This is a genomic window from Ectopseudomonas toyotomiensis (assembly GCF_900115695.1).
GTDB lineage: Bacteria > Pseudomonadota > Gammaproteobacteria > Pseudomonadales > Pseudomonadaceae > Aquipseudomonas > Aquipseudomonas toyotomiensis.
This window is the reverse complement of record NZ_FOXK01000006.1, coordinates 1-56,682: the sequence shown is the minus strand read 5'-3', so window position 1 is coordinate 56,682 and position 56,682 is coordinate 1. Positions and strand designations below refer to the sequence as shown.

Annotated in this window: 50 protein-coding genes and 3 pseudogenes (1 of these 53 only partly in view); 26 read left to right on the top strand and 27 right to left on the bottom strand. The window is 62.0% G+C overall.

Going from position 1 to position 56,682, the window contains the following annotated elements; translation table 11 throughout:
* Positions 1–1,365, bottom strand: the 5' portion of a protein-coding gene (locus BM186_RS13295) for a PepSY-associated TM helix domain-containing protein (protein WP_074915872.1). 240 nt of this gene lie to the left of the window's left edge; only the first 1,365 of its 1,605 coding nucleotides appear in the window; its start codon is at positions 1,363–1,365; the stop codon falls past the left edge of the window.
* Positions 1,362–1,664 carry a hypothetical protein gene (locus BM186_RS13290; RefSeq protein WP_074915870.1) on the bottom strand — a complete coding sequence of 101 codons (303 nt, stop codon included), beginning with the start codon at positions 1,662–1,664 and terminating at the stop codon, positions 1,362–1,364. The genes BM186_RS13295 and BM186_RS13290 overlap by 4 nt, the downstream gene beginning before the upstream one ends.
* A 149-nt stretch (positions 1,665–1,813) precedes the next feature.
* On the opposite strand from BM186_RS13290, the gene BM186_RS13285 reads away from it, so the two are divergent.
* The gene (locus tag BM186_RS13285; protein WP_074915868.1) at positions 1,814–2,494 is read left to right on the top strand and encodes a response regulator; all 681 of its coding nucleotides are present in this window, start codon (positions 1,814–1,816) and stop codon (positions 2,492–2,494) included.
* A gap of 4 nt (positions 2,495–2,498) precedes the next feature.
* On the opposite strand, the gene BM186_RS13280 is transcribed toward BM186_RS13285, so the two are convergent.
* Positions 2,499–4,493: a TonB-dependent receptor domain-containing protein gene (locus BM186_RS13280; protein ID WP_240638178.1), complete on the bottom strand. Its 1,995-nt coding sequence runs from the start codon at positions 4,491–4,493 to the stop codon at positions 2,499–2,501.
* A 126-nt stretch (positions 4,494–4,619) separates the two neighbouring features.
* Between BM186_RS13280 and BM186_RS13275 the strand changes: the two genes are divergently transcribed.
* Together BM186_RS13275 and BM186_RS26985 are read left to right on the top strand one after the other, a co-directional pair.
* A complete protein-coding gene (locus BM186_RS13275) occupies positions 4,620–5,945 on the top strand; it encodes a sensor histidine kinase (RefSeq protein WP_240638177.1) in 1,326 nt (441 codons plus the stop codon).
* A gap of 108 nt (positions 5,946–6,053) precedes the next feature.
* Positions 6,054–6,197, top strand: a pseudogene (locus BM186_RS26985) (ATP-dependent helicase C-terminal domain-containing protein); the annotation flags it as partial.
* Between the two features lie 4 nt (positions 6,198–6,201).
* On the opposite strand, the gene BM186_RS13265 reads toward BM186_RS26985, so the two are convergent.
* Positions 6,202–7,536 carry a sensor histidine kinase gene (locus BM186_RS13265; RefSeq protein ID WP_074915863.1) on the bottom strand — a complete coding sequence of 445 codons (1,335 nt, stop codon included), beginning with the start codon at positions 7,534–7,536 and terminating at the stop codon, positions 6,202–6,204.
* On the bottom strand, positions 7,533–8,213 hold the full coding sequence (locus BM186_RS13260) for a response regulator (RefSeq protein WP_074915860.1): 681 nt from the start codon (positions 8,211–8,213) through the stop codon (positions 7,533–7,535). Before BM186_RS13260 ends, BM186_RS13265 begins: the two co-directional genes overlap by 4 nt.
* 144 nt (positions 8,214–8,357) lie before the next feature.
* Here BM186_RS13260 and dsbD point away from each other — a divergent pair, with 144 nt between their 5' ends.
* From dsbD to BM186_RS13235, 5 genes are all read left to right on the top strand, one after another.
* Positions 8,358–10,088, top strand: coding sequence for a protein-disulfide reductase DsbD (gene dsbD / locus BM186_RS13255; protein WP_074915858.1), 1,731 nt, complete (start codon positions 8,358–8,360; stop codon positions 10,086–10,088).
* Complete coding sequence (locus BM186_RS13250) at positions 10,088–10,897, top strand: TlpA family protein disulfide reductase (protein ID WP_074915856.1); 810 nt, start codon at positions 10,088–10,090, stop codon at positions 10,895–10,897. Before dsbD ends, BM186_RS13250 begins: the two co-directional genes overlap by 1 nt.
* 2 nt (positions 10,898–10,899) lie before the next feature.
* Positions 10,900–11,661, top strand: a complete 762-nt coding sequence (gene dsbG / locus BM186_RS13245; RefSeq protein ID WP_074916255.1) for a thiol:disulfide interchange protein DsbG — start codon at positions 10,900–10,902, stop codon at positions 11,659–11,661.
* A 66-nt stretch (positions 11,662–11,727) separates the two neighbouring features.
* The gene (locus tag BM186_RS13240; RefSeq protein ID WP_074915854.1) at positions 11,728–12,372 is read left to right on the top strand and encodes a c-type cytochrome; all 645 of its coding nucleotides are present in this window, start codon (positions 11,728–11,730) and stop codon (positions 12,370–12,372) included.
* The gene (locus BM186_RS13235; protein ID WP_074915852.1) at positions 12,369–13,289 is read left to right on the top strand and encodes a c-type cytochrome; all 921 of its coding nucleotides are present in this window, start codon (positions 12,369–12,371) and stop codon (positions 13,287–13,289) included. The genes BM186_RS13240 and BM186_RS13235 overlap by 4 nt, the downstream gene beginning before the upstream one ends.
* A gap of 182 nt (positions 13,290–13,471) precedes the next feature.
* On the opposite strand, the gene radC is transcribed toward BM186_RS13235, so the two are convergent.
* From radC to BM186_RS13220, 3 genes are all read right to left on the bottom strand, one after another.
* Entirely contained in the window at positions 13,472–13,978 is a 507-nt protein-coding gene (gene radC / locus BM186_RS13230) for a RadC family protein (RefSeq protein WP_074915850.1), read from the bottom strand.
* Between the two features lie 489 nt (positions 13,979–14,467).
* The gene (locus BM186_RS13225; RefSeq protein ID WP_074915848.1) at positions 14,468–14,815 is read right to left on the bottom strand and encodes a LasR-specific antiactivator QslA; all 348 of its coding nucleotides are present in this window, start codon (positions 14,813–14,815) and stop codon (positions 14,468–14,470) included.
* Positions 14,812–15,081, bottom strand: a complete 270-nt coding sequence (locus tag BM186_RS13220; RefSeq protein ID WP_074915845.1) for a hypothetical protein — start codon at positions 15,079–15,081, stop codon at positions 14,812–14,814. The genes BM186_RS13225 and BM186_RS13220 overlap by 4 nt, the downstream gene beginning before the upstream one ends.
* 834 nt (positions 15,082–15,915) lie before the next feature.
* Between BM186_RS13220 and BM186_RS13215 the strand changes: the two genes are divergently transcribed.
* Positions 15,916–16,206, top strand: a complete 291-nt coding sequence (locus BM186_RS13215) for a hypothetical protein (protein WP_074915843.1) — start codon at positions 15,916–15,918, stop codon at positions 16,204–16,206.
* A gap of 614 nt (positions 16,207–16,820) precedes the next feature.
* On the opposite strand, the gene BM186_RS13210 is transcribed toward BM186_RS13215, so the two are convergent.
* The 6 genes and pseudogenes from BM186_RS13210 to nhaB all read right to left on the bottom strand — a co-directional run.
* Positions 16,821–17,348, bottom strand: coding sequence for an NUDIX hydrolase (locus BM186_RS13210; RefSeq protein ID WP_074915841.1), 528 nt, complete (start codon positions 17,346–17,348; stop codon positions 16,821–16,823).
* Between the two features lie 75 nt (positions 17,349–17,423).
* Positions 17,424–17,777, bottom strand: a complete 354-nt coding sequence (locus BM186_RS13205; RefSeq protein ID WP_074915839.1) for a TraR/DksA family transcriptional regulator — start codon at positions 17,775–17,777, stop codon at positions 17,424–17,426.
* Positions 17,778–17,789: 12 nt separating this feature from the next.
* Positions 17,790–18,638 carry a universal stress protein gene (locus BM186_RS13200; protein ID WP_074915835.1) on the bottom strand — a complete coding sequence of 283 codons (849 nt, stop codon included), beginning with the start codon at positions 18,636–18,638 and terminating at the stop codon, positions 17,790–17,792.
* 493 nt (positions 18,639–19,131) lie between these two features.
* On the bottom strand, positions 19,132–19,980 hold the full coding sequence (locus BM186_RS13195) for a universal stress protein (protein ID WP_074915833.1): 849 nt from the start codon (positions 19,978–19,980) through the stop codon (positions 19,132–19,134).
* A 90-nt stretch (positions 19,981–20,070) separates the two neighbouring features.
* Positions 20,071–21,558: a SulP family inorganic anion transporter gene (locus BM186_RS13190; RefSeq protein WP_074915831.1), complete on the bottom strand. Its 1,488-nt coding sequence runs from the start codon at positions 21,556–21,558 to the stop codon at positions 20,071–20,073.
* Between the two features lie 61 nt (positions 21,559–21,619).
* Positions 21,620–21,934 (bottom strand): annotated as a pseudogene (nhaB, locus tag BM186_RS13185) (sodium/proton antiporter); the annotation flags it as partial.
* Between the two features lie 746 nt (positions 21,935–22,680).
* Here nhaB and BM186_RS13180 point away from each other — a divergent pair.
* From BM186_RS13180 to BM186_RS13170, 3 genes are read left to right on the top strand one after another with little or no spacing between them, the layout of a single operon-like run.
* Positions 22,681–23,979 carry a sialidase family protein gene (locus BM186_RS13180; protein ID WP_083431601.1) on the top strand — a complete coding sequence of 433 codons (1,299 nt, stop codon included), beginning with the start codon at positions 22,681–22,683 and terminating at the stop codon, positions 23,977–23,979.
* The gene (locus tag BM186_RS13175; protein ID WP_074915827.1) at positions 23,979–24,593 is read left to right on the top strand and encodes a hypothetical protein; all 615 of its coding nucleotides are present in this window, start codon (positions 23,979–23,981) and stop codon (positions 24,591–24,593) included. The genes BM186_RS13180 and BM186_RS13175 overlap by 1 nt, the downstream gene beginning before the upstream one ends.
* 51 nt (positions 24,594–24,644) lie before the next feature.
* Positions 24,645–26,684 (top strand): LTA synthase family protein, encoded by a 2,040-nt coding sequence (locus tag BM186_RS13170; protein WP_074916250.1) that lies wholly within the window; start codon positions 24,645–24,647, stop codon positions 26,682–26,684.
* Positions 26,685–26,766: 82 nt separating this feature from the next.
* Here the strand turns inward: BM186_RS13170 and BM186_RS13165 are convergent, their stop codons facing one another.
* Positions 26,767–27,153 carry a diacylglycerol kinase gene (locus BM186_RS13165; RefSeq protein ID WP_074915825.1) on the bottom strand — a complete coding sequence of 129 codons (387 nt, stop codon included), beginning with the start codon at positions 27,151–27,153 and terminating at the stop codon, positions 26,767–26,769.
* A 769-nt stretch (positions 27,154–27,922) separates the two neighbouring features.
* Between BM186_RS13165 and pqqF the strand changes: the two genes are divergently transcribed.
* From pqqF to nahK, 4 genes are all read left to right on the top strand, one after another.
* Positions 27,923–30,304 carry a pyrroloquinoline quinone biosynthesis protein PqqF gene (pqqF, locus tag BM186_RS13160; protein WP_074915823.1) on the top strand — a complete coding sequence of 794 codons (2,382 nt, stop codon included), beginning with the start codon at positions 27,923–27,925 and terminating at the stop codon, positions 30,302–30,304.
* A 361-nt stretch (positions 30,305–30,665) separates the two neighbouring features.
* Positions 30,666–31,850: a porin gene (locus BM186_RS13155; RefSeq protein WP_074915821.1), complete on the top strand. Its 1,185-nt coding sequence runs from the start codon at positions 30,666–30,668 to the stop codon at positions 31,848–31,850.
* Positions 31,851–32,111: 261 nt separating this feature from the next.
* Entirely contained in the window at positions 32,112–33,275 is a 1,164-nt protein-coding gene (nosP, locus tag BM186_RS13150; protein WP_074915819.1) for a nitric oxide-sensing protein NosP, read from the top strand.
* Positions 33,205–35,847: a hybrid sensor histidine kinase/response regulator NahK/ErcS' gene (nahK, locus tag BM186_RS13145; RefSeq protein ID WP_162843960.1), complete on the top strand. Its 2,643-nt coding sequence runs from the start codon at positions 33,205–33,207 to the stop codon at positions 35,845–35,847. The genes nosP and nahK overlap by 71 nt, the downstream gene beginning before the upstream one ends.
* A 177-nt stretch (positions 35,848–36,024) precedes the next feature.
* Here nahK and BM186_RS13140 read toward each other — a convergent pair whose 3' ends face one another.
* From BM186_RS13140 to BM186_RS13110, 7 genes are all read right to left on the bottom strand, one after another.
* Positions 36,025–36,444 carry a GNAT family acetyltransferase gene (locus BM186_RS13140; protein ID WP_072425577.1) on the bottom strand — a complete coding sequence of 140 codons (420 nt, stop codon included), beginning with the start codon at positions 36,442–36,444 and terminating at the stop codon, positions 36,025–36,027.
* Between the two features lie 154 nt (positions 36,445–36,598).
* Complete coding sequence (locus BM186_RS13135; RefSeq protein ID WP_017363255.1) at positions 36,599–37,264, bottom strand: response regulator transcription factor; 666 nt, start codon at positions 37,262–37,264, stop codon at positions 36,599–36,601.
* A 23-nt stretch (positions 37,265–37,287) separates the two neighbouring features.
* Entirely contained in the window at positions 37,288–37,863 is a 576-nt protein-coding gene (locus tag BM186_RS13130) for a PQQ-dependent catabolism-associated CXXCW motif protein (protein ID WP_074915815.1), read from the bottom strand.
* Between the two features lie 315 nt (positions 37,864–38,178).
* Entirely contained in the window at positions 38,179–38,970 is a 792-nt protein-coding gene (locus tag BM186_RS13125) for an ABC transporter permease (protein ID WP_074915813.1), read from the bottom strand.
* Positions 38,970–39,791, bottom strand: a complete 822-nt coding sequence (locus tag BM186_RS13120) for an ABC transporter ATP-binding protein (RefSeq protein WP_074915811.1) — start codon at positions 39,789–39,791, stop codon at positions 38,970–38,972. Before BM186_RS13120 ends, BM186_RS13125 begins: the two co-directional genes overlap by 1 nt.
* Positions 39,788–40,753, bottom strand: coding sequence for a YVTN family beta-propeller repeat protein (locus tag BM186_RS13115; protein ID WP_074915809.1), 966 nt, complete (start codon positions 40,751–40,753; stop codon positions 39,788–39,790). The genes BM186_RS13120 and BM186_RS13115 overlap by 4 nt, the downstream gene beginning before the upstream one ends.
* 86 nt (positions 40,754–40,839) lie before the next feature.
* Positions 40,840–42,015, bottom strand: coding sequence for an ABC transporter substrate-binding protein (locus BM186_RS13110; RefSeq protein ID WP_074915807.1), 1,176 nt, complete (start codon positions 42,013–42,015; stop codon positions 40,840–40,842).
* Positions 42,016–42,173: 158 nt separating this feature from the next.
* Here BM186_RS13110 and BM186_RS13105 point away from each other — a divergent pair, with 158 nt between their 5' ends.
* The 4 genes from BM186_RS13105 to BM186_RS13090 all read left to right on the top strand — a co-directional run bounded on the left by BM186_RS13105 (position 42,174) and on the right by BM186_RS13090 (position 45,292).
* Complete coding sequence (locus tag BM186_RS13105; protein ID WP_074915805.1) at positions 42,174–42,611, top strand: cupredoxin domain-containing protein; 438 nt, start codon at positions 42,174–42,176, stop codon at positions 42,609–42,611.
* Positions 42,612–42,624: 13 nt separating this feature from the next.
* On the top strand, positions 42,625–43,890 hold the full coding sequence (locus tag BM186_RS13100; protein ID WP_074915803.1) for a HAMP domain-containing sensor histidine kinase: 1,266 nt from the start codon (positions 42,625–42,627) through the stop codon (positions 43,888–43,890).
* Positions 43,887–44,537 carry a response regulator transcription factor gene (locus tag BM186_RS13095; protein WP_074915801.1) on the top strand — a complete coding sequence of 217 codons (651 nt, stop codon included), beginning with the start codon at positions 43,887–43,889 and terminating at the stop codon, positions 44,535–44,537. The genes BM186_RS13100 and BM186_RS13095 overlap by 4 nt, the downstream gene beginning before the upstream one ends.
* 314 nt (positions 44,538–44,851) lie before the next feature.
* Positions 44,852–45,292 carry an NUDIX hydrolase gene (locus tag BM186_RS13090; protein WP_074916248.1) on the top strand — a complete coding sequence of 147 codons (441 nt, stop codon included), beginning with the start codon at positions 44,852–44,854 and terminating at the stop codon, positions 45,290–45,292.
* Between the two features lie 180 nt (positions 45,293–45,472).
* Here the strand turns inward: BM186_RS13090 and BM186_RS13085 are convergent.
* The 4 genes and pseudogenes from BM186_RS13085 to exaA all read right to left on the bottom strand — a co-directional run bounded on the left by BM186_RS13085 (position 45,473) and on the right by exaA (position 50,178).
* Positions 45,473–46,774, bottom strand: a pseudogene (locus BM186_RS13085) (PQQ-dependent sugar dehydrogenase).
* Positions 46,771–47,199, bottom strand: coding sequence for a DUF2231 domain-containing protein (locus BM186_RS13080; protein ID WP_074915800.1), 429 nt, complete (start codon positions 47,197–47,199; stop codon positions 46,771–46,773). Before BM186_RS13080 ends, BM186_RS13085 begins: the two are co-directional and overlap by 4 nt.
* A 262-nt stretch (positions 47,200–47,461) precedes the next feature.
* Positions 47,462–48,121: a pentapeptide repeat-containing protein gene (locus BM186_RS13075; protein ID WP_074915798.1), complete on the bottom strand. Its 660-nt coding sequence runs from the start codon at positions 48,119–48,121 to the stop codon at positions 47,462–47,464.
* A 194-nt stretch (positions 48,122–48,315) separates the two neighbouring features.
* Positions 48,316–50,178: a quinoprotein ethanol dehydrogenase gene (exaA, locus tag BM186_RS13070; protein WP_074915796.1), complete on the bottom strand. Its 1,863-nt coding sequence runs from the start codon at positions 50,176–50,178 to the stop codon at positions 48,316–48,318.
* A 289-nt stretch (positions 50,179–50,467) separates the two neighbouring features.
* On the opposite strand from exaA, the gene pedF reads away from it, so the two are divergent.
* The 4 genes from pedF to BM186_RS13050 are packed head-to-tail and all read left to right on the top strand — an operon-like array spanning position 50,468 to position 53,520.
* Positions 50,468–50,887 (top strand): cytochrome c-550 PedF, encoded by a 420-nt coding sequence (gene pedF, locus BM186_RS13065; RefSeq protein WP_074915794.1) that lies wholly within the window; start codon positions 50,468–50,470, stop codon positions 50,885–50,887.
* 3 nt (positions 50,888–50,890) lie between these two features.
* Positions 50,891–51,763: a substrate-binding periplasmic protein gene (locus tag BM186_RS13060; RefSeq protein ID WP_074915792.1), complete on the top strand. Its 873-nt coding sequence runs from the start codon at positions 50,891–50,893 to the stop codon at positions 51,761–51,763.
* 21 nt (positions 51,764–51,784) lie between these two features.
* Positions 51,785–52,534 (top strand): quinoprotein dehydrogenase-associated SoxYZ-like carrier, encoded by a 750-nt coding sequence (locus tag BM186_RS13055; RefSeq protein ID WP_074915790.1) that lies wholly within the window; start codon positions 51,785–51,787, stop codon positions 52,532–52,534.
* Positions 52,535–52,590: 56 nt separating this feature from the next.
* Complete coding sequence (locus BM186_RS13050) at positions 52,591–53,520, top strand: quinoprotein relay system zinc metallohydrolase 1 (RefSeq protein ID WP_074915788.1); 930 nt, start codon at positions 52,591–52,593, stop codon at positions 53,518–53,520.
* Between the two features lie 173 nt (positions 53,521–53,693).
* On the opposite strand, the gene BM186_RS13045 is transcribed toward BM186_RS13050, so the two are convergent.
* Positions 53,694–54,080, bottom strand: coding sequence for a hypothetical protein (locus tag BM186_RS13045; RefSeq protein WP_074915786.1), 387 nt, complete (start codon positions 54,078–54,080; stop codon positions 53,694–53,696).
* Between the two features lie 217 nt (positions 54,081–54,297).
* On the opposite strand from BM186_RS13045, the gene BM186_RS13040 reads away from it, so the two are divergent.
* Both BM186_RS13040 and BM186_RS13035 read left to right on the top strand, forming a co-directional pair.
* Positions 54,298–56,073 (top strand): methanol/ethanol family PQQ-dependent dehydrogenase, encoded by a 1,776-nt coding sequence (locus BM186_RS13040; protein ID WP_074915784.1) that lies wholly within the window; start codon positions 54,298–54,300, stop codon positions 56,071–56,073.
* A gap of 322 nt (positions 56,074–56,395) precedes the next feature.
* Positions 56,396–56,682: aldehyde dehydrogenase family protein (locus tag BM186_RS13035; RefSeq protein WP_139228013.1), on the top strand; the 287-nt coding region annotated here is incomplete at its 3' end.

Genomic DNA, 56,682 nt, shown 5'->3' with positions numbered 1-56,682 from the left:
GAGCCAGGCACGCTTGTGCGAGCGCAGCAGGGGATGCAGCAGGCAAAGGGCCCATGCGATGAAGAAGCACCGAATCTCCCAGTCGGCCCGTTGCTCCAGCCCTGCTGGCAAAAGGCGGTTGGCCCAGAAGTAGGCGGCGATAGCCACTGGCAGGCCGGCAATGCAGCCTACGTTGAGCATTTCGACCAGGCGATGACCGAACGGGGTACCGCTCAGCTTCTTGCGCTCAGGCAGGCGTTTTACCACCCATAGCACCAGCCCGGTGGCTATCATGGCCGTACCCAGCAGGCCGCTGAGAAAGAACATCCAGCGCAGCGGTGGCCCCGCGAAGCGGATCAGGTGCAAGCTGGTAAATACGTTGTAGACAGCGCTTGCTGCTGGCGTTGGTGTCGCCTTGGGGGCGTTCATGGCTGCACCAGTCACGCCGTTGAAGCGCAAACGCTCGCCATTGCCGCGTTCGAGCAGGCTGTCGCCACCGCGCTGTCGCAGTTCGACCACGGCTCGCTCGGTATTGGGGGCGGAGATCGAGAGGCTGGCGATACCCTGCGGCCAGCGCTGTTGAGCATGGGCAAGAAGGGGAGCGAGATCGGTCATCTGCGCCGGTTTGACTGGTTGTCGCGGCGCATCGATTGGGGCTCCCCGACCACCGCCTCCGCGACCACCGGCTTCGCTGAAGAACGCCTGACGATCACCCTGGTACGCGCTTTCGACGCCCCAGGGCATGAGCATGAACATCAGCAGCAGTAAGCCGCTGTAGGTGATCATGAAATGAAAGGGCAGGGCGAGCACCGCGGTTACGTTGTGAGCATCTAACCAGGAGCGTTGTCCCTTGGCTGGTCGGAATGTGAAGAAGTCCTTGAAGATCTTTTTGTGGGTGATCACGCCGCTGACGATGGCGACCAGCATCAGCATGGTCGCGATACCGACTATCCAGCGCGCCACCTCGCGAGGCATGGCGTAGAGCTCGAAGTGAAAGCGGTAGAGGAAGCTACCACCGCGTGTTTCGCGCACCTGCACAGGTTCGCCGCTGCTCGTATCCAGCGTCAGGCGCTGCCCGCCGCCCTTGCCGATGCGTTCGCCCGGCTCGAACCACTGGATCTGCAATGCCGCATTGCGTGGTCCGGGCAGGCTTACGTTCCATTGCGCGGCATCAGGCGCGTGCTTCTCCAACTGCGCCAATGCAAGTCTGGCGCTGTCGTCCCTTGGGCCAGCGGTGTGCAGCTCAGGCTTCATCCAGTAACTGATCTCTTCCTGAAAGAAGCTCAGCGTTCCGGTGAGGAATATGGCGTAGAGCAGCCAGCCAAGCAGCAGGCCGGTCCAGGTGTGCAGCCAGGCATTCGCCTGGCGGAAGGCCAATGGCTTCATACGTTGGCGCTCCGCATCAGCAGATGTGCGGCAGGGATGGCACACAGCAGCGTCGCCACGCACCAGGCACGTCGCACACTTTTGGCGCTGAAGGCCCATATCGCCAAGGCGCAGTACAGCGCGAAGGACAGCTGCGTGGCGGCGAGCACCGCCTGCGGTTTTGGCAGGGGCAGTGCCAGGGCCAGACTGGCGCAGCACAGAGCGGCAAAGCCGTAGCCCCCCAGGACTGCGAGCAGTGTTCGGGCTGCAATCGTCAGACGATAGCGGAAGGCGTTCTCAGACGAATGAGTACGTGCCATTAGCAGCCCCACCGACTGATTGTGAGGCCTTGGGAAGCGAAATACGTTTGTATATTTATGATAATGCTAATCATAATGATTTAGTCCTAAGATGCTCTCACTATCCCAGCCTTTGCTGACCGAAGGCTGACAAGCGCACGGTGCATGTCATGAAATTGCTTGTCGTTGAAGACCATCCGGCGTTGGGTGAACTGTTACAGCGCCACCTGCAGCGCACCGGCTTTGTGGTCGATATCGCAGAGCGCGGGCGGCAGGCTCAGGCGATGCTGGAGCTGAGCCGCTATGACGCGATGATTCTTGACCTCGGCCTGCCCGACATGGATGGCCTGTCGCTCCTGGCTGCACGTTCTGCGACCCGCAACAACGATCTGCCCTGCATCATCCTCACGGCCAACGATGCGCTTGAAAGGCGCGTTGCCGGGCTTGATGCGGGAGCCGATGACTTCCTGCTCAAGCCGTTCGAGATGGCTGAGTTACAGGCGCGCTTGCGCGCTGTTCTTCGACGCCCTGGATCGCGCCGCGAGCGCCGCCTGCAACTGGGAAATCTCAGCCTGTGCCAGGACAGTCGAGACGTCTGCGTGGGGACATGCCCTTTGCTGTTGTCCAAACGTGAACTGGCCCTGCTTGAGGAGTTATTGCGTAATGTGCCGCGCGTGGTGATCAAGGACCACCTCGAGGAGCGCCTGTATGCGCTCAGCGAGGCCGTCACACCCAATGCCATCGAGGCGTTGGTTTCACGCTTGCGGCGCAAGCTGGCGGATGCCGGTGCCGACAGCGGCATCGAGACCCTGCGTGGGCTGGGCTATCGCCTGACTCTTAACGCAGGGTGACTGCTCAGAAGCTCAGCGCGACGCCCAGATTCAAACGACGTCCGTCCAGGGTCTTGCCGTATTCCTCGCTGGAAATTTCCTTGTCGAAGACGTTGTACAGACCGGCATAGACGTTCATGTGCTTGCTGACCCGGTACAGCCCGCCGAGATCGACCAGGGTATAGGCTGGGCGTCGCTCCAGGTCTTCGTCCGAAACGGTCTCGCTCTTGTAGCGGGCCTTTGTCCAGAAGTTCAGGGCATCGGTGGCACGCCAGTCCAGGCCAACGTTGAACATGTGCTTGGGCAGGTTGTTGAAGGGTTTGCCGACGTCCTCTGGCGAGGCTTCGGACTCCGTGATCTCGCTGTCGGAGAAGGTGTAGTTGGTGCGCAGGTCCACTGAGGCGCTCAATGGCACGTTGAAGAATGCTTCTATGCCGCGCAATTCGGCCTGATCCTGGTTCACGTACTGGTTGATGGTCTGCCGCGGCGCGATGCCGTTGACGGTGCAGCTCGGGTTGTTGGCCGGGCTGGTGCACCACAATTTTTTACCGATCTTGTCCTCGAACTCGGTGAAGAACACGGTGACGCCGGACTGGATACCGTTGTCCGCATCCCACATCAAAGCCATCTCGTAGTTGATACTGCTTTCCGGCTTGAGATCCGAGTTGCCCATGTCATAAGAGCGGCCACGGCCGGCATTCTCGACAATGCTGGAGTCGGCCTGCTTCAATGAAGGCGCCTTGTAGCCACCGCTGACTCCGCCCTTGAGCACCCACTCGTCACTCAGGCGGTACACGCCATAGAGGCGAGGAATGATTTCTTCGCCGTAGTGTTCGTTCTCATCGAAACGCAGACCAGCTGTTACCGAGAATGCGTCGGTCAGTGCGTACTCATCTTCAACGAACAGGGCGCGCTGCCAACGCTCCAGTGTCATATCGGCACCGTAAAAGCGGCCCTGGTCATGATCGATGGTTTCCCATTTGTACTCACCGCCCAGGGTGATGGTGTGGCGTTCTAGCGGGATGAAGGTCTTGCTGTTGATCAGGTCGTCGCTGTACTCGGATTCCGAGCTGCCGTTCTCGATCTGTTCGCGAGCCTGGGTCGCGAACGTGGTGGTGCGGAAGCCGTTGCCCCAGTTCAGATCATGGGTGATGCCGTAGTGGGTCCGGTCATTGTTCATCTCACCAGGGGCACCACTGATCTCGGTCTTGAGGTTGTCGCTCTTGGCACGACCGGCTTCCAGCTGGAAGCTGTGCATGTCGTTCAGGACGAAATCGAGTTTGGCGGTATTGTTCTCGCTGGTCTTCTCGGGGTAACCACCGACAATGTCGTCCTCGTCGCGCTTGTAGCGCGAGCCATAGAGGCTCAGGGCCAGATGCTCCTGGACCAGCGGACCGCTCAGGTAATAGCGAGTCTGTCCCGCCGTGCCGGCGGCGTCATCTTCATGTAGCAGGTGGTCATAGCTGATCTGGCCGGACCAACTCGCAGCTGTGGTCTTCTTGGTAATGATATTGATCACGCCAGCCAGGGCGCTGGAGCCGTACAAAGAAGACATCGGGCCGCGAATCACCTCGATACGTTCGATGGCCGACATCGGCGGCAGCCAGCCGAACTGAGTCGCACTGCCGAAACCGTTGTAGTAGGCCTCACCTGAGGAACCCAGTGGTTTGCCGTCGACCATGAACAGCGTGTAGGCCTCACCCAGACCACGGATGTTGATCGACGTGCTCTCCAGCTTTCCGCCTGCGCCACCTTCGATAGATACGCCGGGAATGTCCTGTAGGGCGTCGGTGACGTCGCGGTAGTACTTACCTTCCAGTTGCTCCTTGGTGATGACCGTGATCGAGGCTGGGGCCTCGATCAACTGTTGCTCGTAACCAGATGCTGTGACGACTACGTCTTTGAGGTTCAGCGCCTCTGTACCCTCAGCGGCGTATCCGATTGCTGGTGCCAGCGAAATGGCCGCGGCGAGAACCGTAGGACGAAAACCCAGTAGACGATTGGCATGTCGCATAGACATTATTGCTGAACTCCCCTTAATGGATAATACAAATGATAAGTGATCTCATTATTGTGGGCGGCGACTATGCCAGCGATCGCTGACGCCAACCTGACGGGGGAGAGAACTAATCCGACGCGGAGAAGCTTGCGCCTGCGCATCCTGGTTGCTCTGTTGCTGGTGTTCGCATTGGGCTTCGGCAACCTGGCGATTCACCTCTATGGCACCCGTGACGAGCTGCGAAGGACGATGCTGGAGCTTCAGGCGCATGCCGTCACAGAGGGGATACGGGACGAGAGAGACATGAGCCGGCTGCCGCTCAGTTATGCCGGAGAGCCATTGGGCTACACCCTTTATTCGGCGCAGGGAGAAGTGCTGTGGTTCTCGGAAAACCTGGATCGACCAAGCCGTTTGCGTACTGCCATGTTGGAGCAGGGAAGTCGCTGGTGGCGCTGGAGCCCAATCGGTGGGCGTGTGATCAATGTTCCGGTGCGCCTGCCTGATGGTGCGACGTTGATGGTGACGCGCAACGATGCGAAAGAGCGCGGGACGATTGATCGTCTGCTGCTCGAACGTCTACGGCAGAGCCTCTTGATCATGCTGCCGCTGGGTCTGTTGTCAGTGCTGTTGATCCTCTGGTTACTCAACTGGACGTTGCGCCCGGTGAGGCGTGCTGCCGATCTGGCTGCTTCCATTGGGCCCGGGGAGTTGAACCGACGCATCCCTCTCACCAATTTGCCCGTGGAAATCCGGCCCTTAGCCGAAGCGGCCAATCGAGCACTCGATCGTCTGGCTGAGGCCTTTGCTGGTGAACGTCGTTTCGTGGCGGATGCGGCTCACGAACTGCGCACGCCACTGACGGTGCTCGACCTGCGCATGCAGGAGGCTCGCGAGAGTGAACGCCCGGATTGGCCGGCCTTGGAGGGTGAAATGCGTCAGATGCGTCGTTTGGTCGGGCAACTGCTCGAACTGGCGCGTCAGGAGGGAATGGCGGGTACGCAGCAGAGGGGCGAGCAGACGAGTCGCGTGTCACGTGTGATCCGTGAGTCGGTGGCGAGCATGCTGCCCTTGTTCGAGGCCAGGGATCGTGAGCTGAGCGTTGACGTTGAGGATGGCTTGGTTTGCCGGGGTAATCACGATGAATTACGCGAGGTGATGCTCAACGTGCTGGAGAATGCCCTGCTGCATGGCGCAGGGACAGTCCGGGTGCGGGGGCGGAAGTCCGCCGGGAATGTCGTCATTGAGGTTTGCGATCAGGGTGAGGGGGTCGCACAAGATCAGCGGGAAGCAATGTTCCAGCGTTTCAGCAAGGGGCGCCAGGGCAGTGAGGGGACGGGGCTTGGCCTGGCCATCGTGCGCCGTATCGTGGAGAACTCCGGTGGCCGCGTTGCTTTCATCGATGGACAAGCCAGCACGTTAAGTATCGTGTTGCCTTTAACGCAGCCTGCTGATGCGCACCAGCACCGGCTTTAGCAGCAGACCGTAGAGCTAGAATATTCATCGCCGGCAGCGAGTGCTGCTCACTCCGAGTATATTTTCCCGTGCCAGAAGTGCCAGCACAGCACTTCTGGCACTTGGAGTATTTCAACGAAGCAACGACCATTCTTCTGGGCCAACACCTATCTGGATGTGAAGAAGGATTTGAAAGGCCGGTATCCGAAGCACTACTGGCCGGACGATCCCTTGATTGCCGAGCCCACTGCGCGGGCCAAGCCGCGCAAGTGAGGGCTCAGGGTGTTTCGCGGCGTAGCGCTGCGCCCAGTTGCACTTCCAGGCCATCGCCATGGGCGATGAACTGCAGGGTGCAGCCGCAACGTTCAGCGATGGCCTTGACGATGGAAAGGCCAAGGCCGCTGCCGTCGCTGTCGGCGCTGCGCCAGAAGCGCTCGGTGAAACGCTGCAGGCGTTCAGGGGTAATGCCTGGTCCTTGGTCGCGTACCTTGAACAGCACGCCATGCGGGCCATCAAGGGCTATGTGCAGAGACACCGAGGTTCCTGCTTTGGTGTGGCGGCGGGCGTTTTCCAGCAGATTGCGCAATGCCGCGATGGCCAGGGCCGGTGGCATCGCCAGACAGCGTTCGGGCAGATCGTCGGCGCAGCTCAGCTCGATTGCCGCACCGCTTTTCTGCGTGGCATCGGCGATGGCCTGACGAGCGATCTGCAACGGCCGGCAGGGTAGGCCTTCATCGAACGGCAGGTTGCCCTCGACCCGTGCCAGCATCAGTAACTGTTCGAGGATGCGTTGCAGGTGGTCGGCGCCCTGTTCGGCCATGGCGATGGCCGTGCGTGCGTTGTCGCCCTCGGTCATTGCCGCCACTTGCAGATGGGTTTTCACCGCCGTCAGCGGGCTGCGCAGTTCGTGTGCGGCGTCGTCGGTCAACCTGCGTTCGCGCTCCAGGGTGTCGCCGATGCGTTGGAACAGTTGGTTCTGCGCCTCTACCAGGGGCGCCAGTTCTGCCGATAGACCGGTCAAGGGCAGCGGCTCGCTGGTATTGGCGCTGCGCCCGGCGAGTGCGGCGCGGATGCGTTCCAGTGGCGCCAGGCCGCGACCGAGCCCGATCCACAGCAAGGCCAGGCTACCGAGCAGGGCGACTACGACGGGCAGCGCCGCAGCCAGCAGGATCGAGCGTTTCAGCGTGGCGCGCTCATCCAGGCGATCGGCCGTGGTAATGCGCAGATCACCCTGGATCAGGGTGAAGCTGCGCCAGGGGCGGTCACCGATGATCTGGTCGCGAAAACCTTTCTGACCCGCGTCGAGCAGGTCGTCCGGGGTCGAATGGCTGCGCGCCAGTACCTCGCCGCGCAGCGAGCTGATCTGGCAGGCCAGACCGTTGGGAATACCCAACTGTTCTGCGCTCAAATGTGGCACGCCATCATTGGCCGTGCGTGCCTGCGGTAGTTGCACCAGCAAGCCCGCAACCATGCGCGCGGAGGCGGCCAGGCGTTCGTCGAGCGACTGCATTAGCTGGTTGCGCAAGTCATAGAGCATCCAGGTCGCGGCCAGCGACCAGAGCAGGACGAAGGCGGCGCCAAGGCCCAGGGTAAGGCGCAGACGCAAGGTCATGGCTGCTGCCCCTCATGCCCGGCAGGGCCGAGGCGATAGCCCAGGCCGCGCACGGTTTCTACGATGCCGTTGCCGAGCTTTCGCCGCAGGTGATGGATATGCACGTTGAGGGCGTTGCTCTCGACCTCGTCATCGAGGCCGTAGACCGAGTCCTTGAGGTGTTCGCTGCTGAGGATGCGCCCCGGATTCTGCAGCAACGCCTGCAACAGCGCCTGTTCGCGGCGCGAAAGATCGATGGGCTGGCCGCAAAGACTCACCGCACAGGTGGTCGGGTCGTACTGCAATGGCCCGTGATCGATCAGGTGCGTGGTCCGGCCTGCGGCGCGGCGCAGCAGGGCGTGCAGGCGGGCAGCCAGCTCGCGCAGATCGAAGGGTTTGGTCAGGTAGTCGTCGGCGCCGGCCTGCAGACCAGCAACCCGCTCGGCGATGGCGTCGCGTGCGGTGAGGATCAGTACCGGCAGTGCCATGCCGTCGCGGCGCAGGCGTTGCAGCAAGGCCAGGCCGTCTTCGTCGGGCAGGCCGAGGTCGAGAATCAGCAGGTCGAAATGGCTGTGCTGCAACAGGCTTTGCGTCGCCGCCGCACTGGCCGCATGGGCGACGGTGAACCCCTGGGCTTGCAGGCCGGCGATCACGCCGCTGGCGATCAGCGAGTTGTCTTCGGTAAGCAGAACATGCATGGGCGGTAGTGGCGGCAGAGGGCGAGTCGACAGTATCGCTCATCGCGATTAAGGCAGGATTATTGGCGCTGATTGGCGGGCTGTTAATCGGCTGTTAATTGCACTTTGGCATCCTCGACATCTCCTCAGTTGCGCGGTGTCGTCATGCGTTTGCTCGTTGTTCTCCTCAGTCTGTTCTGTAGCGCCGCGTTTGCCTCGTTGCCCATCGACGGCCTGCGCTCGGGCGATGACTTTCTCGCTGCCGAGCAGGCATTCGTGCTCGACGTGCAGCAGCAGAGCGAAGGTGAAACGACGCTGAGCTGGGACATAGCGCCTGGTTACTACCTGTATCAGCAACGGCTCAAGTTCACTGGCCTGACCGATGAGCAGGCGCCAGAGCTACCGCCGGGCCTGGCTCATGAGGACGAATATTTCGGTGCCTCGCAGATCTATCGTGAGCGCCTGCAACTGACCCTGCCAGCCGAGGCGCGCGGGCGTATCCAGGTGCAGTGGCAAGGCTGTGCCGATGCCGGTCTGTGTTACCCACCGCAGACCCGGATGCTCGATCTTGGTGGTACTGGCGCCACCGAAGCCGGTCGGGCCGATGACCTGGCCTTGCTCGATGGTCTGCAGCAGCAGGCGCTGTGGCTGAGCATGGCAGTGTTCTTCGGCCTGGGCCTGCTGCTGGCGTTCACCCCTTGTTCACTGCCGATGCTGCCGATTCTTGCGGGTATCGTGGTGGGTAGCCGCGCTTCGCCATCACGTGGCTTTGCCCTGGCGGGTAGTTATGCGCTGAGCATGGCGCTGGTCTATGCGCTGCTCGGCGTACTGGCGGCAGCGCTCGGCGCCAATCTGCAGAGTCTGTTGCAGCAACCCTGGTTGATCGCCTCGTTCGCGGCGCTGTTCGTGCTGTTGGCGCTGCCGATGTTCGGTTTCTTCGAGTTGCAATTGCCGGCTGCGCTGCGGGATCGCCTGGAGCGGGTCGGGCGCGGGCAGCAGGGCGGTAGCCTGGTGGGGGCCGCTTTGCTCGGCGTGCTCTCTGGTCTGCTGGTCGGCCCCTGCATGACTGCACCGCTGGCGGCTGCCTTGCTGTTCATCGGGCAGAGTGGCGACCTGTTGCAGGGCGGCCTGGTGCTGTTCGCGCTGGGGCTGGGCATCGGTACGCCGCTGGTGCTGCTGGTAACGCTGGGCAATCGCCTGCTGCCCAAGCCGGGGCTGTGGATGGAGCGGGTCAAGGCGGTGTTCGGTTTTCTCTTCCTGGCCACGGCGCTTTATCTGCTGCGACCACTGCTGGCCGAGTCGATCTGGCTGGCGCTGAGCGGCGCCTGGCTGATCCTCGCGGCTAGCAGCCTCGTGCACCTGGCTGTGCAGTTACAGGCGCAGCGTGCGCTGGCCCATGCCGGTGCGGCGTTACTCGGATTGTGGGGCGTGGCGATGCTGCTGGGCGCGGCTGCCGGCGGCAGCGATCCTTTGCGCCCGTTGGGGGTGTTCACTGTTGTCGCTGCGCCCCAGGGCGAGGTACGCACGGCCAGCTTCGTCGATGTGCGCGAGCCCGAACACCTGCAGCGCGAACTGGATGAAGCCAAGGCGCAGGGACAATGGGTGCTGGTGGATTACTACGCGGACTGGTGCGTGTCGTGCAAGGTCATGGAGCGCGAGGTATTCGGCAACACCGAGGTGCAGGCGCGCCTGGCCGATGCGCGCAAGCTGCGTCTGGATGTCACCGCGCCGGGGTCGGCGAGCGGTGAACTGCTCAGCCGTTATCAGGTACTGGGGCCGCCGACCCTGCTGCTGATCGGCCCGGACGGCGAGGAGAGGCGCCAGCAGCGCATCACCGGCGAGGCGGATGCACAGCAGTTTCTGCGGGTCTGGGATAGCACGATGGAGCGTGGTTGATGTTGACGATAGGTGTAGGTCCGCTGGCGCTGGGCGTCGGCCATGTATTGCTGTTGGTGAGCCTGCTGCTGGCGACCCTGGTCGGCTGGTGGCTGGGGCGCAAGCGCCAGGTCAATCCGGAAAAACTGATCTTTCGCTTGCTGCTGGCCGCCTTGCTGGGGGCGCGCCTGGCTTTCGTTGCGCTGTATTTCGAGCATTACCAGGATGCACCCTGGCGCGTGATCGACATCCGCGATGGTGGCTTCATCGCCTGGGGCGGTGTGCTGGCGGCTGGGCTGCTGGGCGCCTGGTATCTGTGGCGTCACGCGCAGTTGCGTGTGGCGCTGGGCGGTGGCATGGCCACGGGGCTGCTGATCTGGGGCATGGGCAGCCTGGTGCTGCACACGCTGGAGCAGGGCACACGGCTGCCGGAACTGGCCCTGCGCGATGTCCAGGGGCGGTCGGTGCTGCTGCGCGAACAGCTTGGCCAACCCATGGTGATCAATCTCTGGGCGACCTGGTGCCCACCTTGCCGGCGGGAGATGCCGCTACTGGCCGAGGCGCAGCGTGAGCATCCGGGTGTGACCTTCGTCTTCGCCAACCAGGGCGAGGGTGCTGGAGAGGTCAGTGCCTTTCTCACTAGCCAGGCGCTGCAACTGGACAACGTGCTGCTCGACAGTGGCGGCCGCCTCGGGCAACTGGTCGGCTCACGGGCGCTGCCCACCACCTTGTTCTACGACGCCGAGGGTCGCCAGGTTGGCAGCCACCTCGGTGAACTGTCCCGCGCCAGCCTGGCCCGGGCCCTGGAAACCCTGAAGACGGACGAATGATCATGAACTCAATCAAGTCTCTAGCCTTGCTCGGCTTGTTGCTGACGCCACTGGCCCAGGCCGATGAGCTGCCTGCGGCGATCAAGGCTGTCGAAGGCCGTGGGGCCAAGGTAGTGGGTAGCTTCGACGCGCCTGGTGGACTCAAGGGCTATGCCGCGCGCTACAACGGCCAGGGGCTGGCGCTGTACCTGACGGCCGATGGTGAGCATGTGCTGATCGGTACCTTGCTCGATGCCAAGGGTGAGGACCTGACCAAGGAGCCACTGGAGCGTCTGGTCTATCAGCCGCTGGGGCAGGAGATGTGGCAGCAGTTGCAAGACAGCACCTGGATCGCTGACGGCGACGACAAGGCACCACGCGTCGTTTACATGTTCTCCGACCCCAACTGCCCTTACTGCAACATGTTCTGGCGTCAGGCGCGGCCTTGGGTCGAGGCCGGGCGTGTGCAGGTACGCCACGTCATGGTCGGCATGCTGCGCCCGGACAGCCCCGGCAAGGCGGCGGCGCTGCTCGCTGCCAGTGATCAGCGCAAGGCGCTCGGCGAGCATGAATCGGCCGGACGCGAAAGCACGCTCAAACCGCTGGGCAAGATCCCCGAAAAGATCACGGAGCAACTGAACGCCAACATGGAGCTGATGGACGAAATGGGTGCCTCCGCGACGCCGGCCATCTACTACCTCGATGATGCGGGCCGTCTGCAGCAGCAGAACGGTGCGCCACGTCCGGACATGCTGGAAACCATCATGGGCTCTGCCAAGCCCTGAGTGTCGGCGTGCAGCCTGGGTTGTGCGCCTAGAAAAGCCTGATAACAACAATTGTTGAGAATGCCCATGAGAGTCTCTCGTTTAAACCTGTTGGGATTATGTATCGCATTGAGTGGCGGCGCGTTCGCCTCCGAGCCACTGCCGATTGCGCAGCATGGTGGTGTCAGTCAGGTGATGTTGACCTGTACGGGCTGTCACGGCGAGGCTTTGATGGGCGTTGCGGCTGCCGGATTTCCGCGGCTGGCCGGGCTGTCTGCTGATTACTTAAGCAAGCAGCTTTATGATTTCAAGGCCGGCAAGCGTTTTAACCCATACATGCAGCAGTTCGCGGCCGGGCTGAGTGATCAGGATATTCAGTCTGTTACAAGGTTCTTCGCCGCTTTACCAACGACACAATACGCAAGACCCAGCCGTGCCTCAGCGGCCGAAGATCTTGGTGCGCGTCTGGCTTTACGTGGCGCCTGGGAACGCAATATCCCCGAGTGCGTGTCCTGTCACGGGCCAGGCGGCGTAGGTGTTGGCAATACCTTCCCGCCGCTGGCCGGGCAGCCGGCGCTGTATCTGGTAAACCAGTTGCGCGACTGGCAGAAGGGCGTGCGTCGCAATGATCCAAACGATCTGATGGGGCATATCGCCAAGGCCCTCAACGAAGAAGAAATCCAAGCCGTGTCCGACTACTTTGCCGGCCTGCCTGTCGGAGGTGCCCGATGAAACACCTGATCCCGTTCGCGCTTTGCCTGGCCAACGCTGCCACCGCCCATGCCGCGACCATCGCCATGGAGGACCAGAGTCAGCTATCCGCAGCGCCGGCCAAGGCCGAACACAGCGAGTGGTTTCAGCCTCCGCATGAGAAAGACCTGCCCAACGATGGATTCGGCCAGCTGGTACGTGAGGGACGAGCGATCTTCGTCGATACCCGCAACCAGGCGAGCGAGTATGTCGGCAACGGCATGAACTGCACCAACTGCCATCTGGATCAGGGGCGCAAGGCCAACTCGGCGCCGTTGTGGGGTGCCTACACCATGTATCCGGCTTATCGAAAGAAGAACGACAAGGTCAACAGCTTCGCCGAGCGTATCCAGGGCTGCTTCCAGTTCAGCATGAACGGCACCGCGCCAGCGGTGGACAGCCACATCATCAACGCCATCACGGCCTATTCGTACTGGCTGGCGACCGGTGCCCCGGTGGGCAAGACGCTACCGGGGCGGCTATATCCAGTGGTGCAGGAACCGGCGGGTGGCTATGACCTGGCCCGTGGCGAGCAGGTCTATCAGCAGCAATGCGCGGTTTGTCATGGCGATAACGGAGAGGGGCAGAAAGTCGGCAAGGACTATGTCCTGCCGCCGCTATGGGGCAAGGACTCCTACAATTGGGGGGCGGGCATGCACCGTATCAACACCGCCGCCGGCTTCATCCTTCACAACATGCCGCTGGGCAAGGGCGGTACGCTCAGCGATGCCGATGCCTGGCATGTGGCGGCCTACATGAACAGCCACGAGCGCCCGCAGGACCCTCGGCTGATCGACGGCTCCATCGAGAAAACCCGCGACAAGTACCACGCCGATGATGGTGTAAACCTGTATGGCAAGGTCATCAACGGCGTGATGCTGGGGCAAGGGGTGGACTGAATTTATATCGGTTACCGTCATTCCAGCCTTCTCGACAGATCAGAACCTACGACCTGCTGCATCTGATCCAAGATAACGGCGGTCACTTGACGGTGGGGCTGGCAGCGAAGGATGAGGAACCGGCTGAACATGCTGCGCACGCCTGAAAGGGCGCAGCAAAAAGGGGGCTCAGCCCCCTTGTTTCATAACAGTCCAAGCTCAGCGAAAGACGCCGTGCGTTGGCCCGCAACGATGATGTGATCCAGCGAACGGACATCTACTAGCGCCAAGGCTTCTTTCAAGCGTTGTGTTAGCACCTTGTCAGCCTGGCTTGGCTCTGGATTTCCGCTTGGATGGTTGTGCGCGAAGATCACTGCAGCCGCATTCAGGCGCAGTGCTTCTTTGACTACCTCCCGCGGGTACACTGACGCGCTGTCGATGGTGCCGCGGAACATCTCGACGTACTGGATCAGGCGATGCTTCGTATCCAGAAACAGCGCTGCGAAAACCTCGTGCTCAAAGCCACCCAGCTTCGCGATCAGGTACTCCTTGACCAGCTCCGAAGACGTGAAGGCTGCGCCTCGCTGAACCTTCTGATCGATCACCTTGCGAGCAGCGTCCAGGATCTGTTCTGCAGTGGCAGGCAGATAGCGACCTTGCTCGTCGTGAATCATCAGAGAAGCGTCAAAGGCGAGAGAAAGCTGAGACATGATCGTGCTCCAGTTGCTCGGGCGGAATTGCCCGGAACCGGCCCAGCACGGCGCAGCGCAGCAGTCAGGGGGCGTTAGCCGGCCCCGCCGCAAATGCGCGAAGCGCATGCAGCCCTTGACGGCGAGAACGCCGTGATACGGTGAGAGGAAACAGCAAGACCGCCATTCCGCCGATCTCACAGGCGACACCAGCAAGCGCAGCGCGCAGGCTCTATCGGTACAGCCTAAAACGCTCAGAGGCGTTGTTGGCGAGCAGTAGAGCTGCAGATATGGCCTGCACCAACAACGAGAAAGGAACGAGGCTGGTCGCCACTTGTGGCCAGTGCCCATCAAAACGATTGGCAGACGGCCGCTACCGAAATATTCTCCGGTCTCTGGGCTAACGAAGTGCAAACAGTCAGTACTCTGACCCTGCACTCCGTTAGCTCAGAACCTCCCTTCCTGGTCTGTGTAAACAGACCACTTCATTGGCATTTGCCATGGCTCAGGTCAGCCCTGACAGCTCGGTTCGGCGAGCGTCAGGGTCTTTCTGTGGCCAAAACAATCACCCGCGGTATAGATCTCGGCCTGCTCACCGCAGCGAAGATGCGAGCACATACGCTGGTGGATACGACTCAGGAAACCCACCTCAAAAGCTCGCCTCTCAATAGCGCAGGGCAGCAGATCGCGCTCCGCGATCATCACTGCCCAAAGCCATCCACTGCGAGCGTTATCGAGCCAGGTCTGGGCCAGCTTCACGCCCTGGTCGAATGCCTCTCTGCAATCGGCAGCCCAGGTGATCTCCATACCTGGATGGCCGTCATTAGGTGGAAGGCACGTCATGACGCCATTGCTCATCTGGCACCTCCCCGCACTTCGGAGAGGGCGCGGCGATAGAGCACGACCATCTCATCGAGCAGAGCCAGCGCTGAATAAGCAGCGATGCGCACGCGCAGATCCGCGGGATGCAAGCCTTCAGGTTCAGCCAGTTGATCGAGTAGATTGCCGAGCATGACGCCGCGCATTTCAGCGGCAGCTTCAGAGGGTAGAGGAGAGCGTTCGGATTCATGCAGCGGGCTTCGCTGCAACGGAAAAGGTACAACGCAGGATTCGAACTCAGCCATGGTGCACCTCCTGAGCAGAGGTGGACAGCAAGACCTGAAGCCCAAGGCGGAGCTCTCGGGTAAAAAAGGGGTAGCGCATTTTCCTTATGCTCCTCGGTTTGATTAAGGAGCTGCCACCCACTGTTCTGACGCAGTATGGTGGCAGACCGTACGGGGGTCAGAAACCGGTAACCGAGGGAACCGGCCAGGCAAAAGCCTGCCCCGCACGGCCTGCCATAGAAAGCGATAGCAAATACTGGGGCATTTGCCGCTTCGCTATGACGCAACCGCGCCCTCGATTGATCGGGTTCTGACGCCCGGCCGTGGGACTTACCACGACCGGCGCACTCTAGCCCGAGGGTTTCAGGATGGCAACCTACTGTGGCGTAGTTTCGGATTTCAGCGAGAGTACGTTGAGCAGTGGCACGCCCCGTGGGCATGGCTGTGTACCCTGACATGAGGTATGTGCAGAATGTTTACAGGATAAAGGCTCAGAAAGCCAAGGACGCTGCGTCAGCGCAGCGAGAGGAGGCTCACTCTCGGCCCGCCATAGAATGCAGTAGCAGGGTACAAGGTACCTGCTACACAGCTATGAACGCTGCCGCGCCCTCAGACAAAGCGGGTTTCGACTCCCGGCCGTGGGATTTACCACGACGGGCGCACTCTAGCCCGAGGGTTTCAGGATGGCAACCTACTGTGGCGTAGTTAGTGAGGTGTCGAGCCCGTCAATCTAGAGGCTTATGGGGTAGGAGGGCAGAGATCTCACTCCAGCTATGGTTATTGGCTTACAGCCCTACCTTCGGAATCAGCGAACCCACCAGCTACTCTGATAATCAGCCTCTGGAGGAGTACACCATGTCTGCCAAGGACGAGCAGTTGATACAGTTGCTAGGCCTCATGGCTCGCAGCATGACCCACATGACCGCATCCATAACCGCTATGGCCTTCGAACAGCTGCGAAGCCAGGATGCAGCGTTGCAGAATTCAGCCAAGCGCATGATCGAGCGCATGCAGGCTATCAATGAAGAGCTGGATCAGCAGTGGGAGCTGGTCGGCCAACTAACCGGCCAGCGGGATCAAGAAGCGCTAGTGGAGGAGCTGGATATCTCTTCTGTTCGAGTGCATCGGGAAGCGGAGGTCTCTTGAGCGTAGTGGTGCTCTAGACGTTTATCCCGCTTGCTCAAAGGTTTCCAATAACAATTAGCTCGACGCGTGCCGCCCCGAATTGAGGACAGGCTCTAGTTCAAGGCAAGTACGCTGTTGTTCATGATGTAGCCGCATTCGCCTGGACTCGTCGGTGCCGCTTAAGTGTCATAGAGGAAGGATGCCAAGCAGGCATGTAGGTCGAAGCTTCCTAGACCTCGTGCGGAAAATAGCTGCCCCTCCGATGGCGCATACAGCTAAGGGTGAAGATTGACGCTTGGCCAGTCGATATTTTAGCCCGGCCGTATCGAGGGTCTGCCTAAAAAGCAGCATCACGACCGTTCCGCAATTTTCTGCAGCCCCCCGAAATCTGGGGGCTGCAGTGAGCCTGGTGCCGGTCGATTGCGGAACAGGTAGCGAGGCAAGTTATTGTTTTAAAAGGTATTATTCTGAGACTTCCCTGCTTGAAAGGTTGGCAGATGGCCGCTAACGAAATGCTCTCCGAACATTGGGCTAACGAAGTGCGAATCGGCAGGGTGTCGACCCCCCTGTGCAACACCATTAGCCCAGCACCCTCCTTCCTGGCCTGTTTTAACAGTCAACTGAAACAGAGGTGCTCAGCAGGTCGTCGAGAGTTCTGTAGCCACTTTTCTTAGCATGAAGGTCTCGCGCTGGATGGATTGGCCCATCGAGGATTCCTGGCGTCGCATGACTGCCTCGTTATGCGCAATGGCTTCATGCAGATCGACCCAGATGGGACGCATACCATTGGCGACCTCGTGGCTTTCCATTCTGACCGGCCGCAGCTGAGGTGCTATCTCGCACACATAGAAGTGCGAGGTCATGTGCATCAGATCGTATTGCGGCTTCCAGTAAGGTCGGTACTCTTCGATGTAGCCGAAGTTCTGGAGTACTTGTATATCGCGGGCGCCAGTCTCTTCCTCGAGCTCGCGTGTGAGGCCGGCGATGATGTCCTCGCCGGCATCGAGGCCGCCACCGGGGAAGCTGAAGTCGTTGTAGCGTTCGGTGAACAACAGCAGGATTTGTTCTTCTCGCAGCACGATGCCGCGAGCGGCGTGTCGACGAAATACTCTGCCCTGCGTGGATGTGAGTTCGGGATGGATCAGTTCGGTAATTAGTTGCATGGGGTCGTCAGATCAAACTGGTTCAGGCGCCGAGAGACTCAGGAACCGGTAATTTCAGGGGAGGATAGTGAGGGCCTAATCGTCGTGATTGGCGTTATTCGCGCACTCAATGCACAGAGGCGTCGCCGGGTCGAAATTTAGCCTGCCGAGCGCTATGGGTTCGTCACACTGGGTGCAGTAGCCATAATCGCCTTCGGCAATACGGCGTAGTGCGGCCTCTATGCGTAACCGCTCCCGTCTGCCGCGTGCTCGGTTGGCATCCAGCATGGCTTGCTGCTGGAGAGCGTCCATGCGTGAGAGTCGACCTACCTTGCTCTGATCCAGCTCGATGGAGTCTCGCGATTGCGCTGCGGAATCAAGGCTATCCAGTTCCGCCAGGCGCGCCTGTAACGAGCTGTGGAAGTGTGCCAGGTCGATCTCATCGCTCATGGCTGCAACCCCTCAATGCAGGAGCAGTATAGGCGTGCGTGAGGTGCTGAGCATCTTGGTGGTGGTACTGCCGACCAGGAATTCGCGAATGCGAGAACGGCTATACGCACCCATCACGACCATGTCGAGGGCGTGCTCGTTCTGATAGGCATGCAGGGTCGGTTCCACCTCGCCCGCGCGAATAGCAATCTGAGCATCGAAGCCTGCAGCCTTGAGTTTCTCTTTCGCAGACTTCAGTTGCTCCCAGGCGTCGTTGGTATCTGCGCCGACCTGCACGAGATGAATGGGCAAGCCCTTGAACAATGGGCTTGCTGTAATCAGTTGAACAGCTTTATCCATGGTCGGACGACCGTCATAGGCGAGCATCACGCTTTCAGGCTGTTTGAAGGCGGTGGGGGTCACCAGCACCGGACGGCTGAGTGTACGCAATACACTTTCCAGGTGACTGCCGACCTGCGCGCCGGCACTGGCGTGATCGCCTTGCTTACCGATGATTGCGAGGCGAATTTCTTCTTGTAGCTCCACCAGGGTTTCAGCCAGGTCGCCATGACGTTGCTTGATCAGCGGACTATCGATGCCGTCTTCCAGGGCTCGTTGTTTCGCAGCCTCCAGCATGATGCGCCCCTCTTCAAGGGCGAGCTTGCTGCGCCGAGCATCCAGCTCGGCGAGTTCCTCCAACAATATCTCGCGGCTGCCGAGGCCTATGTTGCCGCTGAGGTTGCTGTTGGTTGGGTAGCTGTTCTCATCGAGAACATGCAGGAATGCCAGGGGCGAATCGAGTCGCAGGCTGGCCCAGGCCGCGTAGTCACATACTGCGGTCGCAGAGGGAGAGCCGTCGATGCAAGCCATCACATAGGTCATAAGGTTTTCCTTGTATTGGTGCATTGCGTCATGGGGGCGCGCGGTCAGAAGCCGCAGCGAATTGGCAGCCCCATGCCGCAAACCTACCAGAGCTATCGGTTAATGGCATCCCGCAATCTCGGTGCTACATCACAGGGCGCGAGTAGCTTCCAGGGACACCCTCTGTGCTCATCACTCACTGCCAAAGTTGGATGTCGCGCGTGAAAGGCTCCAGCGCACGGCAGCAGGTTATAACGCTACATGCGATAGAAACGCTTGCCGAATTCGTCAGAGAACCAAGCCAGGCTAGTTCGAAATTCTCTTACTAGGCCGTGAGCGTACGGCCATAAGTCCGCGTCGAAGTGATACAGATCCTCGACTACGGTTGTCCGCGGCATCACCGGTCTGGCCTGCTGACGGCAAACCGCATCGGGCTGCACCCAGCCAAAGCCGATAGAGGCGCCCGTTGTGGCGAGCCCCTCTTTGGTTCGACCCGTCAGTTTGAGTTTGAGGATCAGTGCAGCATCAGCAGGGGCAGTTTGGCCCGGCGTAGCATGTTGGTGGTGGTGCTGCCCACCAGGAACTGGCGGATCCGCGAGTGACCGTAAGCTCCCATGACCAGGAGGCTGATGAGTTGGTCCTGGCAATAGCTTTCCAGGGCATCCTCGACCTCACCCTGGCAGGTTTTCGAGTATGTGGTGTAGCCGGCCTGCTGCAACTGGCTGGTTGCCCAGTCGAGTTGTGCCTGCTGTTCGGCCGACGGCTCGCCGACCATCAGCAGGTGGCAGTCCAGGCTCTTGAGCAGCGGGCTTTGCACTAGGCGCTCAACCACGCGACGGCCATTGGCACTGCCATCAAAAGCGATCAGAAAGCGCTGTGGCATTGCGAAGTCGGTCGGTACTACGAGGACGGGGCGGTGTAGCGTGCGAATGACGTTCTCGATGTGACCACCGATGTGCTCGAAAAGACTTCCACTTTGCTCGCCCTGGCGACCGATGACCAGCAGTCGGATGTCGTCTTCCATTTCTTTCAGGCTGTCGACCAGGTTGCCATGTCGTTGCAGCGCTTTGGGATGCATGATCCCGAGTCGGTCGAGGCGATGCTTGGCTGCGTCCAGCAGATGCTGGCCGTGCTCGCGCGCCAGGCGGCCACGTTTCTCGTCAAGTTCCGCCAGCTCTTGCAGCAGATGCTCGCGGCTACCCAGGCCAATGCTGCCGGTGAAGTCGGTAGGGACTTGCGGCGTTTCTTCCAGGATATGAACCAGGGTCAGGGGGGCGGCGAGGCGCACACTGGCCCAGGCGGAGTAGTCGCACACGGCGGCTGAAGACGGCGATCCGTCAATACAGGAAATGACAGCTGTCATGAGAGTTCCTCGTTGCCTCCATTTGGAATGGAGAGCGTGAGTTGTAGGGGCCGCTCCTTATGGGAGCGGCTATCTGGACTTAATGAAGGCCTAGTGGGCCATCAGCTTGTCCACGGCGTCTGGTTTGTCATGTACGCCAAAGCGGTCGACGATGGTGGCGCTTGCCTCGTTCAGACCGAGCACTTCGACCTCAGTACCTTCGCGGCGGAACTTGACGACTACCTTGTCCAGCGCTGCCACTGCAGTGATGTCCCAGAAATGCGCATGCGTAAGGTCGATGGTGACCTTTTCCAAGGCTTCCTTGAAATCAAATGCGGCGATGAACTTGTCCGCCGAACTGAAGAAGATCTGGCCGGTAACTTTGTAGATTCGACTCATGCCGTCGTCTTCAGCGGTGGAGCCTACATGCATGTAATGACCGACCTTGTTGGCGAAGAACATGGCCGCCAGCAGTACGCCGGCCAGCACGCCATAGGCCAGGTTGTGCGTGGCCACGACGACGATGACGGTGACCACCATGACGATATTGGTCGACAGCGGATGTTTTTTCAGGTTGCGCAGCGAATCCCAGCTGAAGGTACCGATCGATACCATGATCATCACGGCGACCAGGGCAGCCATTGGGATCTGGGTCAGCCATTCGGCCAGGAACACCACCATCAGCAGCAGCAATACACCCGCCGAGAGCGTTGAAAGTCTGGTACGGCCACCGGACTTAATGTTGATGATGGATTGACCGATCATGGCGCAACCGGCCATGCCGCCCAACAAACCGGAGGCGATATTGGCTACGCCCTGTCCTTTGCACTCGCGGTTCTTGTCGCTGTTGGTATCGGTCAGGTCATCGACAATAGTCGCGGTCATCATCGATTCCAGAAGGCCGACCACCGCTAGGCCAGCGGAGTAGGGGAAGATGATGGCCAGGGTCTCGAAGGTCAAAGGTACGTCCGGCCAAAGGAAGATAGGCAGAGTGTCCGGCAGTTGGCCCATGTCGCCCACATTACGAATATCCATGCCGAAATACATGGCGATGGCCGTCAGCACTACGATGCAAACTAGCGGCGAGGGAACGACTTTGCCTACCCACGGTACATAGGGGAACAGGTAAATAATGCCTAGACCTGCGGCGGTCATGGCGTATACATGCCAGGTGACGTTGGTCAGCTCGGGCAACTGGGCCATGAAAATCAGGATGGCTAGTGCATTGACGAAGCCGGTAACCACTGACCGCGAAACGAATCGCATGAGTGAGCCCAATCTGAGGTAGCCGGCGATGATCTGCAGTACGCCGCAGAGCAGAGTGGCCGCGAGTAGATATTCGAGGCCGTGGTTCTTCACCAGTGTGATCATCAGCAGTGCCATGGCGCCGGTAGCAGCCGAGATCATGCCGGGCCGACCGCCAATAAATGCAATGACCACGCATATGCAGAACGAGGCGTACAGACCCACTTTGGGGTCGACGCCGGCAATGATGGAGAAGGCGATAGCTTCGGGAATGAGGGCCAGAGCGACGACGATGCCTGCGAGCAAGTCGCCGCGTATGTTTGAGAACCAGTCTTGCTTGAGTTTCTGAAGCATGTATATGTCCGTAGGTTGAAGGTTATGACGGGGTGCCTAGCAATAGAGGCGCCAAGTCGGGTTAAACGAGAAAGATCACTGACAGTAGGCCTACTCCGCCCATAGCCAAGGTATAGGGCAATGCCATGACCGCCATGCGTCTGTAGTGCAGTCGTGCTGGCGATGCGTTGGCAGATGTCAACAGGAGGAGGAGGGCTGCTGGGCCATTGGCGGTAGCTACGCTGGGCAGGTAGGTGCCGGTGTTGATGGCCAGGCGCTCGAAGTCCCGGTCGATGGTGCCGACACCCAGCACCTGCTTGATTTCGCTGATATAGACGGTGGCAACGAACACGTTGTCGCTGATCGTCAACAGTACGCCGTTGATCAGGGTGAAAATGAACTCGACAGTCAGCTGTTTGTGCCAAGTTGGCGCATGATCAAGGGCATTGTGCGCAAAGGCAGCGGTTGTTGTTGGGGGCATGGAAGCCTCTTCTAGTCGTTGCGAATGAAATCGGCGCAACACCACAACCCAGAAAATGCAGGCGAACGAATACGATCAGGCCGAAATTCAGCAGGGCTAGCGATAAGTGATAAGAAGAACCGTCGTGCATGGTCGACGGTGCACACCTGTGGCCTGTAGCGGAGCGGCAACAGGCAAGGGCGCTAAAAAGCGGAAGGGTAACTTATGGCGGCGTAACAGCCGGGAGGGAACAGAAATTCATCATCGCTACGGGATACTTTTAGGCATCGGGTCGTTGGGCGGGGCGACATCTTAGCAGCAACTGCTAGGTTGTGGGTGTTTTTTTGACCAAATGTTGCGTGGTTGTCCAATTATGAACCTCCAGGCTTGGCCTGGAGCCCATGTCATATGGGGCTTCAGTTGAGTAGAGTCGGGGTGGGCACGATCTTCCGCTAGTTGAACATTTGCGTTCGCGGTTGCATCCGCGAACTCACTGCGCCATGATCCCGGGCTGCCGTTGCATGTCAATTGGCCTATTCCCAGTCTATTTGCAGTCGAGTCAGACCCTTGTAAAAACCAGCCAAACACTCCCTCTTGCCACGCCTTGTCTCTGAGGCTGGTGTCTGGTCGTTTCCTGCTATCCGCAGGAGGCTTTATGTGTTTATGCAACATATGGTTTTTCAATGCGCTCTCAGAAATTCGGTTCTCTGCCTTCTCGCTTGGCTGTTGTCTCCCTCTTCGCTGTCTTTGCTTCCGCCTGGTGGCTGAATCCTGATCGTCACGTGCTCGGTTTTGCCATGGCGGAACGTTCCGGTGAACTGATTGGTAGCGTCCAGGCTCCCTTCTACAGCAGCCGTTTTGCCTCTTCGGATCTTGACGAGTTCGTTCATGCATCCTCAGTAGCATCTCTGCCTGACGGCGGGCTGATGGCAGTCTGGTTTGCCGGCTCCCGAGAGGGCGCCGCAGATGTTCAGGTTCGCGGCTCGCGTTACGACGCCCAAGAAGCCGAGTGGGGAGAGGAGATAGTTCTCGCTACGCGGGAATCTACCGAGAGTGCGACCCAGAAACACATACGCAAACTGGGCAACCCTGTTATCGCGCTGGCTCCCGATAACCGGCTGTGGCTATTTTACGTTTCGGTGTCCATTGGTGGCTGGGCTGGCAGCGCGATCAACGCCATGTACTCGGATGACCTTGGTGAAAACTGGTCTGCGCCCAAGCAGTTGATTACGACTCCTTTCTTGAACATCAGCACGCTCGTGCGCAACGCGCCGGTGTTCCATCGCGACGGCACCATCGGCCTGCCGGTCTATCACGAATTTCTCGGCAAGTTTGCCGAGTATCTGTACATCAGTCCGGCTGGTGATGTTGTCGATAAGACCCGTATCAGCAGGGGTAAGCATTCCCTGCAACCCACGATAGTACCGATGGACGAGTACAACGCCGTTGCGATGTTGCGCTACGCGGGTGACATCCATCACAAGGTACTTGCCAGTCGAACCGAGGACGCGGGGCAAACATGGAGCGAGCCTTATCCAATCAATCCCGCCAACCCAAACTCCTCGCTTGCAGCAGTGGCCACGCCTGATCATGGATTGCTGGTTGCCCTGAACGATCTGGAAGATGGACGTTTTCGCCTCCGGCTGATGGGTACCGATTCCGGTCTCGATTTGTGGAAGCCGGTGATCGATCTCGACGAGTCTCCTGATCCGTACGGCAACCCATTCAGTCCCGAGGTTTATCGAGAAATTATCGGCGACAAGTTCCTCCGTTCCAGCGGACCGCGCAGAGAGAGCCTTGTCGATGAGTTTCTGGCAAATCTGGACCAGCGGGTGTGCAAGGATCACGGCTGCGACTTCGAATATGAATACCCGTACTTCATCAAGAGCGGCGATGGGCTCTATCACCTGGTCTACTCCTGGAACAACACCTTCATCAAACACATCAGCTTCAATGACGCCTGGCTTGAGGAGCAGCTCTAATGCCTGAACTTTGGCAAGCGCATTTGACTTTTGCGCTACTCGCATTCGCCGTTATTCCGACGCTTGGCTCCAGCCCGGCCATGCAGTTTGTCCGCCTGCTCGTGCTGCTGGGGATCAGTTTCATTCCCGTGGAAGGACTTTCGCTGGCGGCTTATATGCGCAGCTTCACGGATGACGTGGCCATCACCTCGTTGGTGGCACTGACGTTCGTTGCGGCGGTAAGAATGGGGCTAGTGAAGCAGCTGGATCGCACTATCCGCTTGCAGGTGTTGGTCCTGATTGCGGCTTTGGCGCTATTCCTCTATCCCGCCACGATGGGACTTTCCTACTTTGACCCCTATCGGCTGGGCTATAACCCGCGGCCTCTGATCCTGATCATTGGTCTGCTGGCTTTAGGGCTGTTGATGCTGAGGAACTGGTTGGGGGCCTGCATGCTGGGTTTTGCTACCTTGGCATTCAGCCTGGGCCTTAAGCCCTCTCCGAATTATTGGGACTATCTGCTCGATCCCTTTATTGCTCTGTACTGCTGGGGAGCCTTGCTTGGCTACGCGATCAAGTTGGTCGTGCGCCGGTCGAACGCACCGAGAGAGTTGAAACTGCCGATACGCCCTTGATGGCGGGGCGCCGCACTATTTTGACGATTCTATAAATTGAGGTTTGGCATGATGGGTTGGCTTCACTCGCGGCGCTTGCACTACTGGTTTGGTGCGGTAGCGATCCTGTTCTTGGTGCTCGCGGCCTTGCGCGGACTGTTCTTCGTGGGGTTCTCGGGGTTTGAGGCCAGCGCGCTTGGTGAGGTCGAGGCAGTACCGGAAACCCTGGGGATAGGGCTGCGATTCGACCTTCGCTTGGCCATCTTGCTGATGCTGCCAGTCGCTTTGCTGGCATGGTTGCCGGTGTGGAATCTCACCAGCTCGCGCGTCCTGCGCTGGCTGGCGCGGCTGTATCTGGCGCTGGCGCTCGGCGCGGTGCTGTTGGTCTATATCATCGACTTTGGCCATTACGCCTACCTGGGTGTGCGTATCAATGCCACCGTTCTGCGCTTTCTTGAAGACGCGCAAATCTCCACCGACATGGTCTGGCAAACCTATCCTGTGGTGTGGATCAGCCTTGGCTGGGCGGCGGCAACCGCCCTGGTTTGGTGGCTGCTGCTGCGCCTGGAGCGGGTTACCCTGGCGCGCCCGGCAAAGCCGATCAGCCGTCTCTCGCTGACTTGGGGCAGCGCGCTGATGGTTGTCGTGGTCTTTCTCGGCATTCTCGGTCGCGTCGACAACATCAATCTGGAAAACCCGGTGCCGTTGCGCTGGAGTGACGCATTCTTTTCGGGGGACAACCAGATCTCGGCGCTCGGCCTGAACCCGGTGATCTTCCTCTACGACACCCTGAAGGTCCCCAGTCAGCCCTATGATCGGGAACAGGTTGCTGAGCATTACGATGTTGTCAGTCGCTATCTGGGGGTGGACCAGCCGGATGCGCAGAGCTTGAATTTCAGCCGTGAACAGGCATCGCAATCCTATGCAATTGCCGGGAGTCAGCCGCCTAATGTTGTGTTCGTCATGCTCGAATCCCTCGGTACCAGCGCCGTGGGTGCCTATGGCAATCCACTGAACCCAACCCCAAATATCGACCGACTGGCCAAGCAGAGTTGGTTCTTCGAAAACTTCTATGTGCCGGTCACCGGTACCGCAAAAACCGTTTGGGCCAGCATTTCCGGTGTGCCCGACGTTTCACGTCAAGAAACGGCTACACGTAACCCGCTGATCACCCGCCAGCACAGCCTGGTCAATGCGCTGCAGGGCTACGACAAGTACTACATGATTGGCGGCAACTCCGGCTGGGCCAATATGAACGCGCTGATTCGTCAAAGCATCGACGATGTCCAGCTGTTCGAAGAGCGCCATTGGACTTCGCCCATGGTCGATGTCTGGGGTATTTCGGATCTCGATTTGTTCAAGGAAAGCGACCGAATCCTGCGCCAGCAGGCCGAAGGAAAGCCATTCTTTGCCTATATCCAGACCGCAGGCAATCATCGTCCCTTCACTATCCCGAAGGAAAATGACGGTTTCGAAGTACTCGATCTGCCTCTGGAAACCGTGCAGAACGCCGGCTCGCGCAGCCTGGCTCAATACAACGCTGCACGCTTGCTGGACTTCAATATCGGTCGTTTGATGGAGATCGCTCAGGAGGGCGGTTGGTACGACAACACCATTTTCGTCATGTTTGGCGACCACAACACTCGTATCAGCCAGATTCCCCATATGCCACCAGCATTCGAGAAGCTGGGGCTGGAGAGCAATCACGTGCCTCTGCTGATCCATGCCCCCAAGCTACTGGAACCGCGGGTGATCGAGGAGGCTGTGGGCTTGGTCGATCTGCTGCCCAGCGTGCTGGGCATGGCCGGTATGGAGTTTCGCAACGGCGCGCTGGGCCGCGATATCCAGCAGCCCGCCCCGGAAGGGGAGCGCGTGGTCCCGCTAGTGCTGCGAGAAGGCACTTTCCCGTTGATCGGTGGGGTCACGAAAGACTTCTTGCTACAGATGCAGCATGACGGCAGCCAGCCAACCTTGCACGATCTGGCCTCGCAGACACCGCTGGATAACGTCGCTGACCAGCATCCTGAGGAGTTTCGTCGCCTGGCCGAGCTTACTCGGGGGCTACACGAAACCTCGCGCCTGATGCTCTATCAGAACGTCAGAAAAGACTGATCAGGAGGAGGGGCGCGCATTCGAAGGATGCCGCCTCTTCAGGCACGATCCGTGTCGTGCTTAACGGGTGTTTCGAGATTTTTCAGATCAAGATGATCGCCCAGGTCGTCGCCACTACCGCCAGTGCCAGCATCTGCGCAGCGCTACCCATGTCCTTGGCTTGTTTCGAAAGGGGATGCAGGTCTGTCGAAATCCGGTCAATTGCTGCTTCAATTGCGGAGTTCAGCAACTCCACGATAAGGGTGATCATCGGCACGATCACCAGCAAGACGCGCTCGATACGGCTCACGTCCATGGCGAATGCCAGGGGGACCAGCACTGCGTTGAGCAATAGCAGCTGCCGGAAGGCGGCCTCGCCGATAAAGGCAGCGCGTAGCCCAGCGATTGAATACCCGGCCGCTCGCGAGACGCGCGCAAGTCCTCGTTGTCCTTTGAAGGATGTGGCATCGAGTTCGTTACTGCTACTCATGTGCTAGTCCTGTAGATGAAGTCATAAAATACCGCATGTGCCGTATGAGGTCGCTGGGTGCTACGGGTGAGCCTGCACTGCCACTTGAGCCAGCGTGCAGACCTTCCAAGGTCACCGGCAAGTGTTATCGCCTAGCATAGAGGCGAGTGGCTCACTCACACTCCTCGCTGAGCTCAATATCGATACGACGCGTTGTGTGCGCCGACTTTCCGTATCCCGGGTGCAATCCAGGGGCGTGATGAGATGCAGGTGTGCGCAGAACAGCGATCGTGGATGGGTAGTACAGCGCGAAACCCATCACTAGCGAGGCGCTGCCTCAGCATGCTGCGGGCAATAGAAGGGCTAGGGAGGTTAGCGGTGCAGTCAGTGGTAAAAAAGTGGCACGTGTTTGTTCTATGGTCTTCTGTAGCCCAGCTATTTCAATGCCGCCGAGGGCGAGCTATGAGATGCTAAAAATTTGCTAAATGCTAAGATCTATTTATATAAGCTATTGATTTTTAAGCGTAAAAAATAAAATGCTGTCCAATCCATCATCGGGGCAACGGAGAAACGGCGGGACAGGGCGAGGCGGTTGGAATCCTGGGACATGGGACGCTGTGACGGGCTGAAAAGGCTGCGTATTCTAACAGCATGCCCGCGCGGGACGGGCTTTTGTTGCCGGCCATAGGAGGGCTTTGCACCAACGTATCGGCTTGTCTCGGCCAAAGCAGCATTGCCGGACCGTGGCGCAAGGGGCAAGCTTGGCGGCAAGCTGCCCAGAGAACCATCGATGTCTGATCAAGCTCCCGTTACCCGGCGACTGGCCAATGGCGCCGAGCTGCGTGCGCAGCAACAGCCTTGGGCGCAACAGTTGGGGTTGTGCCTGCGTGTGGCGGCGGGCAGTCATGACGAGCCACCGGCCTATCCTGGTCTGGCGCACTTTCTCGAACATCTGCTGTTTCTCGGTAGCCGCGATTACCCGGGCGACCAGGGCTTGATGGCTCTCGTCCAGCGCCATGGCGGGCTCGTCAATGCCTCGACTCAGGCACGGCACACCGATTTCGTCTGTGAGGTACCGGTCGAGTTGCTGCAGCCGGCGCTGACGCGTCTGCTGGATATGCTCTGCCAGCCGTTGCTGGAGATCGACGCGCAGCTGCGCGAGCGCGAGGTGCTGCACGCCGAATATCAGGCGCGCAGCCAGGATGCCGACAGTCGCATCGATCATGCCCTGGGCCAGGCGCTCGCCGCCGGGCACCGCTGCGGCGCATTCCTGGCAGGGGATCGAAGCACGCTGGCGGTGGAGTCTGCGGAATTTCAGCAGGCGCTGCGTGATTATCACCAGTGCCACTACCACGCCGGACATATGCGCCTGACCCTGGTCGGGCCACAACCGGCCGAGCAGTTGCTGGATATCGCCGAGGCGCTGCTTGGAACGTTACCAGCAGGCGAGGGTGCCGTCTGTTTCGCGCCGCCGGCCGACCTGCTACCGCTGCGAGCGCCGTGCCTGCACCTGCAGTACAGTCGCCCTGGAGTGCACTTGGGCCTTGCCGTACAGCTCGACACCCGTGAGCTGAGCGCATCGTTGGATCTGTTACTGGATGCCTTGCAGGACCCTGCGCCCGGCGGCTTGCTCGACGGCCTGCGCGCACTGCAATTGTGCCGGCAGTTGCAGGCGCGGGTGCTGTATCAGCACGGGGGACAATGCCTATTGCGCCTGGACTTTCCTGGCGCCACCGCGGAGCAGGGCGCCGCAGTGCGCGCGGTCGTACAGAGTTGGGCCGCGCAGCTGCAGGGCCATGCAGATTGGTCATTGCGGCTGCAGCACCAACAGCAGGCAGCAGCGCTCAGGTTGCTTGGGCTCAGTCCGTTGGCGGTGGCCAGGGAGCTGCAGTCGTCTGTTCAGGACGAGAGCCATACCTTACGCGATCTGAACGCCTTGCTGGTTTGTGTGGCTCGCGGTGACGGGCTGATCGAATTGCGGTGCGGCGAACAGGTGCGCCCCCTGTGGCCGGCGATCGGATTGGATTTGCCATTGCAGGCCCTGTCGATGTCATTGCCAACTCCAATTCCGAGCCACCAGTGGCGGCTGCCTGGCAATGATCCGCTGCTGGCCGGCGCTGCCGTGGTATCGGCCGTTTTGCCATTGGCCGCGTTGCGACATCATCCGGGGCAGACCGAGGGTGGGCCGGCCGCGCTTTACTGGCGTGGCCCTTGTTCAGGCGCGGGCGACACGGCGGCCATCGAAGCAGGATTGCTGCTGCGTAGCGCCGATCTGCGCTGGCGCGGTGAGCGGCTTGGCATCGTCAGCCAACTGAGCGTGCAAGCCGCTGGCTGGAGCCTTTCACTGCGCGGGCCGGCAGCGCTGTTGCCGGCCTTCAGTGCCTTGCTGGTGCCGCTGCTGCTGGCCGAGCTCGATCAACCGGCGGAGCCCGCTTCCCAGGGCATGTTGTTGCGGGCGCTGCTGCAGCGTTTGCCGCAGCTCTGCGAACGGCCCAAGGCCTCACGGCTGGAAGGCCTGAGCGTCGGGCTCGGGGCGAGCGAACAGGCACAGTTGGCCGAGCTGTGCGCGGCTGTCGAGGCGCTTGCGGATCTGCCGCCAGTGCCCCGCATCGAGACCGGGATCGACTGGCACCAGGTCGTGCAGCCGGGTACGGATGCTGCGTTGCTGCTGTTCTGCCCCTTGCCTGCCGACGATGCCTGTACCGAGGCTGCCTGGCGTCTGCTTGGGCAGGTGTTGCAGGGGTGTTTCTACCAGCGCCTGCGTGGTGAGCTGCAGCTGGGATACGCGCTGTTTGCCGGTTTTCGCCAGGTGGAAGGCTGTCGAGGGATGCTGTTTGCCCTGCAGTCGCCGGTGTGCGAGGCGGCCGGCATCTTCGACCATATCCGCGCCTTTCTGGGCGAGCAGCGGCAGTTGCTCGCAGCACTGGACGATACGGCCGTGTCGCGTTATCGCGATGCCTTGCTGCCAGCGCTGAGCCCGGCCGAGGCCAACTTGCCGCGTGCCGAGCAGCTGTGGCGGCTGCATCTGGCAGGTTTGCCCGAGGTGCACCTGCAACGGGTGCAGCAGGCGTTGGTGGCCCTGACCGCAAACGATCTGCTCCAGGCACATGAGCAACTGCTAAGTGCCTGCGACTGGCGCGTGCTGGCCAGCGGAGCGCCGTCGACGGTCTAGGCTGTTTTCTCTTCAGTGCTCTTTGCGCGCGACTGCGCTCGAATTTCCAACGCCCTTTTTCTGTAGAAGCCCCGACCCGGGGCGAAGCCTTGTGCAGCCGCGCCGCCGCCGTTCGTTGCGGTGTGCGACGCCTGCCGCTTAGTTGCCGGCGCATTTCTACACCCTAGGGCTGGCCCGGTACTAATACCTTTCTCCCGCTACCGGTAGCAGGTCGGTCGCGATCCGGCGGAAGCGCGACGGTAGCGCCCGGCCAAAGCAGCAGCGAATCGCTGCCAAGGCAGCGTATGGCCCGCCGGACCCGCTTTCGATAATCGCCTCCGACACGACTGCCCTGGCGGTCGCCACTCAAGCGGAGAGCGTTATGCACAACAACAAGATCGCCATCACTCGATTTCTGCCCCTGACTCTGGCTACGGCCGTTGCCCTGGCGACCGCGCAGCAGGCCGCCGCCGAGATCGTCCTGTACGACAAGGACGACACCACTTTCTCCACCGACGGCTACATCAACGCCTTCTACGTCAACAGCGACGTGGACCGTGATGGCGAGCAGTTCGACCGTCGCCAGTCGCGGGTGAAGATGGGCTTTCTGCCCAACTGGATCGGCTTCAACTTCGGCAAGCAGATCGATGATCTGAAACTGACCGGCCGCTCGTCCTTCTGGGTCACCATCAACGACAGCGAAACCAATGGCACCGACACCGCTATCGACGTTCGTCAGTTCTATGGCACCGTTTCCAGCCCGGAGTGGGGAGAGGTGCTGGTGGGCAAGGACTTCGGTCTGTTCTCGCGCTCGAACATCTTCCTCGACGAGCTGCTGGCCGGTTACGGCAACGTCTCCGACACTCTCGGCCTGGTGGACGGCAACGGCGTGTCCTTCGGCAACATCGGCACCGGCTACCCTTACCCGTTCCCGACTTCGCAGATCACCTACCGCAACAACAACCTGGCCGAAGGCCTGCGCGTCGCAGTGGGCATCATGGACCCGGTCGACACCAACGACGACAGCGCCACCGGCAAGGCCTACCAGGAAAACCCGCGCTTCGAATCGGAAGTCAGCTACCAGTTCGATGTGGGCGGTTCGACCATCTACACCTGGGTCAACGGCGCCTACCAGACCTCCGAAAACACCGACGACACCGTCGACAAGGTCACCTCCAAGGGCCTTGGCTATGGCGTGCAGGCCAAGTTCGGCGGCCTGTCGCTGACCGGTTCGGGTTTCCAGGCGAAGGGCATCAACCCCTTCTTCACCAACAACCTGGGCGAGCCGACCCTGCGTGACATCGATAGCGACGGTTATCTGCTGCAGGGCTCCTACACCTGGGGCAAGAACCGCGTGGCGCTGTCCTACGGCAAGACCGAGGACGACGGCAACGGCCTGGGCGTGGCGGCGGACTACGAGACCCGCGGCATCGCCTATTTCCGCACCATCAACGACAACCTCAAGCTGGTCGCCGAGTACAACCAGTACCAGATCGACGCCGCCGCCGGCAGCGGTCTGAACGAGGACACCGACACCTTCGCCGTCGGTGCGGTACTCAGCTGGTAAGCGCCGTTGCACAAGGCTGGGCAGGGGGCGACCTCTGCCCGGTCTTTTTTGTTCTATGGCTTCCTGGGCTACTTACGCCGACCCGTAGGGTGCGCCGCGCGCACCAGCGATTACCGTTCCCCTGAGTCTCACTTGGCGTCCGGCGTACTGCTTCGCGAGTACGCCCTACGGGTCGGCTATCCAGTACTCAAGTAGCATGGGGCGCCTGCGGCCTCCTTCGTAGAATTTCCCCATGATCGGCAGGTGCATTTGGGGCGTGATATGGCCTTGCAACAGTCGGAGGGCGTGCTCAGCGCCGTCTCCAGCACGAAGGATGTGGAATTGGCCGCCCAGGAACTGGCACGTCAGCTGATCCATCCCTATCTCGGCTTCGTGCTGTTTTTCTGCTCGGCCGAATACGATCTCGACGGCCTCGGTCAGGCGCTGGAGGCGCATTTCGGTGGCGTTAGCCTGGTCGGCTGTACCAGCGCCGGCGAGATCACCCCCCAGGGCTACGGTCGTGGCTGCGTGGTGGCGCTGGGCTTCGATCTGCGCTGCTTCTCCATCGCCAGCGTACTGATCGACGAGATGGAGCGCTTCAATCTGCTCGATGCGCAGCAATTGGTCGATGGCCTGGTCAAGGATTGCCGCAGCAACGAGCTGGCCTCGATCAAGGGCCACAGCTTCGCCCTGACCCTGCTCGATGGCCTTTCCAGCCGCGAAGAACTGGTGCTCGGCGCGCTCAGCGCGGCACTCGGCAGCATCCCGCACTTCGGTGGCTCGGCCGGCGACGACAACCACCTGACCCACACCCACGTCTACCACGGCGGCCGCTTCCACAGCGGCGCCGCCGTTGTGGTGCTGTTCAACACCTGGCTGGAGTTCGAGGTGTTCAGCACCCACCACATCCAGCCCAGCGCGGAAAAGCTGGTGGTGACCCGTGCCGACAGCGCCACGCGCCGGGTGTACGAACTCAATGCCGCACCGGCCGCGCAGGAATATGCCGAGCTGATCGGTGTGCCGGTCGAGGCGCTGGATCTGCGGGCGTTCGCCGCTTATCCGCTGGCGGTGCGGATCAGCGATCACTACTACGTGCGCTCGATCCAGCAGGTGCACGACGACCTCAGCCTGACCTTCTACTGCGCGGTGGAGAACGGCATTGTCCTCACTGCCATGCGCCCGGGCCCCTTGCTGCCGAACCTTGCGCAGCTGTTCGCCGGGCTGGAGCAGCGCCTCGGGCCGCTGCTGCTGACCATCGGCTGCGACTGCTTCCTGCGTCGCCTGGAGATCGAGAACGATGGCGGCGTCGAGTCGGTCGCCACACTGCTGCGCCAGCAGCGGGTGATCGGCTTCAACACCTACGGAGAGCAGTTCAATGGCATGCACATCAACCAGACCTTCACCGGTGTCGCCATTGGCCGACCTGTTGGGCGTGGCGAGCGCTGAGCTGCAGGCACGCTGTGCAGCGCTGGAGCAGGAAAACGCCAAGCTCAGGCGCATCAACGCCGCGCTGATCGAACGGGTCGAGTCGATCCATTCCCGTGGCGATGATGCCTACGCGGCCTTCCAGCATTCGGTGGTGCTGTCCGAGCAGGTGCGCGAACGCACCGATGCGCTGAACCAGGCGATGGCCGAACTGAAATCCAGCAACCAGCTGCTCAGCGATGCGCGGTTGCGGGCCGAGACCGCACACCAGCATTTGATCGATGCCATCGAGAGCATCTCAGACGCCTTCGTGCTGTTCGATGATCGCCAGCGCATCGTCCTGTTCAACAGCCGCTTCAAGGCGCTGTGGGCTCGCAGCCGCGCGCGCATCGGCACGGGCACGCGGCTGGAGGAGATTCGCCGGCTGAGCCGCAGCACCGGCCTGGTGGTGGAGGCGCAGTTGGGCAAGGAGGGCGAGCCGAGCCTGTTCCGCCTGCAGGACGGGCGCTGGGTGCAGGTCAGCGAACGACCTACCCGCGAGGGCGGGCTGGTAATCCTCTATACCGACATCACCGAGGTGAAGCAGAGCGAGGCGCTGCGCCGCGAACAGGCCCTGGCGCAGAAGTCGCGGCTGCTGCAGCGCGCGGTCGACAACCTGTCGCAGGGCATGGCCATGGTCAATGCCGAAGGCTCGCTGGAGTTGTGGAATCACCGTTTCCTCGAACTCTGCGGGCTGGCGCCGATCAACGCCCATCGGCCGTTCGCCGAAGTGATGGCGGAGAGCGAGCTTGAGCCGCTGACCCCGGACAGCCGCGATGCCGCCGGCAAACCGCTGCGCCAGGTAGAGGTGCGCCTGTTCGACGGGCGCATGCTGGAAGTGCGCACCCATCCGCTGCCTACCGGCGGCTTCGTCAACACCTTCACCGATATCACCGAGCGTCATCGCCAGGCCCAGGCGCTGAGCGACAGCGAGCGCTGGATTCGACTGATCACCGACCACGTGCCGGCGCTGATCGCCTATCTGTCGGCCGACCTGGTCTACGAATTCACCAACAAGGTCTATGAGGAATGGTACTGCTGGCCGCGCGGCGCCATGCTCGGCCAGAGCCTGCGCGAAGTACACAGCGAGGAGCATTGCCAGCGCCTGGAGCCCTACGTCGAACTGGCGCTGTCCGGTGAGAGCGTGACCTTCGAATTCGCCGAAACCAACCACAACGGCCAGGAACGCTACATGCTGCGTTCCTACGTGCCCAACCGTCAGGCCAGCGGCGAGGTGGTCGGTATCTTCGTGCTGATCCGCGATATTACCGAGCGCCGTCGCACCGCCGAGGCGCTGCACCAGGCCTATCAGCATCTGGAGCAGCGCGTGCGTGAGCGCACTGCCGAGTTGACCACGGTGAACGACCAACTGCGCCGCGAGATCGACGAGCGCACGCAGATGGAGGCGCGCCTGCGCGAAGCCAAGGGCGAGGCCGAGCAGGCCAATCTGTCCAAGACCAAGTTCCTCGCGGCGGTCAGCCATGATCTGTTGCAGCCGCTCAACGCGGCGCGGCTGTTCACCAGTGCCTTGTTGGAGAAGAAGGATCTTTCCGGCTGCGCGCCGCTGGTACGTAATGTCAGCAACTCGCTGGAAGACGTCGAGAGTTTGCTGGGTACACTGGTGGATATCTCCAAGCTCGATGCCGGGGTGATCAAGCCGGATATCGCGCCGTTCGCCGTCAGCGAGCTGCTGGAAAATCTGGCCGCCGAGTACCACCAGATCGCCCGTAGCGAGGGCCTGCGTCTGGACTACCTGCCCAGCTCGGCGCTGGTACGCAGCGACGTGCAGCTGTTGGCGCGGATTCTCCGCAACTTCCTTAGCAACGCCATTCGCTACACCGCCAGCGGGCGCATCCTGCTGGGCTGCCGGCGGCGCGGCAACAGCCTGTCCATCGAGGTCTGGGACACCGGCATCGGCATCGCTCAGGACAAGCTGGTGGAGATTTTCCAGGAGTTCAAACGCGGCGATAACGTGCAGCGCAAGCAGGATCGCGGCCTGGGCCTGGGCCTGGCGATCGTCGACAAGATTGCGGGCATGCTCGGTCACCGTATTCGCGTGGCATCGCAGCAGGGCAGGGGCTCGATGTTTGCCGTCGAGGTGCCGCTGACCCGCCGCGCGCCGCGTGTGCGCACTGTGCAGGACAGTCCGGATCAGTTGCTCGAACGCCTCAGCGGTGCGCGGGTCTGGGTGCTGGATAACGATGCGGCGATCTGCGCGGGCATGCGTACATTGCTCGAAGGTTGGGGCTGCCGGGTGGTTACCGCGCTGAGCGAAGAAGATCTGGCGCGCCAGGTGGACAACTACCACGCCGAAGCCGACCTGTTGATCGCCGACTACCACCTGGATGACGAGCGCAATGGCGTCGACGCCGTGGCGCAGATCAATGCTAGACGTAGCACGCCGCTACCGGCGCTGATGATCACCGCCAACTACAGCAACGAGCTCAAGCAGCAGATGCGCGAGCTGGGCCACAGCCTGCTGCACAAACCGGTGCGGCCGATGAAGCTGAAGGCGGCGATGAGTCACCTGATGGAGCGCGGGGCGGGGGCTTGAAACCCGGTGCGCACGGCGCACCCTACGATGTACTCGCATGACGCCAACCGCGCAGGCGGCCTCGATCCCGTAGGGTGCGCTGCGCGCACCGAAGCTGGCCCGTAGGCCGGATGCAATCCGGGAAGGATCATGCCGTTCTGCCCCGGATTGCATCCGGGCTATGATGCGGGCGCGCCGTCAATCATCCGCGATCAATCGCTTGCCCAGGCTGACCGAGGCATCGACCTTGTAGCCAAGCCGCTCGTAGAAGGCCAATGCCGCGGCGTTGGTGTCGCGTACCTGCAGGCTGAGCTTGGGGCAGCCCAGGGCCAGCAACTGTTCTTCGATATGTGCCATCAGCTGACGGGCCAGGCCCTGCTGGCGTTGCTCGGGGCACACCGCCAGGTAGTTGACCCAGCCGCGATGGCCTTCGTAGCCGGCCATGGCCGAGGCCACCAGCTTGCCGTCGATCTCACCCACCAGAAACAGCTCGGGCTGCACTTGCAGCTTGCGCTGGATGTCCTTGTGCGGGTCGTTCCACGGGCGGGTCAGGTCGCAGCGTTGCCAGAGATCGACGACGGCGGCTTCGTCAGCGAGCCGGAAGGGGCGGATGTGCATGGTGGACTCCAATCGGTGAGGCCGCCGTTTTAGCACGGCTTGATGACGGGAGTCAGGACAACCTCGCTCGTCACTCCCGCGAAGGCGGGAGCCCAGGTGCTTCTTGGGTTCTGGCTTCCCGCCTGCGCGGGAATGACAGTCAACCTATCGGGCGCTAGCGGCGCAGGTAGGAGGCGAAGTCGATATCGCCAGCCGAGAGGATCGCCTGCACGCGGTTATGCACGCCGAGCTTGCGCAGGATGGCCGAGACGTGGGCTTTGACGGTGGTTTCGGCGATATCCAGGCTGTAGGCGATCTGCTTGTTCGACTCGCCCTTGGTCATCCGCTCGAGCACCAGCAGTTGCTTGCGCGTCAGGGCCTGCAGCAGCTCCGGGGCGATGCTGTGGTTGTCGTGGTGCTGGCGCGAGCTACCGCTCTTCTGTGAGCGGATGATGTCCGGCGGCAGGTAGACGTTGCCGTCGAGAATCTGCGCGATGGCGTCGGTCATCTGCGCACGCGGCGAGGACTTGGTGATGAAACCCACCGCACCATAGGTGATGGCCTGCAGCACGATCTGCTTGTCCTGCTCGGCGGAAACGATCACCACCGGTATGGTTGGCGCCTCGTTGCGCAGGTTCATCAGCCCGCCCAGGCCGTGCATGCCGGGCATGTTCAGGTCGAGCAGGATCAGATCCAGATCGTCGTGGCTCTGGGTCAGCTCCAGGGCGCTGTCCAGGTCGGCGGTTTCCATGATCTCGCTGCCGGGAAACCCATCGGCGATGACGTTATGGATGGCTTCACGAAACAGCGGATGGTCGTCGGCAATCAGAATCTTGTACATGGCCTTGCACCTCGTTGTTGTGATTATGGTGTGGCGGTGGGCGTGAGGAAAGCAGCAGGCAATTCGGCAGGTTGGGCGGGCACCAGCGGCAGACCGGCCTGTTCCCAGGCATCGACGCCGTCACGGTACCAGTAGAGCTGGCGATAGCCCATGGCATGGGCGCGGCGCGCGGCGTTCCAGCTCAGCCAGCAGTCGGAGCGGCAGTAGAAGACGAAAGGCTGGCGAACGTCGCCACGGCTCTGCTGGTGCAGGTAGTGGGTGAAGTAACGCTGCCATTGCGGGGCCAGGTTGCCGTCGCCGGCATTGGCCAGCCACAGGCTGCCGGGCAGATTGGCGTGGGGCGCGTCCTCGACGAAGCGCCCCTGCACGAAGGGGCGGCGATAAACGTCGATCAGGCGGGTGTCCGGGCGCTCGGCAAGGAGCTTCTGCAGGGCGGGGGTATCGACGATCTGTACGCCTTCCAGGCTGGAAGGCGTTGGGCTGCGGTACTGGCTGCTGCGATAACCATCGGCGTCGAACAGCTCTTCGGCGTGCGCAAGGCAGGCCAATAACACCGAGGCGAGCATCAGGCCTGCTTGCACGGGCAGACGGTACTTCATGGCAAGGTCTCTACTTATTGTTGTGCCGGTATTACAGGCCATGGTCGCAGGCTTGGGAATTCTACGTTGGAGAGGAAAACCAGTACCAAAGTAGTAGAGGTGGCTGGTGGGGCGTGCCTGGAATCTGTCGTAGGGCGTACTCGCGAAGCAGTACGCCGATGGAGTTTCGTTGGAACGTTGTGCTGCCATGCCATGCCATGCCATGCCATGCCATGCCTGGCGGACTGTTCGCTTCGCTCCCGAGTTCGCCCTACGGTCGGTGCTACGGGTCGCCCTACGCGGTTGGCGTCGCGATTCGTTGCATTTGTTCGTTGCCTATCCCGCCTTGCGCAGCGTGGCATGCTGCGGGTTGAAGCTGGCCACGGCGAGCAGCGTCAGCAGCACGGTGAGGCCGGCGCAGATCAGCAGCGCGTCGAGGTGCAGACGCAGGTACAAGGCATTGCGCACCAGCTCCACGGCGTGGGTGAAGGGATTGGCCGCGCAGAGCCAGTACAGCCACTCGCTGGACTCGCGCATCTTCCACAGCGGATACAGCGCCGACGACAGGAAGAACATCGGGAATATGACGAAATTCATCACCCCGGCGAAGTTTTCCAGTTGCCGTATGCCGTTGGACAGCAGCAGCCCAAGCGCACTGAGCAGAAGCGCCACCAGCAGCAGCGCCGGCAGTGCGGCGAGCAGGCCCCAGGCCGGCGGTTGCACGCCATAGACCCAGGCGATGACGAGGAAAGCATAGACCTGCAGCAGCGAGATCAGCGCCGTGGCCAGCAGCTTGGCCACCAGCAGGAAGGCGCGCGGCAGCGGGCTGGTGAGTAGCACACGCATGCTGCCCATCTCGCGGTCGTAGACCATCGACAGCGAGCCCTGCATGCCGTTGAACAGCAGGATCATGCAGGCCAGGCCCGGCACGATATAGGTGTCGTAGGTGATGTAGGTGTCGTACGGTTCGATGATGGCGATGCCCAGCGCGGCGCGAAAGCCAGCGGCGAACACCAGCAGCCACAGCAGCGGGCGCACCAGGGCGCTGAGAAAACGCGAGCGCTGCAGGACGAAGCGCAGCCATTCGCGCAGGACGATGCCACGCAGGCATTCCCAGTAGGCGGTCATCAGCGAGCACCTCGCGTAGGGTGCGCCTTGCGCACCGGGGCCGTTTCATCATCGCCAACGTCGTCGGCCCGCTTCGGCCGCAGCGCCTCACGCACATGCCCACGGCCCAGCGCCTCGTCGCCGGTGAGGCGGGCAAAGCTGATGGCCAGGTCGTCGCCGAACTGGCTGGCCTTGCCCCAGGCCACGCGCTCGCCGCGATGGAGGATCAGCAGATCGTCGCTGGACTCGATCTCGTCCAGCAGGTGGGTCGTCCACAGCACGCACAGACCCTGCTCGCGGCACAGGTTGCGCACATGCCGGCCCAGCGCCAGGCGGCTGGCCGGGTCGAGTCCGGCGCTGGCTTCGTCGAGCAGCAGCAGGCGCGGTTGATGGAGCAGGGCGCGGGCGATTTCCACGCGGCGGCGGTGGCCGCCATTGAGCGTGCGCACCTTGTCGTGACGGCGCTCGGCGAGATCCTGGCGCAACAGTTCCTCGTCGATGCGCGCCTGTGCCTCGCGGCGCGGCATGCCGTGCAGTGCAGCGTGGTAGGTGAGGTTCTGCTGCACCGACAGGTCGAGATCCAGGGTGCTTTGCTGGAACACCACGCCGAGCTGGCGCAGCGCCTGGCGCGGCTCATTGCGCAGGCTGTGGCCGAAGATGCGGATGTCGCCCTGCTGCAGGTCGTACAGGCGGGTGAGCAGGGCGATCAGGGTGGACTTACCGGCGCCGTTGGGGCCGAGCAGGGCGCCGAAACGCCCTGGCGCCAGCTCGAAGGCCAGGTCGTTGAGTGCTTGGCGCGCGCCATAGGCGAAACCAACGCCGCTCACCTCCAGTGCATTCATGGCGTCACCACCACGCCCCAGGGGTAGCGGCCGACCTTGATCGACTTGGTCACCTTGAGGGCATCGACGTCGATCACCGACACATCGCCGCTGACGCCGTTGGTTGTCAGCAGGCGCTTCTGATCCGGGGTGAACGCCAGGTGCCAGACGCGCCGGCCCACCAGCAGGTAGTCGAGAATCTCGTAGGTCTTGGCATCCACCACCGCCACATGGTTGGCCGGGCCGAGGGCGACGAAGGCGTACTTGCCGTCGTCGGTGAGTTTGACTCCCACCGGCTGCACCTTGTCCGGGTGCACGCCCTTGATGGCGAAGTTGAGCACCTTGAGTACCTGGCGCGAGTCCACGTCCAGCACCGTCACTGTGCCGCCGATCTCGGCCGAGGCCCACAGGCGCTTGCCGTCCTTGTCGAACTCGACGTGACGCGGGCGCTGGTCGACCAGGGTGTTGTCCACCAGTTGCTGGGTGCTGGTGTCGATCCAGTGCAGCATGTTGGTGGTTTCGCTGGTGTTGACCGCCCACTTGCCGTCCGGGCTCACGGCCATGCCTTCGGGCTCTACGCCCACTTCGATCTGCGCCAGCACCTCGTCGCTCTGGGCGTCGACCACGGTGACCAGGGCGTCGTCCTCGTTGGAGATGTACAGCCAGCGGTCGTTGGGGTGCAGGGCGAACTGCTCGGGGTCGGCGCCGGAGGGCAGCTCCTTGATGATCTTGCGCGTGGCCAGGTCCATCACCTGTACGCGGTCCGAGTCGCTGGCGCAGATGTACAGGAGCTCGTTGTCGGAGGACAGCAGCAGCCCACGCGGGCGCATGCCGACGTCGAGTGTGGCGGTGACTTCCAGGCTGTCGAGGTCGATGACGCTGATGCTGTCATCCTTCTCGTTGGACACGTAGGCGGTAGCGGCGAAGGCCGATTGGCAGGCCAGGCCGAAGGCGACGGCGCAGGCGATACGGGTCAGACGCATGGGGGTGATCCTCTTGTTGTTATCTTGGACTGGTGCGCGCGGCGCACCCTACGGTTCGGTTTGGGTAGGGTGCGCCGTGCGCACCATCAGTTAGCGGTCTCCGCCAGATCGCAGCTCACCTCAGGCCGGTCATAGCCGAGGCTGTCCATTTCGTTGCTCGGATGGAGGAAGCCGTCCTGCGGCGAGGTGCTGACCAGGGCGCGTGGGTGTACCAGCGGAATCGGCTGGCGCAGCTCACCGTTCCACGGCCGGAAGCTCAACTTGCGGCCCTTGAAGCCGTCCAGCGGCAGTTGTTCGTTCAACAGCAGGTGGCGAATGCCCTGTGGCTCGGCGGCGCGCTGCTTGGTCACGGCGGCGGCGACGCTGCGCACGGCCATCCAGGCGGCGAAGTCACGGTCGTTCATCCAGCGTCCGGCCAGTGCCTCGAAGCGTTTCTGCAACTGCGCGGCGCCGAAGGTTTCCACCGTCTTGTGCCAGGCGGTCGGGCTCAGGCCCTGAGTGCCGGCCACCGGGCGCGGATACCAGGTGTTGTAAGGCAGGTATTCGCCGAAGTCGCCGCGCTCGTCGGCCACCAGCACCACGTCGTACTCGCTGGCCTGGGTGAACAGAGGCATCTCGGCCTGGGCGCTGCGGCGCTGATCGGTGTCGAAGCTCCACGGCTTCTCGGCGACGATCCTGTGGCCGAAGCGTTTGGCGGCGCGTTTGAGAGCGTCGGCGTAGGCGATGTCGTCCTCGGTGCTGCCGGTTACCAGCAGCCAGCGTGTCCATTTGCGTACGGCGAGGAACTGCGCCAGGGCGTCGGCCAGCATGGCGCGGCTGGGCAGGGTGTGCAGCACGTTGCCCAGGCAGTGTGCGCGGCGCAGGCCGTCGTCGGCACTGCCGGCATTGAGCAGCAGGCTGTCTGGCAGGCGCTGGCTGAGCTGGCGCAGAGTGGCGGCCGGGGCGTTGACCACGAACAGGCGGATGCCGGCCTGGTGCTGCTGTTCGGCGGCAGCGAGCACGGCTGCGGCGTCGTCGCTCTCGGCACTCTCCAGGCTGTAGCTCTGCTTGAGAAAACGTCCGGTGCTGTTGCTGTCGGCAATCGCCAGCTCGGCGCCGCGGCGGCCGGCGTCCAGCGGCTCGGGAATGACGTTGGACAGCAGCGGGCCGCGCGGCGGCAGGTGGGCCAGGTAGCCGATGCGTACCTGCAGCTCGCTGGCGCAGGCGGCGCCGGTGTAGAGCAGGGCGAGAACTAGCAGGGCGGACTGGCGAATCTGGCGCATGGGGCGGCTCCCGGTCGGATGGCCCCAGCATAGGAACAGCCCCCGCCTTGGGAAATATGCCCAAAGTACCAGCGGGGCCGTACCAAGGTAGTAGACCGCAACGGTCGCCCGCTCCCTAGCATGGTCACCAGGCCCATAAAAACAACAGGTGAACTTCCATGCGCATCATCAAAGTCCTTACGTTGCCGCTGCTGCTGATCCTCAGCCTACTCGGAGTTGACAGCCTGCATGCCGCCGGTGACATGACCCGCCGCCCGGTTGCGCTGCCCGACCTGGTGCTGGGTAACGATGACAGCGACTACTTCATGTCGCAGACCGAATACCAGCTGGAAACCGGTCAGGCCTACCAGCTCAAGGTCATTTCCAGTGGGCAGAAGGAATACGCCTTCCAGGCGCCGGAGTTCGCCACTTCCATCTACCTGCGCAAGGTCGAGGCGGGTGGTGTGGAGATCAAGGCGGTCACCCTCACCGAACTGGAATTCGAGGATGCCGGCGAGGCGGAGATCTTCTTCCTGCCGGTCAAGCCAGGCAAATACCGCTTCTACGCCAAGGGCCTGGAAGGCAAGGGCATGCTTGGTTACTTCGTGGTCAAGTAGCGTGGCCAAGTAGATGACTGCTCTGGGCCGCATCAATCTCGGCGTCAGCCTGCTGTTCGGGCTGGTGACCCTGGCCGGGCTGGCGCTGCTGTTGCGCCAGGCCAGCCACGATGTGCAGCGTGAGTTGCAGGCCGCCGAAGCGGTGGTGGAATACCTTGGCGAAGTGGCGCGCAGCAACCCCGGCAGCCTGCGCCCGGAATTGACCGAAAACCTGCGACATATCCGCGTGAGCTGGCTGCGACCGGGCGAAGAGCCCGAGCAGCAGACCGAAAGCGTCATCGAGCACTGGATCGCCGAACGCCTGCTGGGCTCGGCCTCACTGGTGGCCGATGCCTGGCCGCTGGAGGATGGCCGCGAGTTGCGTATCGCCCTCGATCCCTATGATGAAATCGAGGAAATCCAGGACTCGCTGCTGCAACTGCTGCTCCTCAGCGCCTTCGCCCTGATCCTCAGCCTGCTGACCATCCGCTTTGCCGTGCAGCGGGCTCGGCGTGTGCTGGACGAACTGCTCGCCGGTCTGCGCGAAGTCAGCGCCGGTCACTTCGATACGCGCTTGCATGACCACGGCCTGGCCGAGGCCAAGCACCTGGCGGCGCACTTCAATGAGATGGCCATCACCCTGCAACAGGTGCAGGCGGACAACGCCGAACTGACCCAGGCGCTGCTGGAACTGCAGGAGCGCGAGCGCACGCGCCTCGGTCAGACCCTGCATGACGACCTCGGCCAATACCTCAGCGGCATTCGCGCCCAGGCCTGCCTGCTCAAGGTGATTGCCGACCGGCCGCAGCAGGTGCAGGACACCGCGCGTCTGCTCGACGACAACTGTGAGCGACTGCAGCAGGGCTTTCGCAGCCTGATCCGCGACCTCTACCCGGTGGTGCTGGAGCGCCTGGAACTCGGCCCGGCGCTGCAGCAACTGGCCGCCGATTGGCAGCAGGCGCAAGGCATTCGCTGCCGACTGCAACTGAGCGAACAACTGCCGAGCCTGCCGCTGGCGAGCAAGGCCCATCTCTATCGCCTGGTGCAGGAGGCGCTGACCAACGTCGCCCGCCATGCCGATGCCAGCGAAGTGCGGATTCGCCTGCAACGCCGTGGCCAGGGCCTGCGCCTGCTGGTACGCGACAACGGCCAGGGCACTGCGCTACCGCTACGCCCCGGCATTGGCCTGCGCTCGATGCGCGAACGCAGCCGCAGCCTCGGTGGCGAGCTGCGCCTGCACAGCCGGCCGCAAGCCGGTTGGGCGCTGTGCCTGAACATCCCTCTGGAGGCAACGCGATGAAGGTTCTACTGGTGGACGATCACGCTGTGGTGCGCCAGGGCTACGCCAGTCTGCTGCGCGCCCTCTTGCCCGAGGTGCAATTGCGCGAGGCTTGTGACGGCGAGCAGGCGTTGCAGCGGGTGCAGGAAGAGATTCCCAACCTGGTGATCATGGATATCGGCCTGCCCGGCATCAGCGGTCTGGAAACCACCCGCCGCCTGCGCCAGCGCCTGCCGCAACTGCGCATCCTGTTCTTCAGCATGCACGATGAACTGCCCCTGGTGCGCCAGGCGCTGGACGCTGGCGCCATCGGCTACCTGACCAAGAACTCGTCGCCGGAAATACTGGTGGAAGCAGTCAAACGCACTGCCGCCGGCCACGCCTATATCGAACAGCCACTGGCCACCCAACTGGCCTGCAACCCCGCAAGCAGCGACGGCCTGGACCCACGCCTGCGCGAACTGACCCAGCGCGAGTTCGAAATCTTCGTCATGCTCGCCCGTGGCCTGCCACCGAGGCAAATCGCCGAGAAGCTGTGTATCAGTGCCAAGACCCTGTCCAACTACCAGACCCTGGTAAAGAACAAACTGCAGATCAGCTCGCAGGCGGAGCTGGTGTATTTGGCGATTGATAGTGGGGTGGTAAGGGTGGGGTTAGAGAGTGCTTGAGCAGGGTGATGCCTGTTGACGCCGTGTATGAACGCCGGAAGGCCGATCCTATTCTGGCTGCCCTTATTTGCCCGCACTCGCGGGGACTTTCGTTGGCGCAGCGGTATTTGCATCCCGCCTTTCGGCCTGATTCTTTGTGGCGCCGCAATGCGTGAGCGAAAGGAGGCCCAGCGAATACATTCGCCTTTTTGGGATGGCTTGCAACATATTGATTTTATAGCGATTGTTGTTGTGGTGGGTGTGCGGAGTTATACCGCCCTCTCTGCTATTGGATTAGCATGGACAGCAATCTAATCACTGTTAGGGGCACAGAAATGACACCAACGAAATCTTGTCCCGTGGTTCTGCGTAATGGCGATGAGGTGGAAATTCTTGCATTCCAGCATCCGATTGCTGGTCTTCAGTTGGTAAAAGGCACAATTGAACCGGGAGAAAATCCAAGGGAAGCAGCGGTACGCGAACTCGCGGAAGAGGCTGGCATCCTGGCAGCAGACGTTACATCTGACCTAGGTCTTTGGGCGTCTGGTTACCAGGATCAAATCTGGTCATTTCATCTCTGTAAGGTTGGGCAAGAAACTCCTGATAAATGGGTTCATCACACTGGCGACGATGGTGGGCATGATTTCAAGTTTTTCTGGCATCCTCTTGCCAAGCCAGTCCATTCAGAGTGGCACGAAGTCTTTCAAGGTGCGTTGGCATTCATTCGTACAGCCCTAACCAATCATTCCAGCGGACCCGCTAAAGCGGGCAACTGAACTCAAGCGTTAGTCGGATCAGATTGATCTTCCCCACGCTCTGCTTGGGAATGCAGCCCTAGACGCTCAGCGTCCGCTTGTATGTCGTGGCGCATATGCATCCGCTGGCTACGCAGAGCGTCATGGGCTTCCTCCCCACGCGGAGTGTGGGAGCCATAGGTGAGATCGCTTCCCTTAGCCTCACTCGCTGCCTTCGCGCACCACCCGCCAAATCGTGTTGGCCAGATCATCCGCCACGATCAGTGCGCCGCGTGGATCGACCGTCACGCCAACCGGGCGGCCACGGGTCTTGCCGTCTTCGGTGCGAAAGCCGGTGACGAAGTCGATGGGGTCGCCTGCAGGGCGGCCGTTCTCGAATGGCACGAAGATCACCTTGTAGCCCACCGGGTTCTTGCGGTTCCAGCTGCCGTGCTCGCCGACGAATACGCCGTCGGCATATTGCTCGCCCATCACTTCGCTGGAGAAGTCCAGGCCCAGTGCCGCGACGTGGGCGCCGAGGGCGTAGTCCGGGGCGATGGCGCTGGCGACCTTGTCCGGGTCCTGTGGCTTCACCCGCGGGTCGACGTGCTGGCCGAAGTAGCTGTAGGGCCAGCCGTAGAAGCCGCCTTCCTGCACCGAGGTGAGGTAGTCGGGCACCAGGTCTTCGCCCAGTTCGTCACGTTCGTTGACCACTGCCCACAAAGTGCCGGTGCCCGGTTGGATGGCCAGTGCGGTGGGGTTGCGCAGGCCGGTGGCGTAGGGCTTGTAGGCGCCGGTTTCGGCGTCCACCTGCCAGACCATGGCGCGGTCGACTTCGGCCTCCATGCCACGTTCGGTGATGTTGCTGTTGGAGCCGATACCGACGTACAGGTAGCGGCCGTCTTCGCTGATGGTCAGCGCCTTGGTCCAGTGGTGATTGATCTCCGACGGCAGGTCGGCGACCTTGCTTGGCGGGCTGCTGGCCTTGGTCTGGCCTTCCTCGTAGTCAAAGCGCACCAGCTAGTCCTGGTTGGCCACGTACAGGTTGCCTTCGTGCAGAGCCAGGCCGTAGGGCGCGTTGAGGTCTTCGGCGAACACCGTCTGCAGCTCGTAGCTGCCATCACCATCGGCGTCGCGTAGCAGGGTCAGGCGGTTGCCGCTCTCCACCGAGGTGTTGCCGCGTGCCTTGATCACGCCGGCGATCACGTCCTTGGGTTTGAGCTTGGCCGCGTTACCGCCACGGCCTTCGGCAACGAGGATGTCGCCATTGGGCAGCACCAGGGTTTGCCGGGGGATCTTCAGGTCGGTGGCGATGGCGGTGACGCTGAAGCCTTCGGGCACGGTGGGTCGTTGATCGCCCCAGGGCGTCGGTTCGGCAATGGTCATGCTCGGCAGGATGCCGCGTTCGGGCTCGGGCAAGTCCGGCTGGGCGCCGTAGAACTGCTGGTTGCTGCCGGGCTCTTCGCCGCAGGCGGCCAGCAGCAGGGCGAGGGGCAGGGCGGTCAATGCTAGGTGCGTTTTCATCGGGCATCTCCTGTGCGTGGCTGGGCCATGCCGACCCAGGTGGCGGTAACGGCCAGCAAGGTGACGACCACCGACAAGGCCAGGCCCATGGGCATCACAGCCCAGGCGTCCTTGGCGTGCTCCAGCGCATTGATGAAGCCCAGCACCCAGGTAACCAGGAGCAGCAGGAAGTAGGTGAGTGGGCGCGGATTGCGTCGACGAAATAGCCCGACCAGGGCGAACAGCATCGCCAGGCCGGCGAATACCAGGGCGCCGGCGATCAGCCAGGAGGCGAAGTTGCTCCATTGGATCTGGTAGCTGCGGTAGTAGGCGATATCAGCCATCAGGGCGCCGAGAAACAGCGGCACCTGGCCGCACAGCAGGGTGGCGTGCAAGGGGCTGAGGATGTTGGGGTAGACGTGTGGAGTTGCAGTGGTGGTGGTCACGGCAGATCCCTCTTGGGTCGATGACTGATGGCGGCTCACTCGCAGTGGCCTCGATCCGACTGTTCCTAAAAAGGGATTGCCTTGTGCCGGCATGGTTCAGGTTGTTTTGCTGTCAGGCGGGAAGGCGACCGAGGTAGGGGGCGAAGGGCTTGTATGAACCGTAGGAGCGGCTTTAGCCGCGATGTTCATGATCGCTTCGCGGCTGAAACGGAATGCCGCCCAGCCGCTCCTACGGGGTGTTGCTGTTCTTGCTGGATCGGACTCAGTCCCAACCCTTGGGACATTGCACGCAGCCGGGCATGTTGGCGTCCTGAAAGTTGCCGAAGCGGGTGCGTGCGCCGGTGAGGTTGGCGTTTTCCAGGTTGGAGCCGCCGAGCTTCACTTCCTGCAGGTTGGCATCCTCAAGGTGTGCGCCCTTGAGGTCGGCCTTGCTCAGCCAGGTCATTTCCAGGTTGGCGGCCTGCAGTTGCACGTTGTGCAGCTTGGCGCCCGCTAGGCGGGCGAACTCCAGGTTGGCGGCGCGCATGTCGGCGCCTTCGAATTGCGCGGCCTGGGCGAACAGACCCCAGCCGCCGATGGCGACCAGGCTGGCGCCGGAGAGGTCGGCCAGGCGCAGGTTGCTCTGTTGCAGGCTGGCGCGGTTGAGGTTGGCACCGCGCAGCTTGGCCTTTTCCAGAATGGCCAGGTCGAGGTTGACGTGACGCAGGTCGGCACCGGAGAGGTCCGCGCCGGACAGGTCCATGCGGCGCATGTCCAGATTGCGCAGGTCGGCGCCACGCAGGTTGGCGTTGGGGCATTTGCTGTCGGGTTCGATGCGGCAGCCGTTGATCTGCAGTACGCCGTTGTTCTCGGTTTCGGCGCCGATGGCATGGCTGCCGATTACCAGCAGCAGGACCGGGATAAGCAGGGGCAAGTAGTTCATGGCGAGTCCTCGGGGTGATTGCCTGATTCGCTTCGCGGCTGAAGCGGAATGCCGCCCAGCGGTACCTACGGGAAGACGACACTGCGTCTCGGGTAGGGTGCGCCGTGCGCACCGCAGGTGAATGCGATGGTCCAGGTGAAGATGCAAAAGGCCGGTGCGCATGGCGCACCCTACGGTGCGCCATGCGTGAGCCTTTAGCGTTTGGCGGTGGTCTTGTCCCAGCTCGGCAGCTTGAACACCCAGAAGGAACCACCCTGGGCGACCGGTTTGGTCAGGTCGGCCATGTCGCCGCCCCACAGCGGTACGGCGCCGCCGTAGCCGGCGGTCACGCCGATGTACTGCTCACCGTCCTGTTCCCAGGTGACGGGCGGGGAGATGATCCCGGTGCCAACCTGGAACTTCCAAAGCTCCTTGCCGTTCTTGGCATCGAAGGCCTTGAAGTAGCCGTCGCCGGTGCCGGTGAACACCAGGTTGCCCTTGGTGGCCAGTACGCCGGCCCACAGCGGCAGACGCTCCTTGTGTTCCCAGGCGACCTTGCCGGTGGTCGGGTTCATCGCCCGCAGGATGCCGACGTGGTCGTCGTACAGGCGCTTGATGCGAAAGCCCATGCCCAGGTAGGCGGAGCCTTTCTTGTAGTGCGCTTCCTCGGCCCAGTAGTCCTCTTTCCAGTGATTCGCCGGCACGTAGAACAGGCCAGTGTCCTGGCTGTAGGCCATGGGGTTCCAGTTCTTGCCGCCGAGGAAGGGCGGGGAGACTTCGACCACTTGACCCTTGGTTTCGCCGGCCTTGGGCTTCGGCGGGCGCTGACCTTCGTTCTCGACCGGGCGACCGGTTTCCAGATCGATATGGCTGGCCCAGGTGATCTTGTCGACGAAGGGGAAGGCATTCTTCAGCTTGCCGTTGGCGCGGTCGACCACGTAGAAGAAGCCGTTGCGGTCGGCGTGGGCGGTGGCCTTGGTGACCTTGCCGTCCTTGTCCTTGTAGTCGAAAAGTACCAGCTCGTTGTTGCCGGAGAAGTCCCAGGCATCGTTCGGGGTGTGCTGGTAGAACCACTTCACTTCGCCGGTGGTGGGGTCGACGCCGACCTGGCCGGAAGTGTACAGGCTGTCGTAGTCCTTGGGATTGCCGCCGTCTGCGGTGCGTGCCCAGCCGTTCCACGGGGCCGGGTTGCCGGCGCCGATGATGATGGTGTTGGTCTCGGCATCGAAACTGGCGCTCTGCCACGGCGCGCCGCCGCCCTGGCTCCAGGCTTCCTTCTTGCCGGTCGGGTGGTTGGGATCATCCGGCCAGCTCGGCGCCTTGACGTCGCCGGTCGGGGTGCTGTCCTTGCCATTCAGGCGGCCCATGTGGCCTTCGACGAAGGGGCGCATCCAGACTTCCTCACCGGTATCCGGGTCGCGGGCGAACAGCTTGCCGACCACGCCGAACTCGTCACCGGAGCTGCCGTGGATGACCAGTACCTTGCCGGTCTTGCCATCTTTGACGATGGTCGGCGCGCCGGTCATGGTGTAGCCGGCGGAGTGATCGCCGAATTTCTTGTTCCAGACCACCTTGCCGGTGTCCTTGTTCAGCGCCACGACGCGGGCGTCGAGGGTGCCGAAATAGATCTTGTCGCCATAGATGGCGGCGCCGCGATTGACCACGTCGCAGCACGGGCGGATGTCGTCGGGCAGGCGATGGCTGTAGGTCCACAGGCGCTTGCCGGTCTTGGCGTCGAGGGCGAAGACGCGCGAGTACGAACCGGTCACGTAGACCACGCCGTCGTGGATGATGGCCTGGGACTCCTGGCCGCGCTGCTTCTCGTCACCGAAGGAATAGCTCCAGGCCGGGGTCAGCTTGAACACGTTGTCGGCGTTCACCTGGGCCAAGGGGCTCCAGCGCTGGGCATTGGTGCCCATGCCGTACTGCAGCACGTTGCTGGTGGTGCGGTGGTCGTTGGCAATGTCTTCCCAGGTGACCGGCTTGGCCAACGCGGCCTGGCCCAGCGCCAGGCCGCCGGCCAGCATCAGGGCGAGCGCCAGGGGGCGCGGGGTGCTGGGTAGGTTTCTTGTTGTCATGGTTGTCCTTCCCGTTGAAGAAAGTGATCGCCGCAGTGGCAAGTCGATGGTGGTACCCGGCCACCTTTGCGCCTACGGAAAAACTCCCGCCTTCACCGGGAGTATTTCCCGGTCGGGGCATGACTTGGCCTTGCTGCCAAGGCATCGCCAACACTCCCTCACAAGCCCTACTACCAAGGGACTAGAACGCGACCACCAAAGCAGCATTCGGCACCTTGCGCGGCCTTTCTAAGATGGCCCCACAAGCTCCGTATGAGCTGTCTTGCGTGCATTCGATGAGGTCCTAGCCATGAACAAGAAACTCAATTCCACCCTGGCCCTGGTATTGCTGGCAGCCTCGACCCAGCTCTGGGCGCATGGCGATGTGGTGCCGCAGGCGGTCAATACCGACGGTCTTGAACCCCTGGGTGAAGAGTGGCTGGAGGAGAATCCCTATCGCGACAATCCGCGCGCCATCGAAATTGGCTCCTCGGCCTACAACCAGAACTGCGCCGCCTGCCATGGCCTGGAAGCCAAATCCGGCGGTATCGCCCCGGATCTGCGTCTGCTGGAGCTGGGCGCCAGTGGTGACGAGTGGTTCAAGGAGCGGGTAATCAACGGCGCGGTGCGCGATGGCCGCGTGTACATGCCGAAGATGGCCGACTTCCTTAGCCAGGAAGCATTGTGGGCGGTGCGTACCTATCTGGAGAGCGTGCACGTCGAGGAGTAATTCATGCGCCTGCTGATCCTCCTGTTTGGCCTGCTGCTAGGCCTGGGCATTGCCCAGGCGCAGGTGCGCGACTTCGACCGCATCACCGAGTCGGGCATCCTGCGCGTGGCGCTGTACCAGAATTTCCCACCCTACAGTTACGAGCAGGACGGTCAGCCGCGTGGCGTCGACTACGAGCTGGCCAAGGCGCTGGCCGAAGGGCTTGGGCTGAAGCTGGACGTGATGTGGGCGCCGCCGGGTGAAAAACTCGACGACGACCTGCGCGACTACATCTGGCGTGGTCGGGTGACCGCGCAGGGCCAACTGGCCGATGTGATGTTGCGTGTGCCATACGACCGCGACTACGCGCAGATGCGCAACGAGCTGGGCGAGTTGGTCAACGAACTCGTCGTGATGTTCGGCCCCTATCAGCGCGAACGTTGGCAACTGGCTTTCGACCGTCGTCGTCTGACCGAAGTGCCGAGCATCGTTGCGTTGCGCCAGCATCCAGTCGGCGTCGAAGTGGAGAGTGTGCCCTCGTTCTACCTGAGTTCGGTGCAGGGCGGCATGCTCAGCCAGGAAACCCGCCATTACCCAACGCCGAAGCTGGCCTTTGCTGCCATGCAGGGTGGTGAAGTGGATGCGGTGATGGCGCTGCGTGGCGAGGTGGACTGGCTGGTGCATGAGGCCGATGACCCGCAGCTGGCGCTGGCCGAGAACGCCTACCCGGACATGGGCCGGCAGATCTGGGAAATCGGCATGGCGGTACACGAAACCAATCGGCAATTGGCCTATGCCCTGGAAGAACAGCTGGAAAACATGATCCTCGACGGCTCACTCGAGCGCCTGTACGCGCGCTACGGGCTGCGCTACGAGAAGCCAGAACAATACCAATAAGAGTCGAGCCGGAGGTGGGCGATGGATTGGCGTAGCCTGATGTTGCTGGCCCTGTTTGCCTGGGCCTGGGAAGCGCGGGCCGCCGCGCCCGATCCGGTCACCTCGGTGATGTGGGACTACTACCACCAGCGTCTGCTCAACGGAGAAGCCTTCGTCTTCGACGACAAGGTTCGCCTTGAGGTGCCTCCATTCGCCGAGGATGCGCGCCAGGTGCCGATCCAGATCGACGCCAGCGCCTATCGCGGCAAGGTCAAGCGCATTCTGGCCTGGGCCGAACTCAACCCTATCCCGCGCATTCTCGACTTCGCTCCCGGCGAGCATCTGGAGCCGAGTCTGGCGATTCGCATCCGTGTCGAGCAGGCCACGCCGATTCGCGCGGCGGTGCTCACCGACGATGGCGTCTGGCATATCGGCTCGGCTCGCGTCGAAGCGGCGGGTGGCGGCTGTACTGCGCCCAGCGTGGTGCGCGCCGAGGCCGGCTGGGAAGAGCGTCTGGGCCAGGTGCTGGGCAAGCGCTTCGTACGCGGTGAGGACAGCCGCCTGCGCCTGCAGGTGTCGCACCCGATGGACAACGGCCTGGTCGGCGGCATTCCCGAGTTCTACATCGAAGAAGCCGAGCTGCGCGGTGCCGATGGCCAGGTGCTGGGGCGCATCGAGTTGTTCCCCGCGGTCAGCGAGAACCCGACGCTGACCTTCGACCTGCGTGACGACCGGCAGGCCGAAGTCTGGCTGCGCGACAACAACGGCAACGAATTCCAGGCCGCGTTCTGAACGCGACCGGCCGGTAGGGTGCGCCGTGCGCACCAACCCCCATCTAGGAGGCCTCCATGCGTTGGGTGCTACTGCTGACCTGCCTGTTCGCCAGTCTGGCGCAGGCGCTCGATTACCATCTGCAACCCCGGCAGATCGCCGACGGCGTCTGGCTGTTGGAGGGCAGCACCGACAACTTCGCTGCGGACAATGGCGGCAATATCGTCAACGTCGGCTTTATCGAAACCGCGGACGGTGTGGTGGTGATCGACACCGGCCCGTCGCGTCGCTATGGCGAGGCGCTGCGCCAGAGCATCGAGAAAACCACCGGCAAAACGGTGCTACATGTGTTGCTGACTCACCATCACCCCGATCATGTGCTGGGCAACCAGGCTTTCGCCGGGGTGCCCATCGCGGCGCTACCCGAGACCACCCGGTTGCTGGCCGAACAGGGCGACGCCATGGCGGAGAACATGTACCGCCTGGTCGGCGACTGGATGCGCGGTACCGAAGTGGTCTTGCCCACCGAGGAGGTGCAGGAAGGCACGCTGGAAATAGGCGGCAGGCGCCTGCAACTGCTGGCGCTACGCGGGCATACCGGTGCCGATCTGGCGATTCTGGATGAGCGCACGGGCGTGCTGTTCGCCGGTGATATCCTGTTCTACCAGCGTGCGTTGACCACCCCGAACAGCCCGGGGCTGGACGTGTGGCTGGCCGACCTGGATCGGCTCGAAGCAATGCCATGGAAGCAGATCGTGCCCGGCCATGGGCCGGTGACTAAGGACGCGGCGCCCTTTGCGCAGATGCGCGATTACCTGGGCTGGCTCGACGACTTGCTGCGCCAGGGAGCGGAGCAGGGCGCGGAGATGAACGAATTGATCCGCGCGCCGATCCCTGAGCGCTTTGCCCAGGTCAACCTGAGTCGTTACGAGCTGATCCGCAGCGTCAGCCACCTCTACCCGCACTACGAGCGCAACGCCATGGTGCGGGTGGATCGCCAGGATTAGAGACTTGCGGAGTCATCGGTGCGCATGGCGCACCCTACGCGAACGTCGTCTCGGCTTGGTAGGGTGCGCCGCGCGCACCAGCTTGTGCTGGAAATACCCTGTGGGAGGGGCTTTAGCCGCGACCCGCGAATGAAGACGTCGCCGCTGAAGCGCCTCCCGCAGTACGTCTGGGCCTAAAGCTCTTCGTCATCACGAATCAGCACGTAATGGCGACCATGCTCGGTTTCTTCGTGGTCGTAGACGTAATACATCACCACTTCGCCCAGGCTGGACTGCACGGCCACGTAGTCACCGCTGTCGGGCATGAAGAATTCCCGGGTGGCCGGCTTGGCCAGGCATTCGATATGGGCGCTGACGAAGTGGGTGGGGTCTTCCTCGCCGTAGTAGTCCTCGCGCTGGTGCGCGTCCCAGTCCTGCGGCGGCTCGAAGGCGCCGGTGATCAGCACCTTGCCGTCACCCAAGTCCTGCTCTTCGGCATCCGGGTCCTGCTCGTCGGGGCGATAGACCGTGCAGTCCAGTGCATCGGGATGGTTGAGAATTTCCTGGCGAGGATGGGGCACGGGCGTCTCCGATCAGAATGTGCGGGCGGCCAAGTGTCGGGCAAAGCCAGGGCCGCCGCAATCGCCATGATCATGGCCTGTGGAGCAGGTATTGCTACCAAGGAACGAGGAAAATCGGCTGGGGGTGTAATTGTTGGGTGGCCTGGGTGAGCCAAGAATTCGCGGCAGACCGGGAAAATTTCCCGGCAATAACAATGAACCCGCAGAGGTAGCCGCAATGAAACACGCCGGTCTTCGCCAGCCTTTCCTCCTCACCGCACTCTGTGCCGCCATGCTGTTGCCGTCCGCCGCCGCGCTGGCGGTCACCGACGCCGAGATTCTCAAGGACGCCACCACCACCGACGAGATCGTCACCAACGGTCTCGGTCTGCAGGGCCAGCGCTACAGCCCGCTGAACATCCTCAACGAGCAGAACGTCAAGGAACTGCGCCCGGTCTGGACCATGTCCTTCGGTGGCGAGAAGCAGCGCGGCCAGCAGGCGCAGCCGCTGATCAAGGACGGCGTGATGTACGTCACCGCCTCCTACTCGCGGGTATTCGCCGTCGATGCGCGCACTGGTCGTGAGCTGTGGCAGTACGAAGCACGTCTGCCTGACGACATCCGCCCTTGCTGCGACGTGATCAACCGCGGCGTCGCCCTGTACGACGACCTGGTGATCTTCGGCACCCTCGACGCCAAGCTGGTGGCGCTGAACAAGGACACCGGCAAGGTGGTGTGGCGCAAGAACGTCGCCGATCACAAGGCGGGTTACTCCATCACCGCGGCGCCGCTGGTGGTGGGCGGCAAGCTGATCACAGGCGTTTCCGGTGGCGAATTCGGCGTGGTCGGCAAGATCGAAGCCTACGATCCGAAGAATGGCGAGCTGCTCTGGAGCCGCCCGACCGTCGAAGGTCACATGGGCTACGTCTACAAGGACGGCAAGGCCGTCGAGAATGGTATCAGTGGTGGCGAGGCCGGCAAGACCTGGCCGGGCGATCTGTGGAAGACTGGCGGCGCCGCGCCCTGGTTGGGCGGCTACTATGACGCCGACACCAACCTGCTGTTCTTCGGTACCGGCAACCCGGCGCCGTGGAACTCGCACCTGCGTCCTGGCGACAACCTCTACTCGTCCTCGCGCCTGGCGCTGAACCCGGACGACGGCAGCATCAAGTGGCACTTCCAGACCACCCCGCATGACGGCTGGGACTTCGACGGCGTCAACGAGCTGATCTCCTTCGACTACCAGGAAGGCGGCAAGACCGTGAAGGCAGCTGCGACCGCCGACCGTAACGGCTTCTTCTACGTGCTCGACCGCACCAACGGCAAGTTCATCCGTGGCTTCCCCTTCGTCGACAAGATCACCTGGGCCAAGGGGCTGGACAAGAATGGTCGGCCGATCTACGACGACAGCAACCGTCCGGGCTCGCCGAGCGCGAAGGAGAAGGGCAGCAGCGTGTTCTCCGCACCGGCTTTCCTCGGCGCCAAGAACTGGATGCCCATGGCCTACAGCCAGGACACCGGTCTGTTCTACGTGCCGTCCAACGAGTGGGGCATGGACATCTGGAACGAGGACATCGCCTACAAGAAGGGCGCCGCCTACCTGGGTGCCGGCTTCACCATCAAGCCGCTCAACGAGGAGTACATCGGTGTGCTGCGCGCCATCGATCCGAAGACCGGCAAGGAAGTATGGCGCCACAAGAACTACGCGCCGCTGTGGGGCGGGGTGCTGACCACCAAGGGCAACCTGGTGTTCACCGGCAACCCGGAAGGCTACCTGCAGGCGTTCAATGCCAAGACTGGCGAGAAGGTCTGGGAGTTCCAGACCGGCTCGGGCGTGATCGGCTCGCCCGTGACCTGGGAAATGGACGGCGAGCAGTACGTCTCCGTTCTGTCCGGCTGGGGCGGTGCGGTACCGCTGTGGGGCGGTGAGGTGGCCAAACGGGTCAAGAATCTGAACCAGGGCGGCATGCTGTGGACCTTCAAGCTGCCGAAGGAGCTGGTGGCCAAGCGCTGATCGGTTGATGTGGCAGACGATGGCCGGACTCTGTCCGGCCATCGTCGTTTCTGGCGTCTGGCTGCCAGCGCCGAGCCGCTGCGAAATGCCACGGGCGAAATTTCCTGGTTTGGAACGCAAGACCAGGCCAACGGGTCTAGCCTTTAGCTTCCATAGCCTCGTACCTCGCTGCCAAAGGCCCGTGCCAGACCGCTCTACTACCAAATGACTAGGTGATCTATGCCATGGGTGCATACCGAGGTTTCTGGGGGCTTCCTAAGATCGAACCATGACTCGCTTCCCCGATTGGCAGCGGGCTCCGACAACAAGAGAGGTCAGCATCATGATTTACGCGAAACCGGGTACCGCAGGCGCCGTCGTCACCCTCAAACCACGCTACGGCAACTATATCGGCGGTGAGTTCGTTGCTCCGCTCAGCGGCCAGTACTTCAGCAACACCAGCCCGGTCGATGGCTCGGTGATCGCCGAATTCCCCCGTTCCAACGCTGCGGACATCGACAAGGCGCTGGATGCTGCCCACGCTGCGGCCGATGCCTGGGGGCGCACCAGCGTGCAGGAGCGCTCGCACATCCTGCTGAAGATCGCCGACCGCATCGAAGCCAACCTCGA

Coding starts and splice junctions, on each gene's coding strand:
- BM186_RS13165 (WP_074915825.1), bottom strand. CDS start 27,153: ATGAGTAGCAGTAACGAACTCGATGCCACATCCTTCAAAGGACAACGA.
- BM186_RS13215 (WP_074915843.1), top strand. CDS start 15,916: ATGTCTGCCAAGGACGAGCAGTTGATACAGTTGCTAGGCCTCATGGCT.
- BM186_RS13050 (WP_074915788.1), top strand. CDS start 52,591: ATGCGTTGGGTGCTACTGCTGACCTGCCTGTTCGCCAGTCTGGCGCAG.
- BM186_RS13285 (WP_074915868.1), top strand. CDS start 1,814: ATGAAATTGCTTGTCGTTGAAGACCATCCGGCGTTGGGTGAACTGTTA.
- BM186_RS13235 (WP_074915852.1), top strand. CDS start 12,369: ATGAAACACCTGATCCCGTTCGCGCTTTGCCTGGCCAACGCTGCCACC.
- exaA (WP_074915796.1), bottom strand. CDS start 50,178: ATGACAACAAGAAACCTACCCAGCACCCCGCGCCCCCTGGCGCTCGCC.
- nosP (WP_074915819.1), top strand. CDS start 32,112: ATGGCCTTGCAACAGTCGGAGGGCGTGCTCAGCGCCGTCTCCAGCACG.
- BM186_RS13170 (WP_074916250.1), top strand. CDS start 24,645: ATGGGTTGGCTTCACTCGCGGCGCTTGCACTACTGGTTTGGTGCGGTA.
- BM186_RS13180 (WP_083431601.1), top strand. CDS start 22,681: ATGCGCTCTCAGAAATTCGGTTCTCTGCCTTCTCGCTTGGCTGTTGTC.
- dsbG (WP_074916255.1), top strand. CDS start 10,900: ATGAACTCAATCAAGTCTCTAGCCTTGCTCGGCTTGTTGCTGACGCCA.
- BM186_RS13125 (WP_074915813.1), bottom strand. CDS start 38,970: ATGACCGCCTACTGGGAATGCCTGCGTGGCATCGTCCTGCGCGAATGG.
- BM186_RS13250 (WP_074915856.1), top strand. CDS start 10,088: ATGTTGACGATAGGTGTAGGTCCGCTGGCGCTGGGCGTCGGCCATGTA.
- BM186_RS13155 (WP_074915821.1), top strand. CDS start 30,666: ATGCACAACAACAAGATCGCCATCACTCGATTTCTGCCCCTGACTCTG.
- dsbD (WP_074915858.1), top strand. CDS start 8,358: ATGCGTTTGCTCGTTGTTCTCCTCAGTCTGTTCTGTAGCGCCGCGTTT.
- pedF (WP_074915794.1), top strand. CDS start 50,468: ATGAACAAGAAACTCAATTCCACCCTGGCCCTGGTATTGCTGGCAGCC.
- BM186_RS13265 (WP_074915863.1), bottom strand. CDS start 7,536: ATGACCTTGCGTCTGCGCCTTACCCTGGGCCTTGGCGCCGCCTTCGTC.
- BM186_RS13115 (WP_074915809.1), bottom strand. CDS start 40,753: ATGCGTCTGACCCGTATCGCCTGCGCCGTCGCCTTCGGCCTGGCCTGC.
- BM186_RS13195 (WP_074915833.1), bottom strand. CDS start 19,980: ATGACAGCTGTCATTTCCTGTATTGACGGATCGCCGTCTTCAGCCGCC.
- BM186_RS13140 (WP_072425577.1), bottom strand. CDS start 36,444: ATGCACATCCGCCCCTTCCGGCTCGCTGACGAAGCCGCCGTCGTCGAT.
- pqqF (WP_074915823.1), top strand. CDS start 27,923: ATGTCTGATCAAGCTCCCGTTACCCGGCGACTGGCCAATGGCGCCGAG.
- radC (WP_074915850.1), bottom strand. CDS start 13,978: ATGTCTCAGCTTTCTCTCGCCTTTGACGCTTCTCTGATGATTCACGAC.
- BM186_RS13040 (WP_074915784.1), top strand. CDS start 54,298: ATGAAACACGCCGGTCTTCGCCAGCCTTTCCTCCTCACCGCACTCTGT.
- BM186_RS13210 (WP_074915841.1), bottom strand. CDS start 17,348: ATGCAACTAATTACCGAACTGATCCATCCCGAACTCACATCCACGCAG.
- BM186_RS13260 (WP_074915860.1), bottom strand. CDS start 8,213: ATGCATGTTCTGCTTACCGAAGACAACTCGCTGATCGCCAGCGGCGTG.
- BM186_RS13120 (WP_074915811.1), bottom strand. CDS start 39,791: ATGAATGCACTGGAGGTGAGCGGCGTTGGTTTCGCCTATGGCGCGCGC.
- BM186_RS13290 (WP_074915870.1), bottom strand. CDS start 1,664: ATGGCACGTACTCATTCGTCTGAGAACGCCTTCCGCTATCGTCTGACG.
- BM186_RS13225 (WP_074915848.1), bottom strand. CDS start 14,815: ATGAGCAATGGCGTCATGACGTGCCTTCCACCTAATGACGGCCATCCA.
- BM186_RS13055 (WP_074915790.1), top strand. CDS start 51,785: ATGGATTGGCGTAGCCTGATGTTGCTGGCCCTGTTTGCCTGGGCCTGG.
- BM186_RS13100 (WP_074915803.1), top strand. CDS start 42,625: ATGACTGCTCTGGGCCGCATCAATCTCGGCGTCAGCCTGCTGTTCGGG.
- BM186_RS13110 (WP_074915807.1), bottom strand. CDS start 42,015: ATGCGCCAGATTCGCCAGTCCGCCCTGCTAGTTCTCGCCCTGCTCTAC.
- BM186_RS13075 (WP_074915798.1), bottom strand. CDS start 48,121: ATGAACTACTTGCCCCTGCTTATCCCGGTCCTGCTGCTGGTAATCGGC.
- BM186_RS13190 (WP_074915831.1), bottom strand. CDS start 21,558: ATGCTTCAGAAACTCAAGCAAGACTGGTTCTCAAACATACGCGGCGAC.
- BM186_RS13220 (WP_074915845.1), bottom strand. CDS start 15,081: ATGGCTGAGTTCGAATCCTGCGTTGTACCTTTTCCGTTGCAGCGAAGC.
- BM186_RS13135 (WP_017363255.1), bottom strand. CDS start 37,264: ATGTACAAGATTCTGATTGCCGACGACCATCCGCTGTTTCGTGAAGCC.
- BM186_RS13240 (WP_074915854.1), top strand. CDS start 11,728: ATGAGAGTCTCTCGTTTAAACCTGTTGGGATTATGTATCGCATTGAGT.
- BM186_RS13280 (WP_240638178.1), bottom strand. CDS start 4,493: ATGTCTATGCGACATGCCAATCGTCTACTGGGTTTTCGTCCTACGGTT.
- BM186_RS13095 (WP_074915801.1), top strand. CDS start 43,887: ATGAAGGTTCTACTGGTGGACGATCACGCTGTGGTGCGCCAGGGCTAC.
- BM186_RS13130 (WP_074915815.1), bottom strand. CDS start 37,863: ATGAAGTACCGTCTGCCCGTGCAAGCAGGCCTGATGCTCGCCTCGGTG.
- BM186_RS13205 (WP_074915839.1), bottom strand. CDS start 17,777: ATGAGCGATGAGATCGACCTGGCACACTTCCACAGCTCGTTACAGGCG.
- BM186_RS13200 (WP_074915835.1), bottom strand. CDS start 18,638: ATGACCTATGTGATGGCTTGCATCGACGGCTCTCCCTCTGCGACCGCA.
- BM186_RS13060 (WP_074915792.1), top strand. CDS start 50,891: ATGCGCCTGCTGATCCTCCTGTTTGGCCTGCTGCTAGGCCTGGGCATT.
- BM186_RS13175 (WP_074915827.1), top strand. CDS start 23,979: ATGCCTGAACTTTGGCAAGCGCATTTGACTTTTGCGCTACTCGCATTC.
- BM186_RS13090 (WP_074916248.1), top strand. CDS start 44,852: ATGACACCAACGAAATCTTGTCCCGTGGTTCTGCGTAATGGCGATGAG.
- nahK (WP_162843960.1), top strand. CDS start 33,205: ATGGCATGCACATCAACCAGACCTTCACCGGTGTCGCCATTGGCCGAC.
- BM186_RS13105 (WP_074915805.1), top strand. CDS start 42,174: ATGCGCATCATCAAAGTCCTTACGTTGCCGCTGCTGCTGATCCTCAGC.